The following is a 56,925-nucleotide window of genomic DNA, read 5'->3' as shown; positions in this document are numbered from 1 at the left end:
AGGCCAATGTGCTCGCCTATATCGACGGCTTCTGGTTGTGCTTCTGGCTCGCGATGGTCGCGCTCGGCGTCGTCGCACTGATCACCCGGGCGCCACCGGGCCCGTTCACGCCGGCGCCGTTCGGTTTCGCCAAGATGCTGCTGCGCAAATGCGGGGTGCAAGTGAACTGAGAAGTGAACTGAGAGGTGAGCTGAGAGGCCTCACCGCATCTGCCGCGCCGGCTCGATCAGCTCGGGCCGCGGTCCTGACAGGCGCTTGTGCATGTGGACCATGAACGCCATGCCGAAGATCGGCGTCGCCAGATTCACGATCGGGATCGAGACGAAGGCCGCAATGAATAGGCCGGCGGTGAAGATGGTCGCGGCGTTGTCGCGCCGCATCGCCTTGGCTTCCTCCGGCGAGCGGAAGCGCATCGCGGCGAGCTCGAAATATTCGCGCCCGAGCAGCCAGGCGGCGGCGACGAAGAAGATCAGGAATCCGGCACCGGCGAACAGGACCAGTGGCAAAGCGACCAGATACACCACGATCGTCAGCAGCGCGGTCCTGACGCCCTCGTAGATCGCCTGGCTGAACGGCAGCGCAGCGCCCGGCCGCTCGGCGGGATAGTGCTCGCGCTCGACGATGTCGGCGACGTCGTCGACGAACAGGCTCGCCACCAGCGAGGTGATCGCAGGCATCAGGAACACGCCGCCGAACACGACGCCGAGGCCCGCCGTGATCGAGACGATCCAGGCGAGGACCTCGAGCGAGGAATGCCAGCTCGGCCCGAGCAGGCCTTCCAGCCAGACCTCGCCATAGGTCGCAAACCAGCTCAGCAGCCGCTGCAAGCCGATCGCCAGCACGATGATCAGCACCAGTGCAAGCCCGATCGATCGCCACAGGATCGAGCGCATCGGCGGCGAGATCAATTGCGACAGCGCCTTCACGGCGGCATCCAGCATCGGAGTACCTCTCAGCAAAACCACCCGCGAGAGGTAGACATGCGCGGAAGGTTCGACAAGAGGTCGAGCTTTCCGGGACAGATTGCCGCGCCTGGAGCTTGGGTTCTGAGTGAATCAGAACGGAAGCTCAAGGCGCTTGTTTTGACGCGTTTTCTTCGCGCGAGCCGGCAGCCACTTCGCTTGAAGACGCTCTAGCTCACCCTGATGACGAGGGCATAGTTCTGCGGCGCGACGGCGATGGAATGAGCGATGACCGATATCACCGCTTCGCCGGCCGGCAGGTTCTCGAAGATGACCTGCTCGACATTGTTCCTGCGGTCGAAGTCCTTCGAGCCGGCCGACATGTTGCCATGGCGTTCCTGCTTGTTGGCCACCACGACGAGATCGAGGTCGCTTTGCAGGCCTTCGCCGGGCGGATCGGTCCAGACCAGCGTGACCTTCAGGCGGCTGCTTCCCGCCGGTATCGTGACCGTGCGGTCTTCGCGTTCGCCTGCGTCGAGCTTCTTCTTCTCGTCGAAGAACTGCAAGGCTTCCTTCGCAGCAAGGGGGCCGACCACGGCCTGGACGTCGACTCGGCCGAAACCCTGACTGTTGTTTGCGACAGAGCCCGCCTCCGAGGGAATGTATTGGCCAGCAATGCTACGAGCTCCGTTGATGATGAGTGCCTTCAGCAGTGCGGCGCTCGGCGACTTCAGCCCGTGGCTCTTCCTCAGGAACGACCGGACCACCGCGACGCATCCGGCCACCAGCGGCGTGGCCATGCTGGTACCGCCTTCGAACATGTAGAGCGGGTCCTTCGAGAGCTTCCATCCCTTCGATTTCGTGACGCGGGAGCGCGTTGACAGGATGAAAGATCCTGGCGCCACGACGTCGGGCTTGATGCGATCGTCGTTGGTGGGTCCCCGGCTGCTGAACGCCACCATGCCTTCGGGATTGTTGGCGACGGGATCGGGGTTGATGGGAATGGCAGGAAAATCGCGTGGCCAGGCCTCTCCGTAGGTCATGGCCTCGTTGGGACGATTGTTCTCGCAGGCGCCGATGGTGAGGCAGTTCTTGGCCGTCCCCGGCGGCGTCACGGAGTTGGGGTCGACCTGGCCATTGCCATCCTTGTCGCTGCCCTCATTTCCGGCGGCGAAGCAGATCAGCATGTCGCGGTGCGCGTAGACGAACGTGTCGAGTTCGTTGGCCTGCGAGTCATACACGCCGAAATTTCCGACGCTGCCCCAGGAGTTGGAATGGATTCGCGCCTTGTCGGTCTTGTAGGGCGGACCGAACAGCGCATCGAGGCTGTCGGGCAGGCCGCCGAGGTTGCCGCCGCTGTCTAGCACGGATTGCAGAACCAGCTTGGCGCCGGGAGCCGTGCCGCGGATCGGGCCGTCGCTTTTCGATACGCCGTCGCCGAGGGCAGAACCCGCGACATGGGTGCCGTGACCATCAGGATCGTCTTTGCGCCCGGGCCGGCCGAGCGCATAGAGCTTCTTGACGCGCCCCTTGAAGGCCGGGTGGGTGTTCGTGGTCGATCCCTTGTCGAAACCGGTATCGGCGATCGCGATGATCTCTCCCGCGCCTTCGCCGCCATTGCTCGGCGCCGCCGCGGGAACGCGAAGAATGCCGCGCGCGATGTTGTTGAGCAGCTTGCGTGGAAAGACCTTCTCGACGCTGCGCACCTCGTCGAGCGCCGCGACGTCGGCAAGACGGCGCATTTTCAGCGTCACGCGTACCTTGGTCGTACCAGGGACGACGTCGTCGAGCTGCACATGCGCCGCTTCCGCGATCTTCTTCGCGGCGGCCTTCACGCCGACATTGCGGTGGAGCATGACGTCGACGGTCACGCTGGTGCGGTCGAGCGCCGCCGGCTTTGCCGCAAGCGCGCGCGCCGCGGCGACGCCTCCCGGTTGGGTGTCAAGGTTGCGCAGTGCCGGCGCGATCTTCACGATGCCCGGGTAGAGGTCTGCCCATGTCACGAACGGCAGTTTCCGCACCTTGTCGAGCCCGGCTGCCGGAAAGTGACAGATGACGGCGCTGCCCGGGACGGCTTCCAGGATCTCGGCGCCGGCCTTGGCGAGCTGCCCTCTGCGCTCGGCGTTGAGCGGCTGGTTGGTCTGCACGATGATGTAGTCGGATTCCTTCGCATTCGCATGATCCAGCGACAGCGCGGCGCGTTCCGCGTGCGGAGCCGAAGGATCGATCGTGATGCCGTTGATCGTGATCTGCGCCATGGCCGTTCCACTTTCCCTGATTGATCGCCCGTCCTTTGTCGTCTGCGCTGGCCGGATCGCTCGGCTCAAGGCTCCGCCGCGATGCTGGCCCAGCAGGTGATGGCGCTACAGACCGTGCTCCAGCGGCCGAACCCCTTGTAGATCTGGGCGGCGATCTGCTCCTGCTGCTGCAAGGTGCCTTCGGCCTTGATCTGCGGATCGGAGACGTTGCGGATCGCGAGCCAGCGCGGTGCCTTGTCGCCCATCTCCTGCGCGACCAGGCCAAGGATGGCATCGCCCATCTCGGAGACGTCGCCGAGCCCCTGGAGATGGAAGTGGTCGTCCGAGGTGTCGAAGCCGAAGAAGTCGGTGGTGACCACGGAGGAGGACAGGCCGCTCGGCTTCACGACGAAGATCTTCGGCGCCCTTGTATTGTCCTTCGGCAATTGCCCGGCATTGGCCTTGAACAGCGTCTTGGCCTGCGCGAACTTCTTCGTCACGGCGGATCTGCTGGAAAAATGCTCCTGCGCGAACGGCTGCTTCTTGAACTTCGACAGGCAGTCGAAGCGAACGATCGGACTGACGACGACGTCGCCGACCTCGAATTCCTTGCCGATGCCGCCGGCCGTGCCCGTGGTGATGACGAGCGTCGGCTGCACCTCGGTGATGATCTGGCGCCAGACGTCGATGTTCGGCAGCTGCGGGCCGTCCTGCGACATGTGCGAATCGGATTTGAAGATCACGACCTTCTTCTTGCCGATCGTGGTGGTCCAGTAAGTGCCGAGCCGTTTCAGCTCCTTGGCCGGACAGCCGTTGCGCATCTTCTTGGAGATGGCCGCGTAATTATGCGTATAGGGTACGTAATCGTTGCGGGAGTCCTTGCCCGGCGTCAGCACGCGGCTGAGGGCGTGGCCCTCGTCGACGGTCCAGGTCACGACCAGCACGTCGGCGCGCGGCAGCGGTCCCTTGCCGTTGCCCTTCGGCTTCGGCCCGGTTTGCGGCGCCAGCCCTTTCGGCCAGGCAATGTCGGTGAAGCGCGACAGCCCGGTCGAGGTCGAGAAGGCCATGAACTCGCGGCCCTCGCTCGACTCGGAATCGAAATCGATGATCTCGCGCCGAAAGTCCTCGGTCGTGACCTTCGCGGATTTCTTCACCGCGCCCTTGGCCACGCGTTTCACCACGAAGGTGTCGGGCGGGGGCGGCGTCGTGATCGGATCGAAACCGAGATTTCTCTCAACCCATTTGCGGTCAGCACGCATCGCATTGTCTCCGCCAAATTGATTTCCAGACGTCTGATTTCGACAAACGTCTTCCGTTGGTCGGCCAGACAAGCCAACGGTTGCAATTTTAAATCGAAATCCTTGTCGTCGAATGGTCGTGAATATTGACCGATTCCGTGCCGATCTGAGCCAGTCGGATGTTGCCCCTGCCAAACAAGAGGTTTTCTGAAAAAATATCGCTCAAATGCCTGAACCAATTTGGGTTTGAGATTACACCTATAGTTGAGGTGCGACAATCTGCCTTCCAATCACAAACGGAGGAAGTCATGGCAAGCTCGACCACGCGCGTGACGCTGGCGAACAGCGCACGGAAATTGCCGAAGGGGGCCAAGCTCGTCGGCGCGGCCGATCCCAAGCAGGAAATCGAGATCAGCGTCCGCCTGCGCGCGAAGCGTGCCGACGATGAGCAGGTGATGACGCTCGGCGCGCAACCGCCGCGCGAGCGGCAGTATCTCTCGCGTGCCGAGTTCGGCGCAGAGATGGGCGCTGATACCGCCGACGTCGCCAAGATCGACGATTTCGCGCATCACCACGATCTCAACGTCAAGAGCGTGCATCTGGCGTCCCGCACCGTGAAGCTGACCGGGACGGTGAAGGCCATGAGCGCAGCCTTCGGCGTCAAGCTCAACAAGGTCAGATACGAGGGCGCGACCCATCGCATGCGTAAAGGTAGCGTGCAGATCCCGGCCGAGCTCGCAGGTATCGTGGTCGGCGTGCACGGCCTGGACAACCGGCCGGTGGCGCAACCCCACTTCCGCCGCAAGCTGCCGCAGAAGGGCGCAGCCGCACGCGCCGCGCAGGGCGGCAGCTTCTCGGTCGATCAGATCGCCCAGCTCTACAATTTCCCCGGCGGCGAGACCGGCGCCGGCCAGTGCATCGCCATCATCGAGCTCAACGACATCGACCAGAAGGGCCATCCCACGGGCGCCGGCTACAAAACGTCAGACCTGCGCACCTTCTTCAAGAAGGCGGGCATCCCGATGCCGAAGATCGCACCCGCGAGCGTCGACGGCGGCGCCAACAAGCCCGGCCATTCGGACGCCGACGGCGAGGTCGTGCTCGACATCGAGGTGGCCGGTGCGATCGCGCCCGGCGCCAGGATCGTGGTCTATTTCGCGCCCAACACCACCAACGGCTTCATCGATGCGGTCAAGGCCGCCGTCCATGACACCGCGCGAAAACCTTCGGTGATCTCGATCAGCTGGGGCGGGCCGGAAGACCAGGAAGGCTCGCAGCAATTCGTCGACGGCCTGAACGAGGCGATCCGCGACGCCGCCGCGATGGGCGTCACCGTCTGCGTTGCCTCGGGCGACAATGGCTCGGCCGACATGGGCGCGGACTGGGACGGCAAGCCACATGCCGATTTCCCGGCCTCGAGCCCGTTTGCACTCGCCTGCGGCGGCACCAATCTGAAGGCGCCGAACGGAGATATCAACGAGGTGGTCTGGAACGGCGGGCCGCAGGGCGGCGCAGGCGGCGGCGGCGTCAGCGTCGTGTTCCCGCGGCCGCAATACCAGGCGCAGGCCCATGTGCCGAAATCACCGACGCATCACAACGGCCGCGGGGTGCCCGATGTTGCCGGCGATGCCGATCCGGCGACCGGCTACCAGATCTTCCTCAACGGCGTCGGCACCACCATCGGCGGCACAAGTGCCGTGGCGCCGCTGATGGCGGGGTTGATCGCCCGCATCAACGAGGCAACGACGAAGAAATTCGGCAAGACCGTCGGCTTCATCAACCCGCTGATCTATGCCTCGCACACGCAAGGCGTGTTCCGCGACATCACGGTCGGCAACAACGACATCACCGGCGATCTGCACGGCATGTACAAGGCCGGCCCCGGCTGGGACGCCTGCTCCGGCCTCGGCGTCCCCAACGGCGAAGCGCTGCAGAATTTGCTCTCGGCGTGAGGTTCTCTCTTCCTTCTCCCCTTGTGGGAGAAGGTGGCGCGAAGCGCCGGATGAGGGGTATGCTTCCGCGAGTTCAGAATTCGCGGAGAAATACCCCTCACCCGTCTCACCGCTGCGCGGTGAGCCACCCTCTCCCACAAGGGGAGAGGGTTAAGCGCGTGTGCGACTCGCTCCTACTCGTGCCGGTGTCCGTGCTTGCGCGCCTTCGCCTGCTTCCCTTCACCGGTCGGGATCATCACCACGCGGCCGTAGCGGACGCCGCGTTCGGCGATGATGTGGTCGGCGAAATGCCTGACCTCGCCGGCGTCGCCGCGCAGCGCCGTCATCTCCATGCAATTGTTGTCGTCGAGATGGACGTGCAGGGTGGCCAGCGCGAGGTCGTGGTGGCCGTGGAATTCCTGCACCAGGCGCTTCGAGAGATCACGCGCGGCGTGGTCGTAGACGTAGACGAGGCCGGCGACGCAGGGGCCGGTCTGCGCGGTGTCCTCGGTGCTCTGTTGCAGGCCGGCGCGCGCGAGGTCGCGGATGATCTCGGAGCGGTTCTGGTAGCCGCGCGCTTCCGCCGCCGCGTCGATCTCCGCCAAAAGATCGTCCTCGATGGTGATCGTAATCCGCTGCATCAGGTCCTCTCCGCGCGTACCGCCGAATGGACCTGTTCTACACGGATTTCGCGCCCCTCACAGCCGGGTCCCGCGCAGCCGCAGCGCATTCCCGACCACGCTCACCGAGGACAGCGCCATCGCGGCCGCGGCGATGATCGGGGAGAGCAGGATGCCGAACGTCGGGTAGAGGATGCCGGCCGCGATCGGAATGCCGGCGGCGTTGTAGATGAAGGCGAAGAACAGGTTTTGCCGGATGTTGCTCATGGTCGCCTGCGACAGTCTTCGCGCACGCACGATGCCGGTGAGATCACCGCCCAGCAGGGTGACGCCGGCGCTCTCCATCGCCACGTCCGTGCCGGTGCCCATGGCGATGCCGACCTCGGCGGCCGCCAGTGCGGGCGCGTCGTTGACGCCGTCGCCCGCCATCGCGACGCTGCGCCCGGCCTTTTGCAGCTTCGTCACCACCGCGCTCTTCTGGTCGGGCAGAACCTCGGCCTCGACCTCGGCGATACCGAGCCGGCGCGCCACCGCTTCCGCCGTCGTGCGATTGTCGCCGGTCAGCATGATGACCTTGATGCCTTCATCGGCCAGCGCCCTCAGCGCTTCCGGGGTCGAGGCCTTGACCGGATCGGCTATCGCGAACAGACCGGCCAGCTTGCCGTCGACGGCCATGTTGATCACGGTGGCGCCGTCCTGGCGCATCCGTTCGGCCTCGGCATCGAGCGCCCTGGTGTCGATACCGATCGACCCCAGGTATCTTGCGTTGCCGAGCACGATGCTCCTGCCGTCGATTTTTCCGGTCGCGCCCTTGCCCGTCGGCGAGTCGAACTGTTCGACCTGAGCGAGGGTGAGTTGCTTCTCTTTCGCGGCGCGCACGATGGCGTCGGCGAGGGGATGCTCGCTGGCGCGCTCGACGCTGGCGGCGATACGGAGGATGTCGTCCTCCGCAAAGCCGGCAGCCGGGACGATCGCGACCACCTTCGGCTTGCCCTCGGTCAGCGTGCCGGTCTTGTCGACCACCAGCGTGTCGATCTTCTCCATCCGCTCCAGCGCCTCGGCGTTCTTGATCAGCACGCCCGCCTGCGCGCCGCGGCCGACGCCGACCATGATCGACATCGGGGTCGCCAGGCCGAGCGCACAGGGGCAGGCGATGATCAGCACGCTGACGGCGGCAACGAGGCCGAACGCCAGCCGCGGCTCCGGTCCGAACCAGGCCCAGGCGGCAAAGGCGGCGATGGCGACGGCGATCACGGTCGGCACGAACCAGCCAGCGACCTGGTCGGCCAGCCGCTGGATCGGCGCGCGCGAGCGCTGCGCGTCCGCGACCATCTGCACGATCTGCGACAGCAGCGTCTCGCGCCCGACCTTGTCGGCGCGCATGATGAAGCCGCCCGACTGGTTGAGCGTGCCGGCAATGACCTTTGCGCCGGTCTCCTTGGTCACCGGCATGGATTCGCCGGTGACGAGGGATTCGTCGAGCGCGGAGCGTCCCTCGAGGATAATTCCGTCGACCGGTACCTTCTCGCCGGGGCGGACGCGCAAATGGTCGCCGGCGTGGAGCGTATCGATCTCGACCTCGTGCTCGCCGCCATCGGCATCGACGCGGCGCGCGGTTTTTGGCGCAAGCTGCAACAGCGCCTTGATCGCACCCGACGTCGCGTCACGGGCGCGCAGTTCCAGCACCTGGCCGAGCAGCACCAGCACGGTGATCACAGCGGCAGGCTCGAAATAGACGGCAACGGCACCATCATGACTGCGGAAGGTCGCCGGGAAAATCTGCGGCATGACAGTCGCGACGACGCTGTAGACATAGGCGACGCCTGTGCCCATCGCGATCAGCGTGAACATGTTGAGGTTGCGGGTGACCAGAGACTGCCAGCCGCGGACGAAGAACGGCCAGCCGGCCCACAGCACGGCGGGCGTGGTGACGACGAGCTGGATCCAGTTCGACAGCGCCGGATCGATCCAGTTGTGAGGGCCGGCGAGATGGCCGCCCATCTCCAGCACCACCGCCGGCAGCGCCAGCGCGCCGCCAATCCAGAACCGCCGCGTCATGTCGGCAAGCTCGGGATTGGGTCCCGTCTCCAGGCTCGCGACCTCCGGCTCCAGCGCCATGCCGCAGATCGGGCAGCTGCCGGGCCCGACCTGGCGGATCTCCGGATGCATCGGGCAGGTGTAGATCGTGCCCGCGGGCATCTCGGGTTCGGGCGCCTTGTCTCTGGCGAGATACTTTGCGGGATCGGCGGCGAATTTGGTGCGGCAGCCGGCCGAGCAGAAATGGAAGGTTTCGCCGTGATGTATGTGGTGATGCTTCGAGGTCGCGGGATCGACCGTCATGCCGCAGACGGGATCGAGGACTTTTGTCGCGGCGGCGCCGTGGTCATGCGCGTGGTGTTGGGCATGATCGCCGTGCCCGCCGCAGCAGGAGGACGCCGCGGGCTTGTCGACTGGCGGAGCAGCCATGGGGGCGGCCTCGGGAGCAGCCTTGGCGGAACAGCCGCATCCGGAAGGTGTCTCCGACGTGTGATGGTGCCCGTTTTCGGCGTCGTTCATTGCCATGCTCCGGCCTTGCAACATATACCCTAGGGGGGTATATAGAACGCATGCGCAAGGACATCAAGGCATCCGTCGGAAAACGTCTTGGCCGGATCGAGGGTCAGGTTCGCGGCCTCTCGAAAATGGTCGAGGAGGACCGCTACTGCATCGACATCGTGACGCAGATCTCGGCCGTGCGTGCCGCGCTGCGCCGGGTCGAGGAAGAGGTTCTGAAAGATCACGTCGCCCATTGCGTCGAGCACGCGATCGCGAGCGGCGACAAGGCCGATCAGCGCGAGAAGATCGCGGAGCTGATGGCGGTGATCGGGCGAGCGGAACGATAGGTCGTTACTTCCGTCATTGCGAGGAGCGCAGCGACGAAGCAATCCAGACTGCCTCCGCCGAGGGACTCTGGATTTTCGCTACGCTCGCAATGACGGTGGAAAGAGCAGTGCAACGTCTCTCCCGGCGTTCGTCGGGACGACAGCAGGCGCATTAGCTACGCCGCCATCTCCTGCGCGCGTCCCCGCGCGCGGTACATTGCCAGTTCGTTCAGCAGCACAAAATGCTCGGAGCAGGTGGCACCCATCTCCGCGGGCTGCGCGCTTATTTGCTCAGCCGGAATTTCACCCGGCGCCTCTTGGTCAATCGCTTCAGGAACGAGCGGCGGCGCACTGAGCGTTTCTGGAAACACACTGAATGTGCCCGCTACCTCCTCGAGCGGCTTTTGCTTGTCGGCCCAATGCAGCGCGGTGTAGTCGAAGCCGTGCACGATGGTGGGTTTGACGACTTCGAAATAGGGCGAGATGTCGAAGTCGCGGGGCATGTAGAGCGAGGAATCGCGGATGTGCAGGATCTCGCGGCGGGCGGCGCGGCTGCCGGCCTTGGTGATCTTCGGCAGGATCGGATAGCGCACGGCGTCGAACGCCTGCGCGATCAGCGCCGAGCAGATGATTTTTGTCGGATCGCCCGAACCGATCGAGATCATGCGCCGCCGCCAGCGTTGCGGGATCGGCAACGGGAACAGGAAGCGCATCAGGTCGACGATGTTCTTGGTGTCATAGCCGAAGCCGATGCGGTTGATCGCATAACGGCAGACCGTGGTGCGGTCCTCATAGGACAGCCCGACCGGGCGGCAGACACGGGTGTGATACGGGAAATATTTCGACAGCGGCGCCGAGGTGACGCCCTCGCCGATATTGGCCTCGATCAGCACATGCGGCTCGCCGTTGGGCTCCGTGGCGCCCTCGACCGGACCGACATAGAGCGCGGCATGGGACCAGGTCGACTGCGTCAGATATTTGATGATGCCGGAGATGCGGTTGTTGCCCTCGACCAGCAGCACGTCGCCAGGCTCGATGACGCCGCGCAGGTGCTCCGGGTCGCTCGGCGTGAACGGCTCGTAGCCCGGCACCTCCTTCGAGAGGTACGCGGCAATCAGCTTGCCGACTGAGTCCAGAACCGTCCCCATTTCAAACTCCCCCCACGGCCTTTTCCGGCCGTCTTTTTCCCTTCTCTATCATGGTCGAAACGTGTTGCAATTCGGTTCATCACTCTGTGAGATCAAGCACGATTGATTCACCATGATGGTTGCCGTGCAACACCAGATGCAGCAAGGTTCGCGGGCTGTTCCCGTTCGCCGCAAGTTCCCGGAAACCATGACATGACAATCACGCGCCGCAGCTTCCTATCGGCGTCGGCGGCTCTTGCCGCGATGCCGGTCCTGCGCGCGACTGCCGCACCCCTGCCGCGTGAGGCCGACATCGTCGTGATCGGCGCGGGGGCGGCCGGAATTGCCGCGGCGCGGCGCATCATGGCGGCCAACCGCAAGGTCGTGGTGGTAGAAGCGGCATCCCAGGTCGGCGGCCGCTGTATCACGGACAGCACGACCTTCGACGTGCCGTTCGATCGCGGCGCGCGCTGGATGCACAATCCCGAGACCAATCCGATGATCCGGCTGGCGCGCAGTGCCGGGCTCGACGTGCTGCCGGCACCGACCGGCCAGAAGATGCGTATCGGCCGCCGCAATGCGCGCGCGGGCGAGACCGAGCAATTCCTGGCGGCGCTGGTGCGCGCCAACCGCGCCATCGACGAGGCCGGGCGCGGCAAGCTCGATACGGCCTGCGCCTCGGTGCTGCCTAAGGATCTCGGCGACTGGGCCGGTGCGGCCGAATTCGTGCTTGGTGCGAGCTTTGCGGGCAAAGACCTCAAGGAGCTGTCGGCGATCGACAAGGCGCGTGCGCAGGACCGCAACACCGCGATCGCCTGCCGCCAGGGCCTGGGGACCCTGATCACCAGGCTCGGCGAACAGGCGCCGGTGGCGCTGGCGACGCCGGTGAGCAGGATTGTCTGGAGCAATCGCGATGTCAGCGTGGAGACGCCATCCGGCAGGATCGCCGCACGCGCCGCCATCGTCACGGTCTCGACCAATGTGCTGACGTCGGGCGCGATCAAGTTCGGGCCTGATATTCCCAAGCGCACGCTCGACGCGGCGTCAAAGCTCACGCTCGGCAGCTACGATCGCATCGTGCTGCAACTGCCGGGTAATCCGCTGGGGCTCTCGCGCGACGACATCCTCATCGAGCAGAGCAATTCGACGCGCACGGCGCTGATGCTCGCCAATATCGGCGGCTCCTCACTGTGTTCGATCGATGTCGGCGGCTCGTTCGGCCGCGATCTCTCCGAGCAGGGCGAGAAGGCGATGGTCGCCTTCGCCAGGGAATGGGTCACGAAGCTGTTCGGCAGCGAGGCGGCGGCCGCCGTACAGAAGACCACCGTGACGCGCTGGAACGCATCGCCTTTCGTGATGGGCGCGATGTCGGCGTCCTCGCCCGGCGGGCAGCTCTCGCGAAAAATCCTGACCGAGCCGATTGGCAACCTGTTCCTCGCCGGCGAAGCCACGCACGAGACGCTGTGGGGCACCGTCGACGGCGCCTGGGAAAGCGGTGAGCGCGCAGCCGATGCGGCCTTGCGCAAGATCGGCGCGCTCAGGGACGAGTCGGCCGACGTGCCGACGCAGTCGACGAAGAAGCGCCGCGCGCCGCGGCAGTAGGGCAATTAAGTCGCCAAACACTCCGCTGTCGTCCCTGCGAACGCAGGGACCCATAACCACAGGGAGTGGTTTGGCGAAAGCTAGCAGTTAGGGGTCCTTGGTCGGTACTGCCACCTGCGCTTATCGACAAATCACGCGGTATGGGTCCCTGCTTTCGCAGGGACGACAGCGGAGATTGTTACCGCAAAATCCCGTCCAGCACCGGCAGCCCCGCGATCACCGCCATCGCGATCAGACCGTAGCAAATCGCGCGAAACACTTTTTCGCTGGCGCGGCCGAACAGCGACGCACCGAACGCGACGCCTATCGCATAGACCGGGCCGACGATCAGCGACAGCACCAGCGACTCGCGTGAGATCAGGCCGGTAGCCGCGTAGCTGACCATCGAGAAGAAATCCGACGCGCCGAAGAACAGCACGATATTGGCGCGCGCGACGATCGGCGCGATGGGGCGGCCGAGCCAGTAGCCGACGATCGGCGGGCCGCCGGTCTGCGCCAGACCGCTACAAAAGCCCGAGAGGCCGCCGATGCCGACCGAGAGCCAGGCGTGGTCCTTGCCGCGATAGCGCCAGCCGGACAGCAGCAGCAGCAACAGCGCGGCGACGAAGCAGGAGATGATCCAGCGCGTCGTGACGGGCTCGAGCACGCTGAGGAAATAGGTGCCCACCGGCACGCCGACCAGCGCGCCCAGCACGATCACCGCGGTGGCCTTGCGGTCCGCCTTCCGCCACGCGTCGGGCAGCAGCGGCAGGGCCGCGACGAAATCGATCACGAGGAGCAGCGCGGCAACGAGACGCGGCGCTGCGATGCTGCTCGCCAGCGGCATGAAGATCAGCGCCGAGCCGAAGCCGGAGAAGCCGCGCGCGGTACCTGAAACGAAAGCGACGGCGCAGAGCGCCATCGCAATGGTGAGGCTGACGTCCTTCGGAAGAACATCCGCAAGGGTCATCCGCGCAAGACGCCGCCGGTCTTCTTCGTGACCTCGGCCACGACCTTTGCCGCAACGGCCTCGATCTCCTGATCGGTCAGCGTCTTCTCGCGCGGCTGAATCGTCACGGCGATCGCGATCGACTTCTTGCCGTCATCGATGCCCTTGCCCTCGTAGACGTCGAAGACATTCACGCCGGTGATCAGCTTCTTGTCGACGCCTTGGGCGGCGCGAACGATGTCGCCGGCCTTGACCGTGCGGTCGATAATGAAGGCGAAATCGCGCGACACAGGCTGGAAGGCCGAAAGCTCGATCAGGGGCTTGGCGCGGGTCGGCTTCTTCTTCGCCTCGGGGATGCGATCGAGGATCACCTCGAACACCATCAGCGGACCGTCGGCGCCGAGCGCCTCGAGCGCGCGCGGATGCATCTCGCCGAAATAGCCGAGCACGTTCTGCGGGCCGATCTGGATCGTGCCGGAACGCCCCGGATGCAGCCAGGCTGGTCCGCCCGCGACGATCTGCAGCGCCTGCATCGGTGCTCCGGCAACGGCAAGCACCGCGAGCGCGTCGGCCTTGGCGTCGAACAATTCGGCCTGCGCCGAACCCGACCAGTGCCGTCCCAGACCTTCGGACGAGGCAAAGCCGCGCCGAACGCCGCTCGCCGCCATGAACTGATCCTGTGGGCGGTCGCCTTTGAACAGCTGGCCGACCTCGAACAGCGCGACATCGCCGAAGCCGCGATCGGCGTTGGACTGCGCCGCTGCGATCAGGCCCGCCAACAGGGTCGGCCGCATGTCGGAGAGATCCGAGGCGATCGGGTTGGCCACTTCGAGCTCGCGCTGGCCGCCGCCGAACAGGGTTGCCGCAGACTTCGTGATGAAGGACCAGGTCACCGCTTCGATGATGCCGCGGCTCGCCAGTGCGCGCCTGGCGCGGCGGGTGCGGAGCTGCAGCGGCGTCAGCACCGGCTTGCGCGCGTCCTCGCCGCGCTCGAACGGCGTCATCGGCACCTTGTCGACGCCGTAGATGCGCACGATCTCCTCGACGATGTCGGCCTTGCCATGCACATCGGTGCGCCACGAGGGCACCGCGACCTTCACCACCGGACCCGGGCCGGCCATCATGAAGCCGAGATGGGTCAGGATGCGCTTCATCTCCGGCTGCGGCACCTCGATGCCGGACAGCCGCTTGACCTCGGTGACCGGAAAATCGATCACGCGGTCGTCGCCGAAAGCCTTTCCGACCACGACGTTCTCGGACGGCGCGCCGCCGCACATCTCCATCACGAGCTTGGTCGCGAGCTCCAGCCCCGGCACCATGAAGGCCGGATCGACGCCCCGCTCGAAGCGGTAGCGCGCGTCCGAATTGATGCCGAGCTTGCGCCCGGTCTGGGCGATGTTGATCTCGTTCCACAGCGCCGATTCGATCAGCACGTCGGTGGTGTTCTCGTCGCAACCCGAGGCTTCGCCGCCCATGATGCCGGCGAGCGATTCGACGCCGTGCTCGTCCGCGATCACGCAGATGGCGGGATCGAGATTGTAGGTGCGGCCGTCGAGCGCCAGCAGCGTCTCGCCATCGCGGGCGCGGCGCACCACGAGATTGCCCTTCACCTTCTTGGCGTCGAATACGTGCAGCGGGCGGGCGCGGTCGTAGGTCATGAAGTTGGTGATGTCGACCAGCGCATTGATCGGACGCAGCCCGATCGCGGTCAGCCGCTTCTGCAGCCATTCCGGCGACGGCCCGTTCTTCACCCCGCGCACGAGGCGCAGCGCGAAACCCGGACACAGCGTGGCGTCCTCGACCGTGACCTTCACGGGGCACGGGAATTCACCCTTGATCGGCTTGATCGTGGGGTCCTTGAACTTGCCCATGTCGGCGGCGGCGAGATCGCGCGCGATGCCGTGCACGCCGGTGCAGTCCTGCCGGTTCGGCGTCAGATTGATCTCGACCACGGGATCGCCGAGGCCCGCCCATGCGGCGTAAGCAGCACCGATCGGCGCATCCGCCGGCAGCTCCATGATGCCGTCATGGTCGTTGGAGATCTGGAGTTCGGCCGCCGAGCACAGCATGCCGCGGCTCTCGACGCCACGGATGGTGCCGACACCGAGCGTGATGTCCTTGCCGGGAATGTAGGTGCCCGGAGGCGAGAACACGCTGACCAGGCCCGTGCGCGCATTCGGCGCGCCGCACACGACCTGCACCGGTGCGCCACCATCGCCGGTGTCGACCATGCAGACGCGCAGGCGATCCGCGTTCGGATGCTGCTCGGCCGAGATCACCTTCGCGATGGTGAACGGCTTCAGCGCCTTCGCCTTGTCCTCGATGTTCTCGACCTCGAGCCCGATCATGGTCAGCTTGTCGGCGAGCTTTTCCAGGGGCTCGTCGGTGTCGAGATGATCCTTCAGCCAGGAGAGGGTGAATTTCACGAGCTCAGTCCTCCCGCAAGCGTCGGCACTTCGAGCGGCTTGAAGCCGTAATGGGACAGCCAGCGGACGTCGCTGTCGAACAGCTGGCGCAAATCGGCGATGCCGTATTTCAGCATGGCGATGCGGTCGATGCCCATGCCCCAGGCAAAGCCCTGGTACTCGTCGGGATCGATGCCGCAGGCGCGCAGCACGTTCGGATGCACCATGCCGCAGCCGAGAATCTCGAGCCAGTCCTCGCCCTCGCCGAAGCGGATCTCGCCCTTGTCGCGGCGGCACTGGATGTCGACTTCCAGCGACGGCTCGGTGAACGGGAAGAACGACGGCCGGAAGCGCATGTTGATGTGGTCGACCTCGAAGAACGCCTTGCAGAACTCGTGCAGGATCCACTTGAGGTGGCCGAGATGCGAGTGCTTGTCGATGACGAGGCCTTCGACCTGGTGGAATTGCGGCGTGTGGGTCGCGTCCGAATCGATGCGGTAGGTGCGGCCCGGGCAGATCACGCGGATCGGCGGCTTCTGGCTCAGCATGGTGCGTACCTGCACCGGCGAGGTGTGGGTTCGCAGCAGCATGCGCGAGCCGTCCTCCTTCGGATGGAAGAAGAAGGTGTCGTGCATCTCGCGGGCGGGATGGCCCTCCGGGAAATTCAGCTTGGTGAAGTTATAGTCGTCGGTCTCGATGTCGGGGCCTTCCGCGACCGAGAATCCCATGTCGGCGAAGATCGTCGTCAACTCGTCCCAGACCTGGCTCAGCGGATGGATGCGGCCGGCTTCAGTCGGCGCATCGCGCAGCGGCAGGGTGACGTCGATGGTCTCGGATGCGAGCCGTGCATCGAGCGCCGCCGACTTCAGCACGTCGCGCCGCGCGGCGAGGGCCTGGGTGACCTCGTCCTTGGCCTGGTTGATCGCGGCGCCTTGCGTCTTGCGCTCGTCCGGCGACATCTTGCCGAGCGTTGCAAGCAAGGCCGAGATCGAGCCCTTCTTGCCGAGGGAGGCAACGCGGACGGCTTCGAGGGCGGCTTCGTCCCCGGCAGCACTGATCTGCGCGAGGATGGATTGGACGAGACTGGCGAGGTCGGACACGGTCGGATCCTTTCAAAACGCTGCCGGTTGTGGCCGCAGCCGGGCCGGAACGTCAAGCCGTATAGCCGTCGTAAATGCAGGGCATTTGAACCCTATAGGCATGGCTGGCACCAACCTGAAGTCGAGGGAGAAGACGATGCGTTTACGATCCTGGGTGGTCGGCTTGAGCTTGGTTCTTTTGGGGAGCGCGGCTCACGCCGCGGAGGAATGCCCGGCCAAATCGACGTCGATGGATGACATCATCGCGGTCCTGAACGCGGCGCCGAGCTGCGACCGTGCCATGACGCTGTTCGATGCTTGCGCATACGGCGCCAGCGGCGACGTGCAATTCGGCGAAGCGGTCGAGAAGAAGTGCGAGGCCGATTTTGTCGGCCGGCTGAGAACGCCGCAGAAGCTCAGCTATCAGCGCGAGTTGCGGGTCTGCGACCGGAAGTACCGGAACAAGTCCGGCACCATGTATATCTCGGCCACGGCCTTCTGCCGGGCGGAGGTCGCCCAGCGTTACTCGCGACGTGCGCTGAAGGCCGGCGGAGCCGGCCGTTAGTGCTGGGCTTGCTCTGAAGCAGCCGCTTAGGCGGCCAGCGCAGCCTTGGCCTTCTCGGCGATCGCCTGGAACGACGCAGGCTCGTGGATCGCGAGATCCGACAGCACCTTGCGGTCCACGGTGATGCCCGACTTGGCGAGACCGTCGATAAATCGGCTGTAGGTCAGGCCGAACGGACGCACAGCGGCGTTGAGACGCTGGATCCAGAGCGCGCGGAAAGTCCGCTTCTTGCGCTTGCGATCACGGAACGCGTACTGCTGGGCCTTTTCCACGGCCGGCTTGGCGGCGCGGATGGTGTTCTTGCGGCGGCCGTAGAAACCCTTGGCGGCCTTGTAGACTTTCTTGTGCTTGGCGTGGGCGGTCACACCGCGTTTGACGCGAGACATGACAAAATCCTTCAGAGATGACTTGGTTTTCGGATCGCCGCGCGAGCGCGGCGGAGGTGGCAATGATCTTCGACGATCTTGGACGCGATCAGGCGTTCGGCAAGAAGTACTTCTTGACGTTGTCGCCGTCGGTCTTGAACAGCACGCGAGTGCCGCGCAGCTGACGGATCTGCTTCTTCGTCCGCTTGATCATGCCGTGACGCTTGCCGCGCTGGGCGTGCATCACTTTGCCGGTGGCAGTCACCTTGAAGCGCTTTTTAGCGCCCGATTTGGTCTTCAGCTTGGGCATTTGGCTCTCCTAATGGCCACAGAAATCCGCCCGCGAAGGCGGCTGGCCGTCAAAAATGCTCGTTAGAGCGTTGATTGTGCTCAGGTTTTACGAACAAGCGCGAAACCCGCACGGACACCGCCACGGCAGCCCTTAATCAGCCGGGCGATGAAGGCTGGGCTTATGACAGAGGACAAGCCAAATGGCAACGCTGAACCGCCGAAACCTGCCCGGCGACTATTCGGAGTTACCACCCATATGTCCAAGCCATGTCGCCTGGAGCAAGACCAAAATGGCCCATTTTCCCCGATCGCTTTCGTCCTTGACGGACCTCGCCCGCCCGCGCCGCCTGGCGCTGCTTGCCGTGCTGGCCACGGCCATGCTGCCCTCGACCGCCGACGCCCGTATCGGCAGCTATGACGGCATCTGGAATGTCACTTTCGCCACCACGCGGGGCAATTGCAGCTCCGGTTACAGCGTCCCCTTCACCGTCACCGGCGGCCGGGTGTCGTCCGCCGGCGGCGGCCGGGTCTCCGGCACGGTTCGTCGCGGCGGCGCCGTCGCGGTCCAGGTCTCGGTCGGCGCGTCCCACGCCAGTGGAGGCGGCCGGCTCGGCGGGGTGGCCGGTGCAGGCTCCTGGAACGGCATCATTTCCGGCGACCGCTGCAGCGGCATCTGGCATGCGACCCGGTCCTGATACACAAACGGCCCGCCGGAAATCCGGACGGGCCGTTGAACTCTCAGTCCTGAAAAGCGGACGTCAGCGCGGCGCCAGCACCATGACGACCTGACGGCCCTCGAACCTGGCGTCCTGCTCGACCTTGGCGAGCTCGGCGACGTCGTTCTTGATCTTGTCCAGAAGCTTGGTGCCGATCTCCTGGTGCGCCATTTCGCGGCCGCGATAGCGCAGCGTGATCTTGACCTTGTCACCCTCTTCGAAGAACCGCTGCATCGCGCGCATCTTCACGTCGTAATCGTGGTCGTCGATCATCGGGCGGAGCTTGATCTCCTTGATCTCGACGATCTTCTGCCGCTTGCGGGCTTCGGCGGCCTTTTTCTGGGCGGAATACTTGTACTTCCCGTAGTCCATGATCTTGCAGACGGGAGGGCTGACATTCGGCGAAATCTCGACCAGATCCATGCCAGCTTCCTGGGCCATGCGGATGGCCATGACGGTTTCGACCGTGCCCTTGTTGTCACCGGTCTGATCGATCAGCTGGATTTGCGCATTGCGAATATCATCATTGATGCGCGGCCCGTCTTTGCTGGCAACGGGCGGGGCTTTATTGGGACGGCGAATGGGTGGTTCTCCAAAATTGTGAAAGAGGCGGCTAGTCTGAAGGAAGATGCGTTTGCGGGCAAGCAAGTCGCGTGCGGGAGGCGAAAAAGCCTCAAATGCGAGGCATTTTGGTCACGCCCATGGGCACGCTGCAGGACATAGACACCTTGCTTCTGTTCCGCAAGCGTCCCAAAGGGCAATAGCGATGCTGGGCTGGGCCTCGGAACGCATCCAGACAGTTCAAACCGAACAACCAGAGTAAACGTTCCATGAGCAATGCAATTCCCGAAGCCGTGCTCGGCTTCATCGATGTGGGCGAGGGCCCGTCCGCACGCAGGATCGCGGTGCGCAGCCGCGCCGGTCGAGGACCCGGACTAGTCTGGCTCGGCGGGTTCAAGTCGGACATGCAGGGCAGCAAGGCCGTGGCGCTGGATGCCTGGGCCGCGGACCATGGCCGCGCCGCGGTCCGGTTCGACTACTCCGGCCATGGCGAATCCAGCGGCGATTTCGCCGATGGAACCATCGGAAGCTGGCTCGAGGACAGCGTGGCGGTGTTCGAGCGGTTCTGCGACGGCCCGCAGGTTCTGATCGGTTCCTCCATGGGCGGCTGGATGGCGCTGCTGCTCGCGCGCGAGATCAGGAAGCGGGCCAGTCAAGCGTCGCTTGCGGGCCTGGTGCTGATCGCGCCGGCGCCCGACTTCACCGAGGAGCTGATGTGGAAGAATTTTTCGCCCGCGGTGAAGAAAGAAATCGAGACCAAGGGCTTCTGGCTGCGGCCGTCGGATTATGGCGATGGCTCGCCTTATCCGATCACGCGGAATCTGATCGAGGAGGGCCGCAATCACCTCGTGCTCGGCAGCGCCATCGATCTCGGCTGTCCCGTCCGCATCCTCCAGGGCGCCCAGGATCCGGATGTGCCCTGGCAGCACGCCTTCGCGCTGACGCATCGCCTGCCCGCCGACGACGTCGTGCTGACCATGATCCAGGACGGCGATCACCGCCTCTCCCGTCCGCAAGATATCGCCCGCATTCTTGCCGCGGTAGCCGAGATCGGGTGAGAGTTTTCTTCCTTCCCCCCCTGTGGGGGAAGGTGGCGCGAAGCGCCGGATGAGGGGTTGTCTCTGCACGTCCGAATGAGAGTTGGACTCGCGGAGACAGGCCCCTCACCCAAGTGAATGCGTGTCAACGAGCGGAGCTGCCCTCTCCACAAGGGGAGAGGGCACAACAAGAAACACTGGGAGGCAAATACAATGACCACCACCACGATGCTGCGCGCCTTCTGCGACGCGGTCGAGCAGCGCAACGGCCGTGCGTTTGCCGACCTGTTCACCGAGGACGGCGTCTATCACGACGTCTTCTACGGCGCCTTCGAAGGCCGCGAAAAGATCGCAGCGATGGTCGACGACTGGTTCTATCGCACGGCGACCGATTTCCGCTGGGACATGCATGACCCCGTCACCGACGGCACCACGCTCTATGCGCGCTACACCTTCAGCTATCGCTCGACCTTGGCCGAAGCGAACGGCGCGCGGGCGATGTTCGAGGGCGTCGCGATCATGACGCTGCGCGACGGCAAGATCGTGAGCTATCACGAGGTCGCCAACACCGCGCCGGCGTTCGTCGATCTGAAGTTTGCGCCGGAACGGATTGCGAAGATCGTCGGCAAGCAGGGCGTCGAGCTGAAAGCGCGGCCGGAGATGCAGCGGCATCTGGCGTAGGCGCGCGCCCCGGAATGACGACGAAGAGCTATCGCTTCGACGGATTCGCCATCGGCTTGCGCTGTGCCAGCGCGGCGACCGTGGCGGTGCCGATCGGGCCTTGCTCGTCGTAGAGCCAGCATTCGCCGATCGCGACACCGTCGGTCGCCTGGTGATTGACCACGTCGAAGCCGATCCAGTTCGTCACCGGCAGCCGGTGCAGATAGATCGTCACGTCGCTGTTGATGTAGCCGAGCCCCTTGTCGCCGGCGTTGGCAAAGGGGCTCGCGAAATCGGCGCCGACAGCGACATGCACGAACGGCGTCATCGGCACGCCGGCCACCAGTTCGCGCACCTCGCTCATCCAGAGCCGGCGCGGACCGAGCGAGCCCATATGGCCGACGATCGGCCGCGTCGTCCATTTGCCGTTCATGCCGAGCCTGGGATCGGTCGGCTTGGGAATGTCGTCCGGCTTCGGCACGTCCCAGTTCGGCGGCGACCAGACGTTGCCGTCCGGATTCTGCGTTTTGCGCAGCAGCTGGCACGAGGCACGCGCCATGCTAACGCCGCCGGAGACAAATTCGGCCTCGACCACGCGAATGCGTAGTCCGTCGCGCACCAGCCGCGTCGTCACCTCGATCGGCTTGTCGATGGTCGGCAGCCGAAACATGTCGACCGTGAGCCGCGCCGGGACGAATTCCGGGCTAGAATGACGCTCCTCGATGGCGAAGCCGAGCAGGCCGACGATGACGCGTCCGTGCAGCGATTTCGGATCCCAGGGACCGTTGGCCACTTCCGTCGGATGGAATGTATCGCCGTCGCGGGTGAAGAAAGGCATGTTTGTCATGACGCGCGACTTTGAGGAAAGCTGCGGGGAAATCAAGTGTGGCGAGGTGCGTGTACCGTCGCCAAAAAACGGTGTCATCGCCCGCGAAGGCGGGCGATCCAGTACTCCGAGACGGTCGTGATTGAACCGATGGGCCGCGGCGTACTGGATGCCCCGGTCGAGCCGGGGCATGACATCGAGAATTAGGAAGCGCCTTGCCACTCCTCACGCACGCTGTCGTCACGCTCGTTGCTCGCCGCCGCAGACCTCATCGCCTCAAACTCTCCGCGCGACACCAGCTGCTCCAGCGCCCACACCGCAGCGCCACGCACCAAAGCGCTCTCATCGCCGAGCAATCGCCGCGCCTCCTCCGCCAGCATCGCCTCACCGGAGTTACCAATCGCGATCAGCACGTTCCGCAAAAAGCGGTCGCGGCCGATGCGCTTCACCGGCGACTTCGTGAACAGCGCGCGAAACGATGCATCGTCGAGCCGTGCGAGTTCGGCAAGCGACGGCGCGCGCAATTCGTCGCGCGCGGCGAGCTTTGCCTCGCGCCCCTCCTGCGCGAACTTGTTCCAGGGACAGGCCGCAAGGCAATCGTCGCAGCCATAGATGCGGTTGCCGATGGCTTTGCGAAGCTCGCGCGGGATCGGTCCCTTGTTCTCGATGGTGAGATACGAGATGCAGCGCCGCGCATCGAGCTTGTAGGGTGCCGGAAACGCCGCGGTCGGGCAGATGTCGAGGCACGCCTGGCATGAGCCGCAATGATCGATCTCGGCGTCGTCGCGCGGCAGCTCGAGCGTCGTGTAGATCGCGCCGAGGAATAGCCAGGAGCCGAACTCGCGTGAGACGAGATTGGTGTGCTTGCCCTGCCAGCCGAGATGCGCGGCTTGCGCCAACGGCTTCTCCATCACCGCCGCCGTGTCGACGAACACCTTGACGTCCGACGGCGCGGTCGCCACCAGCCAGCGCGCCAATGCCTTCAGGCGCTTCTTGATGAGATCGTGGTAGTCGTCGCCCTGCGCATAGACCGAGATCGCGGCGCGCGTGCGCTGCTGCAGGATCGCGAGCGGATCCTGGTCGGGCCCGTAATTGACGCCGAGCATGATGACGCTGCGCACGTCCTGCCACAGCCCGCGCGGATCGACGCGGCGCTCGGGGTGTGCTGCAAGCCAGTCCATGTCGCCATGGCCGCCCGAGGCGATGAATTCGAGAAAATGCTTCCCGGCGTTCTCGATCGTGCCGGAAGCGGTGATGCCGATGCAATCGAAGCCGAGCGCGCGTGCCTCGTTTGCAAGCGCCGCCTTCAGTTCGGTCGGATCGAAGTTCAGAAGTCGAGGTCCACGTAGGTCCGCGATGCCGGCACGCCCGCCAGCCATTCGCTCAGCAGCGGACGGAACGACGGGCGGGATTTCACCCGCGCGTACCACGCCTTTGCTGCGTCGTCCTCGCTCCATGGCACGTCGCCCAGATAGTCGATCGCCGAGAGATGCGCCGCGGCGGCGAGATCCGCGTAGGTGAGCCGGTCGCCGGCGAGGAAGTTCCGCGTCTGCGCCAGCCAGCCGATATAGGCCAGATGATAGCGCACGTTGGCCTTGGCGGCTCGCATCACGTCGGCCGAGGGCGCGCCGCCGCCGTTCTCCTCGCTCATGAAGCGCTTGTAGATGCGCTCGGTGACCAGAGGATGCGAGACCTCCTCGAAGAATTTTTCGTTGAACCAGGCCATCAGCCGGCGCACCTCGATGCGCTCGGCGACCGTTTCCGGCATCAGGCGCTTCGGTCCCATGTCGGCGCCATAGGCCTCGTCGACATATTCAGCGATGATCGCCGCGCCCGGTATGGGCGATTGTTCCTTGTCCACCAGGACGGGCGTGGTGCCGGCCGCATTGAGCAGCAGAAACGCCTCGCGCCGCTCCCAGCTGCGCTCTTCGACCAGCCGCAGTTCGAGCCCGTATTCTCCCGCGATCAGGCGGATGAAACGCGAATGCGGGCAGAACGGATGATGAAACAGCGTAAACATGAAGCCTTTGACTATTTGATGGTGATTAAGAATCCATCAATGTTTGTGCGGCGCCACACTAGTTCTTCAAAACCGCGAAGCAAGGGTGCGATGCCGCATTTTGCGATTGCGGCAAAGAGGCGAATAGGCGAGAAGAGCCCCGCTTTTCCAGCGGAAATGGACCGTAAATATGTCAGACGCAATACGGGCAGTGATCCTCGGCATCATCGAGGGTGTGACCGAGTTCCTTCCCGTGTCCTCGACCGGCCACCTTCTGCTCGCGGAGCGCTTCTTCCATCTCGGCGAAGGCGCCTTCTGGGATTCGTTTACCGTTCTGATCCAGCTCGGCGCGATCCTCGCGATCGTCGTGCTGTACTTCAAGAAATTGTGGGACGTCGCGATCGGTATGTTCACCGGCGACGCCTATGCGCGCCGCTTCGTGATCGGCGTGCTGGTGGCGTTCTTGCCCGCGGTCATCGTCGGCCTCGTTGCCGGCAAATACATCAAGAGCCTGCTGTTCAATCCGTGGGTCGTGTGCTTCTCGCTGATCGTCGGCGGCGCCATCCTGCTGTGGGTCGATCGGCTCGATCTCAAGGCGCGCGAGCATGACGCCACCCGCTTTCCGCTGCTGATGTATCTCTATATCGGCATTGCGCAGTGCATCGCGATGATCCCGGGCGTGTCGCGCTCCGGCGCCAGCATCGTCGCCGCGATGTTTCTGGGCGCCGACAAGCGCGCGGCGGCGGAGTTCTCGTTCTTCCTCGCCATCCCCACCATGATCGGCGCGTTCGCCTACGATTTCTACAAGAACCGCTCCGAGATGACGATGGACCACATGGGCATCGTCGCGATCGGCTTCGTGGTGTCGTTCATCACCGCGATCATCGTGGTGAAGACGTTTTTGAGCTACGTCACCCGCCACGGCTTCGCGGTGTTTGCCTGGTGGCGCGTGATCGTCGGCACGCTCGGCCTGATCGCACTGGCGCTCGGCCGTTAACCTTAGAAACGCGTTGAGCCCGTAGCCCGGATGGAGCGCAGCGTAATCCGGGCCGGCAGCGCTTGTGGCACCATCCCGGATTGCGCTGCGCTCCATCCGGGCTACGCTCCTACAGCGCCTTCAACGTAAAATAAGCTTTTGATCGGTAGGCAGTTTCCAGAGCAGGGCGGCGCGCGCCCGGCACAGGAGCTGAGCCATGACCCTCGTCAGCGGCTGGGGGCGTTTCCCGGTCGTCGATAGCGAGCTGCTGCGGCCGCGGTCGTTCGAGGCCGTGGGCGAAGCCGTGGTGACGGGCTCCGTGGCTCGGGGCAATGGCCGCGCCTATGGCGATGCCGCGATCGGCGCCGCAAGGACCATCGCGATGACGGGGTTCGACCGGGTCCGGTCGTTCGATCCCGTGACCGGACGCATCTGGCTCGAAGCCGGCGTGCTGCTGTCGGACCTGATCGACACCTTTGGTCCGCGCGGTTTCCTGCCCTTCGTGGTTCCCGGAACGCGCTTCGTCTCGGTCGGCGGTGCCATTGCCGCCGATGTCCACGGCAAGAACCATCATTGCGAAGGTGGTTTCGGCCGCTATGTCGACAGCATTTTGCTGCGCACCGGGCAGGGCGAGACCATCGAGGCCTCGCGCGAACAGAATTCCGATGCCTTCTTCGCGACCGTCGGCGGCATGGGCCTCACCGGGGTGATCCTCGAGGCGACGATGCGGCTACGACCGGTCGAAACGGGGTGGATCCGCGAGCGGGTGATCTCCGCATCCGATCTCGATGCCGCGATGCGCGCGCTCGATGCGGGCGATTCCGCGACCTATTCCGTGGCCTGGATCGATTGTGCCGCACGCGGCAGCGATCTCGGCCGCGCGCTGATCTATCTCGGCGAGCACGCAAGGACGGGCGAGATTGCCGACGGCGCCGGTGCATTTCCCGCCGGCAAAAATCCCGGCCTCGCGGTGCCCATCGACCTGCCGTCGATGACGCTGAACCGCTACAGCATCCGCGCCTTCAACGAGCTCTACTACCGCATGGGCGCGCGGCGCGCCGGGGGCAGTCATGTGGTCTCGCTCTATCCGTATTTCTTCCCGCTCGACAGCATCGCCGACTGGAATCGCATCTACGGCCGGCGCGGCTTCCTCCAGCATCAATGCGTGATTCCGGAGCTGGGCGCCCGCGCCGTGCTCGGCGAGATCCTCGATCGCGTCGCCCGGCGCGGCGACGCCTCCTTCCTCGCGGTGCTCAAGAAACTCGGCCAGGGCGACGGCATCCTGTCGTTCCCGCTGCCCGGCTACACGCTGGCGCTGGATTTCCCGGTGAAGGGCGACATCCTGAATTTCCTCGACGAGATCGACCGCCTGGTCGTCGCCGCCGGCGGCCGGCTTTATCTGGCCAAGGATGCACGCCAGTCGCGCGCCACATTCGAAGCCGGCTATCCGGCCTTGCGGCGCTTCAACGCGATCCGAAAATCGCTCGATCCCGCCGGGACCATCCGCTCAAAACTTTCACAACGCCTGTTCGATGAGGTCTAAGCCGTGACGTCACGCAAGTCCGCAATTGTGCTCGGTGGCTCCTCCGATATCGGCCGCGCCGCCGCGCGCGCCTTTGCCAAGGCCGGATACGATGTCGCCCTCGCAGGCCGTGACGTCGCCGCACTCGAGCCTGACGCCGCCGATCTGCGCGCGCGCTACAATGTCGAGGTTGGCCTCCACAAATTCGATGTGCTCGATACCGCTTCGTTCGAGGGCTTTGTGAGCGGCCTTGCTGCGTTGCCTGATGTCGTCATCTCGATCGTCGGCCTACTGGGCGTGCAGCAAAATGCCGAGAGCGATCTCGCGCACGCCACCACGATCATGCGCTCGAACTACGAGGGCCCCTCGCTGATTCTCGGCCTGTTCGCGGAGAAATTTTTGGCACGCGGCAGTGGTACGCTCGTCGGCGTCTCGTCCGTCGCCGGCGATCGCGGCCGTGCCTCCAATTATGTCTACGGCTCGGCGAAGGCAGGCTTCTCCGCCTTCCTGTCGGGCCTGCGCGCCCGCGCCAGCCGCGGCGGCGTTCACGTCGTCACGGTGAAGCCCGGCTTCGTCCGCACGAAAATGACGGAAGGCATGAAGCTGATCGGCCCGCTCACCGTCGAGGCGCCGGTCGTCGGCGATGCGATCCTCAACGCCGTCGAGAAGAAGACCGACGTCGTCTATGTCAGCGGCAAATGGCGTCTCGTGATGCTGATCATCAAGACGCTGCCGGAAGCGGTGTTCAAGAAGCTGAAGTTTTGAGGCTTGAAGGAATTGCGCAGCTGCCGCGCCGGCAGTGCGCCCCCTCGCCCCGTTCTTACGGGGAGAGGGTTGGGGTGAGGGGCCTCTCTCCGCGCATACAACTGCCGAGGGACCTGTACCCCCTGACCCGGATCGCAAGAGCGATCCGACCTCTCCCCGCAGGCGGGGCGAGGTGAAGAAAAACCTCAAACGCTCATTCGCTGGAACTGCCCGGCCGCGCGAAAACGCCAGAGATATTGCGGGGCAATGGCCTCCAGCGAATCCCCGGCAATGCCGAGGCCTTCCAGCGTCAGCCCCGCCGCCTTGGCCGGCTCCGACACGACATTGTCGTGCTCGAGCAGCGTGACCTGGTCCGGCGTAAGCTTCAGCGCACCCGGCGCGAATTGCAGGAAGTTGGCCTGGAAGCGAGCAAGGCCGAACGACAGCGGGATCAGCGCCCGCTTGCGGTCGGTGATGGCCAAAATGGCCTCGATGATCTCGCGCATGGTCAGCACTTCCGGCCCGCCGAGCTCGTAGGTCGCGCCCGCCTTGGCCTTGCCGTCGACGGCATCCGCGATCGCGGTGGCGACGTCGCCGACATAGACCGGCTGCATCCTGGTCTCGGCGCCGATCAGCGGCAGCACCGGCGACATCCGCGCCAGCGCGGCAAAACGGTTGGTGAACTGGTCCTCGGGGCCGAACATCACGGAGGGACGGAAGATGGTGGCCGAAGGCACCGCGGCCAGTACCGCCGCTTCGCCGGCCGCCTTGGCCTTGGCATAGCGCGAGGGCGATTCCGCATCGGCGCCGATCGCGGAGACATGCACTAAACGCGCGCCAGCGGCGGCGGCCGCCTTGGCGACGGTCTCGGCACCCCTGGCCTGGACGGCGTCAAAGCTCTGCGCGCCGCCCTCGGTGAGGATGCCGACCAGATTGATCACGACATTCGAATCACGCATCGCCGCCTCGACCGAGGCCGGATAGCGCAGATTCGCTTGTACGGTGTGGACCTGCCCGACCTTGCCGGAGGGCTGGAGGTACCCGGCCAGTTCCGGCCGCCGCACCGCGACGCGGACCCGGTAGTCCCGCCGGCACAGCGCGCGAACGACATTCCGGCCCAAAAACCCCGATCCGCCGAAAACCGTGACGAGAGTTTCCAGATTCGATGCCATGGGATCCATTCCTGGGGTCCATTCCTGCGGAAAGAGTGCGTGTTATCAGGCTTGTATCGGGCCGGTTTGCGATGCGCAATCGGCATCCCCGCGCAGGTGCCAAGCAGCATTTGACAACCGCGTCACCGAACCGTAGTAACCGCCTCCGTGCCCCAAACGGCATGCCCAGGTGGTGGAATTGGTAGACGCGCTGGCTTCAGGTGCCAGTGGCTTAACGGCCGTGAAGGTTCGAGTCCTTTCCTGGGCACCATACAATTCTGGAAAATGAGCAATTCCAGTTAGTTGAGCCCCATCTGCGTGCTTGGACGGCTCCCTTGGCCACGGGTGGTTTGGCTCCTGGCTTGCAAGAATACGCTCGCCGTGTCGGCACCCGCGCTTCCTATTTCGCAGAGCGTTTGCGCTGGATGCGACCGCCCGGTTTGCTGGCCCATAAATACAAACCGCTCACCAGCACCATGATCGTCACGATGTCGAAAAACGCCCAGACGAGCTTAGGCGCCAGGCCGGGAAACGTCGTCGGAAAATGCAACGGCTCGGCGATCAGCAGCGCCTTCGTGACACCCGTCGGCTCGAATACGTCCGACACGCCACCGGTATGGGCGTCGATGAGCACCGCGTAGAAGAGCTCCTGTGTCATCATTTGTCCGTCCTTCATCAGAACCACGTAGTGGTTGGACGGACTGATCTCAGCGTTCGGGAACAACAACGACATCACTCGCGCTGCTGGCACCTTGCCGCGGGCAGCAGCAATCGCAGCTTCGATTGACCCAGGCCGATCGACCTCTTCCATTCGCCCTGCCTGTGTCATGACGACCCGCCGCCGAATCTCGTCGGACATGGCTGTCCTTACCGAAGTGGAAACGGGGCCATGCAGGGTGTTGATTGCTCCGGTCGTGGCAACGAGGAGCAGCCATGCCATCGTAATGATGCCCGTCAGATTGTGCAGGTCGAGCCACAATAGTTTTCGGCTCTTGTTCGTGCGAACCGTGCCAAATCCAAATCGGCGGACGAATGGCGGATAGAGTATCAAGCCCGAGACGATAGAGGCGATGACGACGAGTGCCATGCCGGCAAGGAACAAGCCGCCGGGCAGCCCCAGATACAAATCCGCGTGCAGCGTGTGCAGGAATTGCATCACGGGACTACGCCGTTGCGGCATCGTTGTGAGCTGACCGGTGCGAAGGTCGATCGCCTCGCGGTGTATCCGGGTGGGTCCGGCATCCGGGGTTGGCGCCGAGCGCGTCTCCACGATTGGCCACCGCTTGGCAAATTCGAGTGAGATCATCGTATCGCCGGGGTGTCGCGCCCGCGCTGCCGAGACGATGGAATCAAGCGTTGGCACGCCCTTGCTTTCCGGGACTTCGGCCAACATTCCCGATGAACCAAACGCCTCGTCGATCTCTTTTTGAAATATCAGCGGCAAGCCCGTCAGGGAGAGGATCAGCAGGAACAGCGTCGAGATGATGCTCGTCCAGCGGTGGATGCCGGCCCACGTCCGCAGCGATCGCATGTTAGGTCGCTTCCGCGCGGCGGTGTGCGATGCATTTACCAGTAGCGATGTCATGTCGGGTCTTGAGTCCCCAGCAATTGCGCGTCTGTGACAATTGACCGCGGTGGTTTCGCGCGGTCTGCCTCATGGCTCGTCGCGATCCCATCCGGCGCGTTGCGGTCTTACGAAGTTTTTCGAATCGTGCGTTCGGGCGGCAGCAAAAGGCTTTCGCGCTTACCAACAATCGATGCGATGTGAAATCGAAACGTAGAGCGGCGCGCCAGGATCACCTGGAAGCTTAGATGCCTTCTAGTTGGCATGGATTTTCCCGAATGCTTATTCGCTCTCGTCCCAAGCGATTCGTGTCTGGGACGGGGCATCAAGAAGAAAAGACTCCGGGGACTGCATGCTTAACGACGTGACCTTCTCGCGCGCATTCGGGCTTGCGTGCGTGTCAGTGTTTTTGACCACGACCTCATCCGTCGCACAGCAGTCGGGCCGCCAACAATCGGCGACGTCCGGACAGTCACTCCCTCCCGTGACCGTCGTCGCGCCTGAGCAGCGAGCCTCTCCCGCGCGGCGACAGCGGTCATCCAATACATCGCGCGCTGCGACGACGCGGCGGGCAGAGCGACGTGAGAACGCGCCGGTGATGAGCGCGCCTGCCACGCTTGGAGCAAAACAGGCAGCGTTGCCGGTGCCGTATGTTGGAGGGCAAGTCGCAAGGGGCGGACAGGTCGGCCTGCTCGGCAACAGGGATTATATGGAAACGCCATATAGCCTCACGAGCTACACGGAAAAGACCATCCGCGATCAGCAGGCGACCAGTGTCGCCGAGGTCCTGACCAATTCCGATTCGTCGGTACGGGCGGCGATCGGTAGCAGCAATCGCTATGACGCGCTGACCATTCGCGGCTTCCGGGTCGAGAACAGCGAGATCGCGCTGAATGGGCTGTACGGCCTCGTGCCGGCTTACCGGATCAACCCTGCGCCGATCGAGCGCATCGAGCTGCTCAAGGGACCCGGGGCGTTCCTCAATGGCATGGCTCCGTCCGGCAGCATCGGCGGCAGCGTCAATGTCGTGACCAAACGGGCAAACGAGGACCTGACGCGTCTGACTGCCGGCTACATCTCGAATGCGCGGTTTGGCACAGAAATCGACGTGGCGCGCCGTTACGGCGAACAGCGGGAATGGGGCGTTCGTTTCAACGGCGGGATCGATGGTGGCAATACGACGATCGACCGTCAGTCGGTTCGCGACGGAGTCGGTTCGCTTGGCGTTGACTATCGGGGCGAGCGCTTCAGGTGGTCCGCCGATGTCATCTATCAGGACGACTGGATGAAAGCGGCAGCTCGCGGCTACACGCCCGTCACTGGCATCGCGGTGCCGAATGCTCCGGACCCCCGCATCAACCTCGCCCAGCCGTTCGACTATGCCCGCGCGAAGAGCCTCACCGGGCTTACGCGCGCCGAATATGATGTGTCGAATAATGTCACCGTGTTCGGCGCAATCGGCGCCAACCAATTCACCTTCGACAAGCAGGAAGCCCCCGGCGCCACCATTCTAAACACGGCAGGCGATGCCCTCTCGACCTCTCGCTTCCAGACCGGCAAAAACGACGGCGTATCGGGCGAAGCCGGCGTGCGGGCGCGTTTCGACACAGGTCCGGTTGGTCATGAGGTCGTTGTCAGCGGCAGCGCCATGAACCGCACTGACTGGCTCGGTCAGACCAATTACGGAAACTATCTTACCAACATCTACACGCCGACCCTGCTGGCGAGTCCGGGCACCCCGGTGTCTTCATTCCCTGAGGGGAAGTCGGATTTCCTCGGTCTGAGAAGTGTCGGCGTTGCCGATACGCTCTCGATGATGAACGGGATGCTTCAGGTGATCGTCGGAGCGCGACAGCAGCAGGTTATCGCGAACAGCTATGCCCCCGTGAGCGGCCTGGAAACGACCCACTACGATCAGAGCGCCATGTCGCCTTCCGTGGCGCTGGTGGTTCGGCCGATCAAGGAGCTGTCCTTCTACGCCAACTACATCGAAGGCCTCACGCCTGGACCAACGCCGCCGTCCGGCGCCGCCAACACCAATGCGGTGTTCGCGCCCTTCAAGACAAAGCGGTATGAAGTCGGAACCAAGCTCGATCTCGGAGGTTTCGGCGCGAGCCTCGCGGCATTCCAGATCAGCCTGCCGAGCGGCGCGACCGATCCGGTTACCAGGATCTTCAGTCTCGATGGTGAGCAAAGGAACCGGGGCATCGAGTTCAATACGTTCGGTGAAGTCGGGCCCGGGATCCGCGTCCTGGGAGGGGTGACTTACCTTGACGCGCGGCTGACAAAGACTGAAGGGCACCTCCATGATGGCAACCGTGCCATCGGCGCTCCGGAATGGCAGAGCAATCTCGGTGTCGAGTGGGACACTCCGTTCCTGCCCGGGCTGACCACGACGGCGCGTACCATCTACACCAGCCAGGCCTATGTCAGCGCTGACAACATCCAAAGTGTTCCGGCCTGGATGACGTTCGACATTGGTGCACGTTACGCAACCCAGCTGGCGGGACGACCCACCACGTTCCGTGCTTCTCTCACCAACCTCTTCGACAAACGCTATTGGATCGGCAATCCGACTGGTTATGTGATCAGCGGCATGCCGCGTACGCTGTGGTTGTCAATGACGGTTGACTTCTGACGCTACCAGAGAGGCGCATCGTCCTGCGCCAACCGCGTCACCGAACCATGGTAACCGCCTCCGTGCCCCAAACGGCGCGCAGGTGGGTGGAATTGGTAGACGCTCTGGCTTCAGGTGCCTTCGCGGCCGTGAAGGTTCGAGTCCTTTCCGGGTCGCCAGCTTTTTCTGGATACCCAGCATTTCCAGATAGATAAATCGCATCCTTGTGTTGCGTGACCTCAAATGCGCAACGAAGGGGCGCGGCCCCGCCGACCCGACGCGGATTTCGGCGATCGCTCACGATGTCGACGCATCATTCGTATCGATCGCGAGTTCGTCACTCGCGACGCGTGTGGCGTCAGCCATCCGGCAATCATCTGCTCGATGTTTCGCCGTTTCCAATTCGCACGACAATCTGCGGAGCCGAACGGCCGATAACAATGATGTTGACGGCGATTGACCGCTTGTTGCGGTAACACGAGGCCAAAGCTGCGTGCATGGCCGCTCCTGCAGATTATGCAACGCAGGTCTGTGATTGATGTCCGGCGCAAAACTCGGATAGCCTTCGGGAAGGCCTGACCCCGACAGGGAGTGTGCTTCGTTGAAGAATGATCAAGCGCCAAAGCTTCTTCGACGTGACTTGCTTCGGCTGACGATTGTCGGTGCCGGTGCGTTGGGTGCCGGACAATTGTTGCCGGCGGCGGCTTCCGCAAAGCCTGTTGATCTCGACCAGAAGCGGAAGGCTCGCTATCGACCTGACTCCCAGGAAGTCAGGGATTTCTACCGCGTCAACAGCTATCCCGCTCGATAGGAGACTTCCGTGCTGATCAGGAAGTCCGAGCGTCGTCCGGAGCGTGCCAGGCTTTTCGATGCGGCGGCCGACGAAGCATCGGCGAAACTGGACCGGCGGACGTTCCTGAAGCGCTCTGGAGTCACGGCCGGCGCATTGGCCGCGGTGGGTGAACTCGCGCTGCACAGCGTGCGTAAGGCCGAAGCCGGTCCGCCGCCACCCGTCGGCGCAACGGTCACGACCCGCAAGAACGTCTGCACGCACTGCTCGGTCGGTTGCTCGGTGATCGCCAAGGTCGCCAACGGCGTATGGATCGGGCAGGAGCCCGACTACGACAGTCCGATCAATCGCGGCTCGCATTGCTGCAAGGGTGCGGCAGTTCGCGACGACGTGTTGAACGAACGACGCCTGCGTTACCCCGTAAAGCTCGTCAACGGACAGTGGACGCGCATCTCCTGGGAGACGGCGATCGACGAGATCGGCGACAAGCTGCTGGATATCCGCCAGAAGGCGGGGCCCGACTCGGTCTATTGGCTTGGCTCCGCCAAGTTCACCAACGAGGCCGCTTATCTCAATCGCAAGCTTGCGGCGTTCTGGGGCACCAATAATTCCGATCATCAGGCGCGGATCTGCCACTCCACGACGGTCACCGGTGTAGCCAATACCTGGGGCTACGGCGCGATGACCAACAGCTACAACGACATCCGCAACGCCAAGACCATCCTGCTGATGGGTGGCAATCCAGCCGAGGCCCATCCGGTTTCGCTGCAGCACATTCTTGAAGGCAAGGAGCTCAACCGCGCCAACATGATCGTGGTCGATCCCCGGATGACGCGGACCGCTGCGCACGCGACCGAATATGTCCGGGTTCGCCCCGGCACGCATATCGCCACGATCTACGGCATGCTGTGGCACATTTTCGAGAATGGCTGGGAGGACAAGGAATTCCTCGCTCAGCGCGTCTATGGCCTGGATGAGGTCCGGAAGCAGGTTGCGAAGTGGCCGCCCAAGGAGGTCGAGCGCGTGACCGGCCTGCCGGAGGCGCAGGTCAAGCACGTCGCCGAACTGTTCGCCAAACAGAAGCCGTCCACCCTGATCTGGGCGATGGGGCAGACCCAGTTCACCACCGGCACCGCCAATGTCCGCGCCAGCTGCCTGTTGCTGCTCGCCACCGGCAACATGGGGCTGCCCGGCGCAGGCGCCAACATTTTCCGCGGCCACACCAACGTGCAGGGTGCAACCGATCTCGGTCTCGATGTCACCTCGCTTCCGCTGTACTACGGTCTTGCCGAGGAGGCCTGGCGGCATTGGTGCCGGGTATGGGAGGTCGACTACGACTGGATGAAGTCGCGCTTCCCCGACAAGAAGCTGATGGAAACGCCTGGCATTCCCAGCACGCGCTGGTTCGACGCAACCCTGCTCCCGAAGAATCAGATCAGCCAGCCCAATCCGGTGCAGGCCATGTTCATCATGGGCCATGGCGTCAACACCATCACGCGGATGCCGGAAGCGGTGAAGGGCATCGAGAAGCTGGAGTTGCTGGTGGTCTGCGATCCCTATCCGACCGCATGGTCGGTGCTGTCGGAGCGCAAGAACGGCACTTACCTCCTGCCGGCCTGCACGAGCTTCGAGATGGAAGGTTCGCGCACCAACTCCAACCGCTCCCTGCAATGGGGCGAAAAGATCGTCGATCCGGTCTTCGAATCGAAGAACGACTACGACACCATGTACCTGTTCGCCCGCAAGTTCGGATTTGCCGACCTGATGTTCAAGAACATCAAGGTCGAGAACGGCGCGGTCTCGGCGGAGGACATCCTGCGCGAGATCAACCGCGGCGGCTGGTCGACGGGCTATTGCGGCCAGTCGCCGGAGCGGCTCAAGGCCCACATGAGAAACCAGCACAAGTTCGACCTGGTGACGCTGCGGGCGCCGAAGGATGATCCGGAGGTTGGTGGAGATTATTACGGCCTGCCATGGCCGTGCTGGGGCACGCCCGAGTACAGGCATCCGGGCACGCCGATCCTCTACAACACCAATCTTTCGGTGAAGGAGGGCGGCGGCACCTTCCGCGCGCGGTTCGGAGTCGAGCGCGTCGTGAAGCGCAAGGTGATGGAGAACGGGCAGGAGGTGGAGCGGGAAGATCACGATAATCTTCTTGCCGAAGGCTCGTACTCCGTTGGTTCGGAGATCAAGGACGGTTATCCCGAGTTCACCCTTGGCGTGCTGAAGAAACTCGGCTGGGACAAGGACCTCACGACGCAAGAACGCGAGGTGATCGAGCGCATCAATCCGGCCGATCCCGACAAGGTGTCATGGTCGACCGATCTGTCCGGCGGCATCCAGCGGGTCGCGATCGAACACGGGTGTTCGCCTTACGGAAACGCCAAGGCACGCATGATTGCGTGGAATCTTCCCGATCCGGTTCCGGTGCATCGCGAGCCGATCTACACGCCGCGTCCCGACCTCGTCGCCGACTATCCGACCTTGCCGGACGCGAAGCAATTCCGCGTGCCCAATATCGGCTTCTCCGTGCAGAAGGCCGCCGTCGATCGCGCGATCTCGAAGCAGTTCCCGCTGATCCTGAGCTCGGGCCGTCTGGTTGAATACGAAGGCGGTGGCGAGGAAACGCGGTCCAACAGATGGCTCGCCGAACTGAAGCAGCACATGTACGTCGAGATCAACCCGGCGGACGCAGCCGAGCGCGGCATCGTCGATGGCGGCTGGGTTTGGGTGACCGGCGCAGAGAACAGCTCGCGGGCCCGGATGAAGGCGCAGGTGACTGAACGCGTCGGCAAGGGCGTTGCCTGGATGCCGTTCCATTTCGCCGGCTGGTACGAGGGAGCCGACCTTCGGGCGAAATATCCAACGGGGGCCGATCCCATCGTGCTCGGCGAGAGCAACAACACGCTGACGACCTATGGCTATGATCCTGCCACCGGCATGCAGGAGCCGAAAGCCACGCTGTGTCAGATCAGGGCCGCATGAGAGGTTAGACCAATGGCACGCATGAAATTCCTGTGCGATGCGGACCGTTGCATCGACTGCAATGCCTGTGTGACCGCCTGCAAGAACGAGAACGAAGTGCCTTGGGGCATCAACCGGCGGCGCGTCGTCACCATCAATGACGGCAAGCCGGGCGAACGGTCGGTGTCGATGGCCTGCATGCACTGTACCGATGCGCCTTGCGCGTCGGTGTGTCCGGTCAAGTGCATCTATCCGACCGAAGACGGCATCGTCCTGCACGACAAGGATCTGTGCATCGGCTGCGGCTATTGCTTCTACGCCTGTCCGTTCGGAGCGCCGCAATATCCCCAGGTCGGGAATTTCGGCTCGCGCGGCAAGATGGACAAGTGCACCTATTGCGCGGGCGGCGGTGGACCGGAGGCGCCGGGCAGCGCCGAAGAATATGCGAAATACGGCTCGAACCGCTTCGGCGAAGGCAAGCTGCCGATGTGCGCCGAGATGTGCTCGACCAAGTCGCTACTCGCAGGCGATGGCGACATCATCGCCCAGATCTACGAGGAGCGCGTCGAGAAGCGCGGCTACGGCTCCGGAGCCTGGGGCTGGACAACCGCCTATCACGAGGACGTCAAGTCATAAGGGACCTGCGCTTACCGCGACGATCAGGGACGAAGATTGGGTATCCGTCATGACGGCTTTCGCACGCATTCGCTTCGTAGCGCTGTTGTTGATGCTGTTCGGTCTCGCGACAGCCCCGGTGCTCGCCCAGAAGCTCGGTCCCGACGGGGCGCCCAATCCGACCGCCAGTGTGACCAATCAGAAGACGCTTCTCGAGCAAGCGCCGCGCATCCAGGGCCGGATCGACATTCCAGATGTCAAAGCCAGCGTGCTGATGCAGCCGGCGGGACGGACCTGGGATTATTTCCACGAGGTCCTGCTGCACTGGGGTGGGGCGGTGGTGATCGTCGGCATGCTTGCCGTGCTCGCGCTCGCCTATCTGATCATGGGCCGGCTTCGCATCGAAGCGGGGCGCTCCGGCCGGACGATTGTCCGCTTCAAGGCCTTCGAGCGGTTCGCGCATTGGCTGACGGCGGTCTCTTTCGTGCTGCTCGGGTTGACCGGTCTGAACATCACCTTCGGCAAGGTCCTGCTGCTGCCCCTTGTCGGCCCGGATCTATTCTCGGACATCTCCCAGGTCGCGAAGTACGTGCACAATTTCACGAGCTTCGCCTTCGTGGCGGGCCTCGTTCTGATCACGGTGCTCTTCTTCAGGGACAATCTGTTCAAGCGAGTCGATATTGACTGGGTCAAGCAGGGCGGCGGCTTCATCAAGTCGAAACATGCGCCTGCAGGCCGCTTCAATCTCGGTGAGAAATTGGTCTATTGGCTGTCGGTTGCGGCCGGCCTCCTGGTCTCCGCATCGGGTTTCGTGCTGCTGTTTCCCTTCTACGGGACCAACATTGCGGACATGCAGATCGCCCAGGTCGCTCACGCCGTCATCGCGATCCTTTTCATCGCGCTGATCCTGGGACACATCTATATCGGCACGCTCGGCATGGAAGGCGCGTTCGAAGCCATGGGTACCGGCGAGGTCGATATCAATTGGGCGAGAGAGCATCACGACCGCTGGCTCGCCGAAAAGCTCGAAGCGGAAGGCCGGCAAGCCTCGGCGATACCGGCTGAATAGCGCGATGGCGCCCGGACTAACCTGAACCGGGCAATTCAGTTGGAGCGGCCGTCCGGGTCTCGCTTTGCGTCCCGGTCACGCAGGTAATTGTCGGTGGTGCGGACGGTCGGGCTCTGCGCGCCATAAGATTCAAAACCTTGCTCGGCCACGAAGCCGACGCGGCAGTCGCCGCACATCTTGATTGCGTCGAGCCGCTGCGCCGAGCCCGAATACATCCAGTGCTGGCCTTCGAGCTTCGCCACCACACGCTCGATGCTGCTCTTGACGCCGAACGGCTTGCCGCAGCGGATACAGCAAAACGGCTCCTCTTCCTTGAGAAGGCGGGTTGGCGCGCGGCTGGCGCGGAAGTCGATCTGCGGAACCAGGGTGATGACGTTTTCCGGGCACGTCGTCCGGCACAGGCCGCACTGGACGCAGGAGTCTTCGACAAAACGCAATGCCGGGCGCTCGGGGTCGTCGCGCAGGGCACTCGTCGGACAGACCGACACGCAGGACAGGCAAAGCGTGCAACCGGCAGCATCGATCTCGACCGCCCCGAACGGCGCCCCCTCGGGCAACGGAATGACATCGACGGGTGCAGGCGCCGCGCGGTGCAGTTCGGCCAGCGCGAAGCGCAGCACGTCGCGCTTGCCGCCCACGGCGCGGAAGCTCGCAGGGCGCGGAGTGGACGCGTCGGCCGGCGCGGCACGGAGCGCTTCGATCAGACCGTCCGGATCGTCGGTCGCTATGACGGAAAGCCGGGCCGGGCCGAAGCCGAGTCCGGCAAGGATCGGATCGGCGAGCGCAACCGTCCGCGTCAATCCGGAGACGTCGTGGCGCGGCTTGGCCCGCAGCAGGAAACGCACCGCCGACACGCCATAGGCAAAAGCCGCGACGATGCTCTCCAATCCGATTTGCGTGACCTCGTTGACCGCAAACGGCAGCACGTTTGCGGGCAAGCCGTCGCCGAACCGCGACAGCGCGTCGATCAGCGGCGCGCCGTGGCCTTCGTCATGGACGAGGACAACGGCCCGCTCGCCGCCCGCCTGACGGTATGCGAGCAGCATGGCACGCAGCTTTCTGACCAGCGCGTCCTCCGCCGGCAACGCATAGGACGCGGCGCCGGTGGGACAGGCCGTCGCGCATTGGCCGCAGCCCGCGCAGATGTTGGCGTCGATCGCCACATGGTTGCCGGCAGGTGTGATCGCGCCGGCCGGACAGGAATCGAGACAGCGGGTGCAGCCGGTCCGCTTCGAGCGCGAATGTGCGCAAAGCCCGGCGTCGAAGGTGATGTAGCGCGGCTTCTCGAAGGTCCCGACGAGGTCGCGCGCTTTCAGCACGGCCTGGAGGATAGCTGCGGGACTGCCGGGATCCGCGCGCAGATAGCCGTCGCGCAAGTCGGCAGGAACCAGCACCGGTCCGCCGGTCAAGTCGAGGACGATGTCGCAGCTCGAACGGGCGTTGTTGCGTGAGGCGCCAAACGTCAGGGCGCGACGTGAGGACGGTGCGGCTTCGGCGAAATCGTCGACCACCACATCGAACGCGCCCAGGTGACCCTTGACACTCGTTATCCGGCCCTTGGCAATCGGATAGTCGGCGCTACGTGGCGGTGCGATCGCGGCTGGCGGCGCAATCAGCACCGTGACGTCGAGATGCTCCTTCAGCAAGTCGCCAGCCTCGATCGCGGCCTCGTCGCGGCCGTAGATCAGGATGACTCCGCTGCTTTCCAGCTGGACCGTCGGCGCGGGTGCGGCGACTTCGGCCGCGGCGGCCAGCAGCGCGGCCATTTTCGGCCCTGCGCGGTCGGCATCGCCAGACCATCCGGCGGTCTCGCGGATGTTGGCAAACTGTATCGAATTCGCACGATTATTTTCGGCCGCAACCTGCGAAAACAACGCTGCCTGCTGCGTGCAGGCCACCGTGAGCGGACCATCTTCGGCGGCGACAGCCTTGAATCGGCCGAGTTCGGCGCCGCAGAGCTGCGTCGCCGCCGTCACTTCACCGCGGCAGCCGCGGCGAATTGCGTCTGCATCGAGCGGCATCGTCCCTTCGCACGAGCAGATCAGGAGGCGCCTGCCGGTGTCAGATATGACGGTCACAATATCTCGCGGCTCCCAAAATAGAGCGGCCACCTACTGGCCCGTTCACCCCCGAAGTATATACTCCGCGTATCGGAAAAGACGACGCCCGTATCATGGGCGCACGATTATCGCTCTCGCCGGGGGCGAGCGCGGCTTCGCTGGATTGGCCTCGGAAGCGGGAACCACATCTCGATCGCGAGAGGGTACATTGATATCGACAAGTCTTGCACGCATTGCTGTCGGTGTCGCAATCGAACGGCGCAAGGCGAAGAGTGCGTGGGCCGATTTTCTGTGGCGGCCCGTCTCGGTGTTTGCGGGAGAGCCGTCCGCGAAGCCGTGGACTCCGATTGGAGGCGAGGGCGAGGTCACGTTGTTCTATGCCGGTGATGCCGTGATCGAACTGCACCGGACCGAAACCACCAACTATCGCGAAAATCTCACGTCAGGCTCGCCCACGCTGTGGGTCAATTTGCGCCCGACCGGTTCCGAGCCGCCCTACGAGCTGCTCGCGGTCACGGCCGATCCGGCGGAGGGCGAGGCGTTTACCGATGCAGGCAGCAATCTGGTCGAAGCCGTGCCGATGCCACCAGGCATCTCCGAGATCGTCGGCCGGTTCGTCGCCGAGCATCATGTCGAACGACCATTCATCAAACGGCAGCGCCATCGTTAGCAGCGGCATGAGAGAGATCGATGTCAGAGACTAACGTCTTCGTTCGCTGGGCGCAGCTCAAGCAAGCCTCGAAAAGCCAAAAAGCTGAACTTGCTCCGGTCGACAAAGAGGAGGCTGCTGAGCCGTCCGTAGCGAATGACGGGAACGACCAGCCTTTCGATCTCGCCAGTTTGCCGTCGATCGAATCTATCACAGCTCACACCGACATTGCGGCGTTCCTGCAGACGGGCGTTCCGGCCGAACTGACGCGCCTGGCGTTGCGCCGTGCCTGGGCGGCCGACCCTGCGATCCGCGACTTCATCGGGATCGCGGAGAACCAGTGGGATTTCAACGATCCCAACGCAATTCCAGGATTTGGCCCGCTCGACCCGGCGGACAACGTCGCCGATCTCGTCGCGCGGATGTCGAAGGGGCTGGAGCAGGTGGGTGACGCGCTTGCGGACGTGCCGCCGCCAACCGAGCTCATTCCGCAAGGGCGGCCCGATGCCGAAAAGCCCATTCTCGAACCGACGATATTGGCAGCTCAATCGCTGCCCGATGATGCCACGGCACGACCGGACCAGGACCGGAATGAGAGCATGCAGTCCGTCAGTCCTGCTGCCGGAGAGCCGCCCTCCCAGCGAGCACGACGTCATGGCAGCGCATTGCCCCGCTAGCAACCGGCAGGATGATATGTCTTGCGCGATCGAACAATGATGGATCCAACTTCAACAACCGCTTCAATGCGTATCGTCGATGAATTCGACCTCGCCCGGGCGCAGGAATATGCGCTGTTGGCGACGTTGCTGACGCGCAGCCCGGACGCGCAGCTGCTGGGCCGGATCTCTGCATTGCGCGGCGATGCGAGTGCGATGGGCACGGCACACATGGCGCTGGCGGATGCGGCGCGCCGGACAAATGAGGAGGCCGCATCGCGCGAGTTCTTCGCCCTCTTTGCAGGGTTGGGCAAGGGGGCGCTGCTGCCTTATGCGTCACACTACCTGTCCGACACCCTGTATGGCCGTCCACTCGCGCGGTTGAGGGAAACTCTCGAGGGTCTCGGCCTCGAAGCGGCTCCGGAACGTACGGAGCCCGAAGATCACGCGGGATTTCTCTGTGAGATCATGGCAGGCTTCGCCGGCGGGAGCATTCCAGCGCCAGCGGATGCCGAGCGCATTTTCTTTGATCAGCATGTTTCACGCTGGATGAGGCGCTTTTTCGCCGATCTCGAGCGGGCGCGTTCGGCAGACTTCTATGCCGCCGTTGGCGCGCTCGGACGGACGTTTATCGATATCGAGACGGAGGCCTTTGCACTTCCGGGTTGAACACGGTGTTTTGTACGGGCGCTGCACAAATCCGTTTGGGAGCGTGCTAGCTTATAGATGTAGGGATCAACAGGATGCGCGTTTTCATTATTGCCTGTCTGTTTGCCGCTGTTGTCGCACTCGGTGCCGCCGGCATCCTTGATCATTTCGTGCAGGAGTCCGCGACGACGGCGTTTGCTGAGTCGAGCGCCCGCGTTTAGCGGTCATTATTGTTTGTTAGGCTTTCTGTTCTCCACATAGACGTGGGAGACGCCATATGCGCCGGTCGCTGATCGCTTGTTTCGTCGTTGCAGCTCTGATCGCCGCTTCTGCCCTGATCTTCAGGACGCAACCTCGCTCGATAGAGCTGTCCGCCGCGGCCATGCCGTCCTTGGTCGAGCTGCATGCCATGGCGGGCGTCCATCAGCTTCCGGATCAGGAGATCGACGATCAGTCGCTCATTTTCCCGGCCACGGTAAAGCAATAACCTGGCTCCAGACGATCCTGCTCCCGGCCCGCCTAGATCGGCATCTCGAAAGAGAAGGTCGTTTCGCGTCCGGTCGATATCGCACTCAATTTGCCGCCATGGGCCTGGGCGATTTGCGAAGCGATGTAAAGACCAAGTCCCAGACCCTGCTGACTGGGCCGGTCGCCTCGCGTGTATGGCTTGAAGAGGTTTGCCAGCGCCTTTTCGGAGATTGGCGGGCCTTCGTTGGACACCGTCAGATCGAACGTTCCGTCCAAGGTTCTGGCTACGACGTGGATCGGCCTACTCTGGTCACCGTGCGTAATTGCATTCCCGAGCAGGTTCGAGAACAGTTGGCCCATCTTGCTCCGATCACAGCTGATGGGTTCTTCGATCTGGACCGATGAGCTGATCGTCACGGTCGGCCAGGCCGTCCTGAACTCCGCGATGATTTGCTCCAGCACCGGCGTCAACGGCAGCGTCGCATCTCGCCTGATCGTGAGGCCTCCGCCAAGTCGGCCTCGCGCGAAGTCCATGACGTTTTCGACGATGCCGGCCATGCGATAGACGGCCTTTTGAACGCCAAGCGCGATTTCGGGCGCCCGTCCGGTGTCGAGGTTCTTCAGCAGCACGCGCATGCCTGCATCGACGGCTGCGAGGGGATTGCGAAGATCGTGTCCCAATACGCCGATGAACTGCTCGCGAAGCTCGGCCGTTTTTCGCTCGTCGACGAGATCGGCCTGGCTCCGCTCCAGACGTTGATTGAGTTCGAGCTGCGCAGCGATCAGTTCCGCCAACAGCTGAAACGTGTCGAGGATTTCCGGTGTGCGAAGTTGTCGAGGCGTGGGGTCGATGGCGCACAGCGTTCCCCAGACGGTTCCGTCGATCAGGACGATGGGAGCTGAGATGTAGCTGCGAAATCCATACATGGCCGGTGTCGGATGATTGCAGAAGTCGCTGTCCGTCTGCACATCGTTGATGACGACCGTGTTGCCGTGCTGCCGGATCTCGTTGCAGATGGTCGTCTCGACACGCAGTTCTCCGCCCGGCTCAAGGCCAAAGGCGATGCTGTCCCGAACGGCGCAGCAAATCCATTGATCTGACGTTACGCGGGCGATGGCGACGAAGCCCATGCCCGTGATGCGCGCGGCCAAATCCAGAACTTTGGGAACCGCCGCAATCTGCTGGACGGCATCCACGTCCGCCTTGATGTCAATTGCCATGGTGAACCCTAACGCCCTGCTCTAACAAACGCGATCCTTTGCAAGACGTTCTGTGGAACAAAGAAGCCGTTCAAACCTTATGCTCGGTTATGCCGGAGCATAAGTGTCCAATCTCAGCCAGCATAGGGACGTGATCCTCATCGTGGAAGATGACTTCCTCATCCGCGTGAACGCGGCTGACATGGTGCGGGATATGGGCTTCGATGTCTTCGAGGCGGCCGACGCAGACGAGGCTGTCAATCTGCTGGAGACGGAAACGGCGATCACCGTCGTCTTCACAGACATTCAGATGCCCGGCTCGATGGATGGCCTTCGGCTGGCGGCGGTGATCAGAGATCGATGGCCGCCCGTGCGGCTCCTCATTACGTCCGGCCAAGTCAGCCCGGCAGCGGATGACATCCCACTCGGGGCGAGGTTCATCCCCAAGCCGTATCTTCCTGCGCAGCTGCACGACCAGCTTGAAATGCTGGCCGGCGGGCGGGCATAGCGGGCTTTTTCAAGTCGAGCCCTCAGACCACCCGTCTCCCGGTCCGCTCCGCCACCGCCTTCTGCACAAAGTACATCGCGACCAGCGAGACGATTGCCGACGCGACCACGACGTAGCCGATCCGGTCGAAATGGAGCAGCGAACCATCCGGTTGTTGCGCGATGATGGCGGCGGCGAGGACCGAACCGAGCCCCCCGGAGAGTTGCTGAAGCGACGCGCTGACCGCGCTGAACGAGCCGCGCTGGCTGGGGTCGGGGATCGCCGACATCAGCGCCTGCGACGGGATCATGCGCGAGAAGATGCCGACGAACATCAGCACGTTGACGAGGATCGCGGTCGCGAGCGAGACGTGGCCGAGATGGGTGTAGATCAGTACCATGATGACAGACACCACGCTGCCGAACACGAAGGTCGGGTACTTGCCGAACGCGTCGCTCGCCCTGCCGACCAGCGGCCCCGTGACGATGCTGAACAGGCCGGAGACGAGATAGATCGTCGGCAGATGCAGGATGTCGATGCCGAGATTATGCACGGTGAAGGCGCTGGAGAACGGCATCAGCATGTACCCGCCCGTCGCCAGCAACGTCGTGACGGCGAAGGCCAGCGTATAGCGCGGCTGTCCGATGGTCGCGATCAGATGGCGGAACGGGTTTCTGTCCTGCTTCAGTTTCAGATGCGCGTCGACCGGCTCCATCGCGAAGGCGATGATTGCGATCGCAACGATCGACAAGACGACGATCGCAATGAAGCAGACATGCCAGTTCCAGTGATTGGCGAGAAACAGTCCCGCGGGAATGCCGAGCACCTGGCTCGCGGCGAACGCCGTCTGGACGAAGCCCATCACGCGGCCGCGCAGGTGCAGCGCGAACAAATCGGTGATGATGGCCAGCACGACCGAGCCGATCACGCCGCCGAACAATCCGGTCACGATCCTGCCGAGCAGCAGCACGTGGTAGGTCTGCGCGGCGGCGCAGAGCAGGGTCCCGAGCGTGAAGCCGACATAGAAGAACAGCAGCAGGCGCTTGCGGTCGAAGCGATCGGCAAAGCCCGCCGCCAGGATCCCCGACAGTCCCGCGCTGAACGCGTAGGCCGACACCGCGACGCCGAATTGCCCGGCCGTGATATCGAGCGCCGGCATCAGGATGGCGCCGAGCGGCGACATGATGATGAAATCGAGAATGATCGTGAACTGCGTGAACGCGAGCAGTGCGATCAGGAGCGCCTGGTAGCGCGTAAAACCGCGCTGGCGTTCCTGCTGGTCGTCGATAGGCGCAGCGAGCGTCTGTTCGGTCATGACACCTGATTTCATCGTGGGGGCGCGCGAGCGCGCGAAACTCGCAGATGGGGTCGGCCGGGAGGATTTTCACGGGGCGCGCGGCAAAAGCCCTGCCGGAACATGAAGCTGGCGCCGGGTTGTGGGATCCATGCAACAGCAGGGTGCATGGTTGGGGCCCGGCATCCCCCAGGGGCCGCCGGCCCTTCTCCCCCGGTTAAGTCGCCCTTAGCGAATGCCCCCTAGGCTCTCGGCCGTCCATTTCCCTGCTCCCCGGCCTCAGGGCCGGTCATGTTGCGGCCAATAGAGCGTTTTCGGATGGAGCAGCCTGCCTGGCACTACGATTTGGGCGTCCCCACACCGTCGGCGGTCCCCGCCGCGGCGCGGACGCTTGTCATCGATCTCGAGGGTGCCCTGCTGCGTTCCGAGCTGCTGCTGGAAGCGCTGTTCTCCAGCCCCGGCCGCCTGCTGGCCCGCTTCGGCGCGGGCGGACGCCCGGGCATGGCGGCGCTCACGGATATCCTGGCGCAGGCCGAGCTCGACTACGCCCATCTGCCCTATGATGCCGACGTGCTGAACCAGGCGCTGGCGGCGCGGGCGCGGGGCGAGACAATCTATCTGGTGGCCGGCCGGTTTGCGCACCATGCGGCGGGCATTGCCGCGCATCTCGGGTTCGATGGCGTCGTTGCGCCGGCCGATCTCGTGGCGGGTGACCGGCTGCCGTTCGACCGCGCCTCCGTGGAGCGCATCGAGACGCGCGGCAGCAGCCGTGCCAGCCTTAAGACCTGGGCGCAGGCGCTGCGCGTCTATCAATACGCCAAGAACACGCTGGTATTCGTGCCGGCGATCACGGCGCATCAGATGAATCTTGCGACGCTCGGCTACGCGTTGCTGGCGTTCCTCGCGTTCTCGGCCTGCGCGTCGGGTGCCTATCTGATGAACGATCTGCTCGATCTCTCAGCCGACCGGCAGCATCCGACCAAGCGCCATCGCGCGCTGGCGGCAGGTCGACTGCCGATGTCCTCGGCGCTGCTTGCGATTCCCGCGCTCTGGCTGCTCGCGGTCGCCGCCAGCCTCTGCATCTCGCCTTTGTTCCTCGGCGTGCTCGGTGGCTATCTCGCCACCACGATCGCCTATTCGCTCGTGCTCAAGCGCAAGATGCTGGTCGACGTCGTGACGCTCGCCGGCCTCTACACGCTGCGCATCATCGCCGGCGCGGTCGGTGTCGGCGTGGTGCTGTCGGAATGGCTCTTGATCTTCTCGCTGTTCGTGTTCACCTCGCTGGCGCTGATCAAGCGCTTCAGCGAGCTCAGCATGCGCGAGAGCGCCGGCCTCGCCGATCCCTCCAACCGCGATTACAGAATCACCGACCTGCACATCATCGGCGCGATGGCGGCGGCGAGCGCGATGAATGCGGTGACCGTGTTCTCGCTCTACGTCTCCTCCTCCGCGGTGACGCCGCTCTACAGCCGTCCCTGGATGCTGTGGCTGCTCAACCCGCTGCTGCTCTACTGGTTCGGCCGCGCCCTGATGATGGCCCATCGCCGCGAGATGCCCGACGATCCGATTCTCTACACTTTTCGCGATGGCGCCAGCCGCACGACGGTGGCGGCGATGATCTGCATCATGCTGGCGGCGATCTGACCCCGCCCGGCGGGAACAGCTGGCGCTTGCGCCGCCCGCCGCCAGTGGCTACATCGCGGGCAATCCGATTAGCTTATGATGCCGACAGACCAATTCGATTGAGGTTTTGAAACGCCATGACCGTACGCCTGCATCGCGGCGACCTGCCCGACCTGTCCCGCTACACCGGAGCGGTGGCGATCGACACCGAGACCATGGGGCTGAACCCGCACCGCGACCGGCTCTGCGTGGTGCAGCTCTCGCCCGGCGACGGCAGCGCCGACGTGGTGCAGATCCCCAAGGGTCACACCGACGCGCCGAACCTGAAGGCCCTGCTGGCCAATCCTGGGATCACGAAGATCTTCCACTTCGCGCGGTTCGACGTCGCGGTGCTGTACCAGACGTTTGGCGTCATGACCGGCCCGATTTATTGCACCAAGATTGCCTCCCGCCTGACCCGCACCTACACCGACCGGCATGGCCTCAAGGACCTCGTGCGCGAGGTGCTCAATGTCGACCTCTCCAAGCAGCAGCAATCCAGCGACTGGGGTTCCGACAGCCTGACCGAGCCGCAGCTCGCCTACGCCGCCTCCGACGTGCTGCACCTTCATGCCCTGCGCGAGCGGCTCGACGCCATGCTGGTGCGGGAAGGCCGCACCGCGCTGGCAAAAGCCTGTTTCGACTTCCTGCCGACCCGCGCTCTGCTCGATCTCCAGGGCTGGGCGGAAGAGGACATTTTCGCGCATTCCTGAGGCCTCGGGCCGCTGTTAGCTTAGGGCCGCCGCCCCGTTTCGGACACTTTCGTGCGGCCTGTCGCAGGCTGCATATTCAGGCGGCGCCGGATACAATGGCGTGCGCCCGTCAACCGGACGAGACGAGCGACACCTCGGGAGCTCAGGTGAATTCGGCCCAGAATCCAACCTACGACGCCGCGCTTGCGGCGAAGTTTGCCAGCGCGGCGCGCCACAGCCGCCTGGTGCGGATTCTGCGCATCGCGGTGCCGGTGACGGTGGCTGCGTCCATGGCCGCGATCGTCGCCGTCTCGACCTTCCTCAATCCCTTCCAGATCCCCGTGAAGCTCGACTCCGGAAATCTCGTGGTGACGGGCACCAAGATCACGATGGAAACGCCGCATATGTCCGGCTTCACCCCGGACCAGCGGCCCTACGAGCTCTGGGCCAAGACCGCGACGCAGGACATCACCGACCCCGATCATGTCGATCTCAATGATTTGCGCGCAAAGGTGCTGATGGAAGACAAATCCACTTTGCTGCTCGATGCGCGCACCGGCCGCTTCGACAACAAGCAGCAGCAGCTCGACCTGCACAAGGATATCTTCCTGCGCACCTCGTCCGGCTATGAGGCGCGCCTGAACTCGGCCTTCGTCGACATGGGCAAGGGAACGGTCTCCTCGGATGAGCATGTCGACGTCAAGCTGACCAACGGAACGCTGACCGCCGACCGGCTGCGGATCACGGAAGGCGGCGACGTCATCCGCTTCGAGGGCAATGTGGTGATGCATCTGGACAAGCTGGACGATCCCGCTGCCGCCCAGCCTGCGCCGGCCGAGCAGCCCGCGCCGCCGGTGAAGACACGCACGCCTCAGAACAAGTCGGCCAATTCAAAGTGATTTTCATGGTGAGATTCTTTTCGCGCAACGAAGACAAGCGGTGCGCCATTCTCGGTGTGGCCGCGCTCGCCGTCACCGTCGCGCTGGTCGCAACCGGTGCGGCCGTCGCGCAGAGCACGATGCAAGGCGTGCCCAACGCAATGCAGGGCTTTTCGCAAAACCGCGACCAGCCGATCCAGATCGAAGCCGCCTCGCTCGAGATGCGTGACAAGAAGAAGGAGGCGACCTTCTCCGGCAATGTGAAGGTCATCCAGGGCGACACCACCATGACCTCGAAGACGCTCGTGGTGTTTTACGACTCCGGCGGCGGCGACAAGCCGGCCGCGCCGCAGCCCGCGGCGAAGGGGACCAAGGGTGCGCCGATGCAGTCGGCGCAGCCGGGGCCGGGCGGCAGTTCCTCGATCAAGCGGCTGGAAGCGCGCGGCAATGTCGTCGTCACCCAGAAGGACCAGGTGGTAACAGGCGAGACCGCCGTGTTCGACACCAAAACCAACCTCATCACCATGCTCGGCGGCGTCGTTCTCACGCAGTGCAGGAACGTGCTGCGCGGCGACCGTCTGGCGGTCGACATGACCACGGGCGTCTCGCGGGTGGAATCCGACAGCGGCAGGGTGCAGGCATTGCTGCCGCAGGGCGGCAGCAATGATTGCGGATCGGGGAGCCCGGGCAAGCCCGCTCCGGCGCCGCCTCTGCAATTGCCCGGCGCAGGCAAACAAAAGTAAATTCCTGAAGTAACTTCAATCGCTTGGGCCAGATTCTCCCGATCCGAGGTTGAAGCTTGCCCGGCGAGGCTGTATCTAGCGCGAAGGGCTTTCCAAGCGGGGTTCGCCGCTTTTCGGGCGTGTTTCACTGGGCATGAGACATCCCTTCACTCATGCTGTGCTGGCGAATCGCAAGGCCGGTGCGGCAGATCGCGGGATCACGCGCGGATCATCGCGCAGGATTGTCGTGAAAGGCTAGAAGGCGGGATGGTCGATCTCTTCAGCATGTTCCGTCGGCGCCCCGCCAAGCGCGGCCGGCCAGGATTTGCGCGCCAGGACATCACCGCCCTCGGTGACAGCGTCGGCGGTCTCGTGCCCAGCCCGGTGCGCGATGCATCGCCGATCGCCCGTGACCAGTCGATGCGCGCGCCCGACCATTTTCAGGCCGACTACCAGACCGAGCCGCCGCGTGCCCAGGCGGTGCATCCCGTGAGGGCCGCCAGCAGGCCCAACGGCGCCGGCGGGCCGCAGCTTCTGAAGCGGCCGGGCTTCCTGGCTGTGCATAGCGTGGAAAAGAGCTTTGGCAGCCGCCAGGTGGTGCGCGGCGTCAGCATCTATGTGCGCCGCGGCGAAGCGGTCGGCCTGCTCGGCCCGAACGGCGCCGGCAAGACCACCGTGTTCTACATGATCACCGGCCTGATCAAGCCCGATCGCGGCGCAATCGAGCTCGACGGCCACGACGTCACCAAGCTGCCGATGTATCAGCGCGCGCGGCTCGGCATCGGCTATCTGCCGCAGGAAGCCTCGATCTTTCGCGGCCTCACCGTCGAGCAGAACATCCGCGCCGTGCTCGAAGTGGTCGAGCCCTCGCGCAAGAAGCGCGAGCAGCAGCTCGACTCGCTGCTCGACGAATTCAACATCACGCGCTTGCGGAAATCGCCGTCGATCGCGCTGTCGGGCGGCGAGCGCCGCCGCGTCGAGATTGCGCGCGCGCTGGCGACGCGTCCGAACTACATGCTGCTCGACGAGCCTTTCGCGGGCATCGATCCGATCGCGGTTGGCGACATTCAGGACCTCGTTCGCCATCTCACCAACCGCGGCATCGGCGTGCTGATCACCGACCACAATGTGCGCGAGACGCTCGGCCTGACCGATCGCGCCTACATCGTCTATGCCGGTGAAATCTTGACCGAGGGTAGCCCGGATGAGATCGTCGCCGATCCCGACGTTCGCCGGCTTTACCTTGGCGAGGAATTCCGCCTCTAGCCCTTTTTTCCCGTTCGTCAAGCCGTGTACATCGTGCCAAGACTAGGATAAGCAAAAATCGGACCAACTTTTGGGATCGGTTCTTGCTTCATGGCGCTCACGCAGAGATTAGAGTTCCGGCAATCGCAGTCGCTGGTCATGACGCCGCAGCTGATGCAGGCGATCAAGCTGCTGCAATTGTCCAATCTCGATCTCACGACCTTCGTGGAAGAGGAACTCGAGCGGAACCCCCTGCTGGAGCGGGCCAACGACGAGCCGCCCGCCGGTGAAGCCCCGGCCGAGACCGGCCAGTTCAGCGATTCCGACGGCGGCCACAACGACGAGCCGGGCGGCGGTCCGGGCGAGGCGTTCGAGCCGGGCCAGGAAGAATGGATGAGCAAGGATCTCGGCACCCGCGCCGAGATCGAGCAGACCCTGGACACGGGCCTGGACAACGTCTTCTCCGAGGAACCGGCCGAGGCCGCCGCGCGCAACGCCCAGGATGCGGCGCCGACCACCTATACCGAATGGGGCGGCGGGGCCTCCGGCGACGAGGACTACAATCTCGAAGCCTTCGTCGCCGCGGAGATCACGCTCGGCGACCATCTTGCCGAGCAGCTCTCAGTCGCCTTCACCGGCCCGGCGCAGCGCATGATCGGCCAGTACCTGATCGACCTCGTCGACGAGGCCGGCTATCTGCCGCCGGATCTCGGCCAGGCCGCCGAGCGCCTTGGCGCATCGCAAGCCGACGTCGAGGACGTCCTTGCCGTGCTGCAAAAATTCGACCCGCCCGGCGTCTGCGCGCGCAATCTGAGCGAATGCCTGGCGATCCAGCTCCGCGAGCTCGACCGCTACGATCCGGCGATGCAGGCGCTCGTCGAGCACCTCGATCTGCTGGCGAAGCGCGACATCGCTTCGCTGCGCAAGCTCTGCGGCGTCGACGACGAGGACATCGCCGACATGATCGGCGAGATCCGCCACCTCAATCCCAAGCCCGGCATGAAGTTCGGCTCGGCGCGGCTGCAGACCATGGTGCCCGACGTCTATGTCCGCCCGGGCCCGGATGGCGGCTGGCATGTCGAGCTCAACAGCGACACCTTGCCGCGCGTGCTGGTCAACCAGACCTACTATTCGCAACTCTCGAAGAAGGTCGGCAAGGACGGCGACAAGTCCTATTTCACCGACGCGCTCCAGAACGCGACCTGGCTCGTGCGCGCGCTCGATCAGCGGGCCCGCACTATCCTGAAAGTTGCGACGGAGATCGTGCGCCAGCAGGACGGCTTCTTCACCCACGGCGTGGCGCACCTGCGGCCGCTGAATCTGAAGGCCGTTGCCGACGCCATCCAGATGCATGAATCCACGGTGTCGCGCGTCACCGCCAACAAGTACATGGCGACAAATCGCGGCACATTCGAATTGAAATATTTCTTCACGGCCTCGATCGCCTCCGCCGACGGCGGCGAGGCGCATTCCGCCGAGGCCGTGCGCCACCACATCAAGCAGCTGATCGATTCGGAAGCGCCGTCGGCGATCCTGTCGGATGACACCATCGTGGAACGCTTACGCGCCTCGGGAATTGATATTGCCCGCCGCACGGTCGCAAAGTACCGCGAAGCCATGCGCATTCCCTCTTCGGTGCAACGCCGCCGTGACAAGCAGAGCGCTCTTGGTAACGTCCTCTCCACCGCAATGCCCGATCGCTCCCGCAACACCGAGCCGGCCTGATTGCGCTGGCGCGAAATCGCGCTACTCTCGATCCCCCATCGAGACCGATCCAAGCTGGGCACTTAAAACCAAGCGAGGCATCACATGACCCTCAGAATCTCGGGAAAGAGCGTCAGCGTCGGCGACGCCCTGCGCGGCCGCGTGACCGATCGGACCGACGAGGTCCTGCGTAAATATTTCGACGGGAACTATTCCGGCCACATCACCCTGAGCAAGGATGGCTTCGGCTTCCGCACCGACTGTGCCCTGCATCTTGATACGGGAATTACGCTGGAGGCCGATTCGAACGCGCCGGATGCCTATGCCAGCGCCGACCAGGCGCTCCTGATGATCGAGAAGCGGCTCAAGCGCTACAAGAGCCGGCTCAAGGACCGCTCGGCCCGCAAGGCCCATGTCGCCTCCGCGGCGCTGGCCGCCATGGACGCCACGAGCTACGTGCTGGAGGCGCCGGGCGAGGGTGAGGACGAGGACGAGGTCACCGGCTACAGTCCGGTCATCATCGCCGAGGCCACCACCTCGCTGAAGCAGCTGTCGGTGAGCGAGGCCGTGATGGAGCTGGACCTCAGCGGAGCGCCCTGCCTGGTATTCCAGCACGGCTCCAGCGGCCGGGTGAACATCATTTACCGCCGGGCCGACGGCAATGTCGGCTGGATCGACCCGCCGGGGCCCAAACCGGACGGTTAAGGGCTGGAACCGGCCCCCGTACCAACCGCAGCCCTTAACAATGAGCGGGGCAAAGCCGCACGCAGCAGTTGGCACCGGGATTGCGTTGGAGTAGAAGCGCCCCACATCAGGATCGGGGCTAAGTCCCCCTCCTGCTTCACCTTCTTGATGCCGGCCAGGCCTGGTTTGACCAAGCTGGCCAATTCGGAACCTGACGGTTTAATTCACCTCGGAAACCTTCCATGCCGATTACCGATCTGGTCGCACCCGAGGCGATTCTCCCGGCATTGAAGGTCAACAGCAAGAAGCAGGCGCTTCAGGAGCTCGCGGCCAAGGCCGCCGAGTTGACCGGGCAGAACGAACGCTCCGTGTTCGAGGTGCTGCTGCAGCGTGAGAAGCTCGGCACCACCGCGGTCGGCTACGGCGTCGCCATTCCGCACGGCAAGCTGCCCAAGCTGGAAAAGATCTTCGGCCTGTTCGCGCGCCTCGATCGTCCGATCGATTTCGAGGCGATGGATGGCCAGCCGGTCGATCTCGTCTTCCTGCTGCTCGCGCCCGAAGGCGCCGGCGCCGATCACCTCAAGGCGCTCGCCCGCATCGCCCGCCTCCTACGTGACCAGGACATCGCCAAGAAGCTCCGCGCCTCGCGCGACGCCCAGGCGATCTATTCGGTGCTGGCGCTGCCGCCCGCAACCGCGGCGTAACGTCGCCTGTCCTCGTCGCCCGCTGAGAAGCGGAATCGATCCACGCAATTGCCAATGTACGCCGGCCATCTCCTTGGCATGCGCGCGGGATGTCGTGATCTCGTCATCGCCGACAAGATGACGCGAAAAATTTCCCCAGTTGAGACGTCCGGCACATCGCGCCTTGTCGGAGTCCGCTAAAGACGCCCACGAACGCAAGTGGCGCTTGGATCGACGCGCCGTCCTGCGCTTTCGCTGATGTCGTTACCTATCGCCCGAAGGTCGGGCCCGTAGGATGAAAGTGGTTGGCGCGGTGCAGAGCAGGGCTGTTGTGGTGGGGCTAGTGATAGCAGGTACCGCAGTCCCGGCCGTCGCGCAGGATGCCGGATCGCTGCTCCGCGAGATGCAGCGGCAGCAGGAGATGCAGCGGCAGGAAAGGCTGCCGTCCCCTGACGAGATTCGACCGCAGCAGGCGCCCGCCGCCATCCCCGACCGGGGCGAGCGCATCATCGTGAAGGGCGTTCGCTTCACCGGCAAGGTGGAGCTGCTGCCACAGGCCGAGCGCGAGCAGCTCGTTGCCTCGGTGCGCGGCAAGCGCCTCGGCATCAAAGGGCTCTATGCGCTGGCCGATCAGGTGACGGCCGTGCTCCAGGGCCGCGGCCGGTTGCTGGCGCGCGCGCTGCTGCCGCCTCAGGACGTCACCAACGGCATCGTCACGATCGAGATCGCCGAGGGCGCGCTCAAGACCATCACGCTCGATCGCGCCAAGGGCGTGCGCGTGCGTGAGGACCTGTTGCGCGCGATCATCGAGGGTCGTCTCAAGCCGGACGGCGTGACGCGGCAGGATCTGGAAGACGCGCTGTTGCGGATGAACGACCTGCCGGGCGTGTCGGTGCATGCCAAGCTCGCGCCGGGCGATACGCCGAACACCAGCAAGCTCGTCGTCGGCGTCGCGCAGGCGCCCATTCTCGGGGGCGGTATTTGGGCCGATAATTACGGCAGCTCCAACGTGGGCAAGGCGCAGGGCAACGGGCTCATCTCGCTCACCGACGTGTCCGGCTACGGCGACCTGACGCGGCTCTCCGGCACGGTGTCGCAAGGGCAGGAGTACGGCTCGCTGGCGACGAGCGTGCCGCTCGGCGCCAGTGGCTTCATCGCCAATGCGAGCTACGGCTATCTCGACTACCACAATATCGACGCCATCGGCCGCGCCCTCGGTCTCACCGGTTTTGCCCATTTCGCCAATGGCGGCGTCGACTACAGCCTGATCCGCTCGCGCGATTTCAACCTCCAGCTTGGTGGCACCGTGACCTGGAAGGCGCTGGTCGACGACAGCATCGTCGGAACGCTTCAGGACAAGCGCTCGACCTCCGGCACGCTCAGCCTCAACGGCGACCGGCGCGACGCGCTGCTCGGCGGCGGCATCACCAACTGGTCGGTGAGCTGGACTTTTGGCGACCTCGATCTCGCGCGCGTAGCGAGCGCGCTCGCGGTGGACCAGGCTGGGCTCCGGACGCAAGGGCCGTTCAATCGGATCAATGCCTCGGTTGCACGGCTTCAGGCCTTGCCCGGCGACTTCGCACTGTTCGGTCGCCTCTACGGGCAATGGGCCGACAAGAACCTCGATTCCTCGGAAGATTTTGCGCTGGGCGGCCCGTTCGGCGTGCGCGGCTATCCCGTCGGCGAGGCGCGCGGCGATATGGGCGTGCTCGGCACGCTGGAGCTTCGCTACAACGCGCCGCTGCCTGTGCGCTTCGGCAGCCTGCAACTCGCGAGCTTCCTGGACGGCGGCTACGTCAAGATCAACGTGTCGCCGAACGGCGTCGCGCCGGTCACTGTCTGCGGCTGCAACGATTACGGGCTCGCCAGCGCCGGCCTCGCCGCGCGCTGGACGCGCGAATGGCTGAACGTCTCGGCGAGCTGGGCCCATACGCTGGGCGACAATCCCGGCCGTTCCATCATCACCGGCGCCAATGCCGATGGCGTCAAGGCCAACGATCAGTTCTGGCTGCAAGCCGGCATTCGCTTCTGATGTTTCGAGGGGGCACGCGATGACATCGACCCTGCCGCGGATGCGACTCGCAATCGCGCTGTCCGCGACCACGATGCTGACGCCGCCGGCGCTGGCGCAGACACTGCCGACCGGCGGCCAGGTCGTGTCGGGACAGGCCACGATCAGTCAGTCCGGCAACGCCATGACGATCAATCAGTCGAGCGACCGGATGATCGCCAACTGGCAGAGTTTTTCGATCGGCGCCGGCAGCTCCGTGACCTTCAATCAGCCCGGCGCATCCTCGGTCGCGCTGAACCGCGTCGTCGGCCAGGACCCGTCAAAAATCCTCGGCAGCCTGAGCGCCAATGGACAAGTGTTCCTGATCAATCCGAACGGCATCGCCATCGGCAAGACCGGCAGCGTGCAGACCGGCGGCTTCGTCGCCTCCACGCTCGGCATCAGCAACGCTGATTTTCTGGCCGGCCGCTACAACTTCACTGGCAGCGGCGGCGCGATCACCAATGAGGGCAGCATCTCCGGCAAGGTGGTGGCGCTGATCTCGCCAAGCGTCAGCAATTCCGGCACCATCACCGGCAGCACGGCGCTCGCCGCCGGCACCGACGTGCTGCTCGATTTCAATGGCGACGGCCTGCTCTCGGTCGAGGTCAAGGCCTCCACCGTCAAGACCCTGGTCGAGAACAAGGGATTGATCCGCGCCGATGGTGGGCTCGCCATCCTCACCGCCAAGGGCGCGAGCGACGCCATGAAGGGCGTCGTCAACAACACCGGCGTGGTGCAGGCCGCGAGCATCGGCAGCAAAAACGGCCGCATCCTGCTGCTCGGTGATGCCAAGCACGGCGAGGTCAATGCCGGCGGCACGCTGCGGGCCCGCTCGGTCGAAACCTCCGCCGCCAAGGTCAATCTCGCCGCCGATCTGAAGGTCGATACGCTGGGCGGGCATTGGCTGATCGATCCCGTCAACATCACCATCGACGCGAACTACGCTGGCGTCTTGCAGACGGCACTTGCGAGCGGCGACGTGACGGTGACGACGTCGGGCAGCGGCACCGATGAAGGCAACGTCACGGTCAACTCCGCCGTCACCTGGGGCTCGCATATCCTGACGCTGCGGGCCGACAACAACATCGTCATCAATGCGCCGCTGACGTCGACCGGCACGACGAGCAGTGACGGCCTGGTCCTGCAATACGCACAGACCACGGCCACCGGTGGCTACA

The 56,925-nt window shown here is 64.2% G+C and carries 51 protein-coding genes and 1 tRNA gene (2 of these 52 cut by a window edge); 32 read left to right on the top strand and 20 right to left on the bottom strand.

Features of this window, described 5'->3' with window-relative positions; genetic code table 11:
- Positions 1–170 carry the 3' portion of an MFS transporter gene (locus ABIA90_RS31325; RefSeq protein ID WP_354119203.1) on the top strand. It extends 1,459 nt beyond the left edge of the window, so 170 of the gene's 1,629 nt are visible here — the last part of the coding sequence; its start codon lies off the left edge, out of view; the stop codon is at positions 168–170.
- 30 nt (positions 171–200) lie between these two features.
- Here the strand turns inward: ABIA90_RS31325 and ABIA90_RS31320 are convergent, their stop codons facing one another.
- The 3 genes from ABIA90_RS31320 to ABIA90_RS31310 form a co-directional block, all read right to left on the bottom strand.
- Positions 201–941 (bottom strand): sulfate transporter family protein, encoded by a 741-nt coding sequence (locus ABIA90_RS31320; protein ID WP_354119202.1) that lies wholly within the window; start codon positions 939–941, stop codon positions 201–203.
- Positions 942–1,132: 191 nt separating this feature from the next.
- Positions 1,133–3,160, bottom strand: a complete 2,028-nt coding sequence (locus tag ABIA90_RS31315) for a S8 family serine peptidase (RefSeq protein ID WP_354119201.1) — start codon at positions 3,158–3,160, stop codon at positions 1,133–1,135.
- A gap of 65 nt (positions 3,161–3,225) precedes the next feature.
- A complete protein-coding gene (locus ABIA90_RS31310; protein ID WP_354119200.1) occupies positions 3,226–4,398 on the bottom strand; it encodes a phosphorylase family protein in 1,173 nt (390 codons plus the stop codon).
- A gap of 287 nt (positions 4,399–4,685) precedes the next feature.
- Between ABIA90_RS31310 and ABIA90_RS31305 the strand changes: the two genes are divergently transcribed.
- On the top strand, positions 4,686–6,329 hold the full coding sequence (locus ABIA90_RS31305; protein WP_354119199.1) for a S53 family peptidase: 1,644 nt from the start codon (positions 4,686–4,688) through the stop codon (positions 6,327–6,329).
- Between the two features lie 173 nt (positions 6,330–6,502).
- Here the strand turns inward: ABIA90_RS31305 and nikR are convergent, their stop codons facing one another.
- Both nikR and ABIA90_RS31295 read right to left on the bottom strand, forming a co-directional pair.
- Positions 6,503–6,949, bottom strand: coding sequence for a nickel-responsive transcriptional regulator NikR (gene nikR / locus ABIA90_RS31300; protein WP_028148816.1), 447 nt, complete (start codon positions 6,947–6,949; stop codon positions 6,503–6,505).
- A gap of 57 nt (positions 6,950–7,006) precedes the next feature.
- Positions 7,007–9,484, bottom strand: coding sequence for a heavy metal translocating P-type ATPase (locus ABIA90_RS31295; protein ID WP_354119198.1), 2,478 nt, complete (start codon positions 9,482–9,484; stop codon positions 7,007–7,009).
- A gap of 50 nt (positions 9,485–9,534) precedes the next feature.
- Between ABIA90_RS31295 and ABIA90_RS31290 the strand changes: the two genes are divergently transcribed.
- On the top strand, positions 9,535–9,810 hold the full coding sequence (locus tag ABIA90_RS31290) for a metal-sensitive transcriptional regulator (protein ID WP_007598521.1): 276 nt from the start codon (positions 9,535–9,537) through the stop codon (positions 9,808–9,810).
- A gap of 155 nt (positions 9,811–9,965) precedes the next feature.
- On the opposite strand, the gene ABIA90_RS31285 is transcribed toward ABIA90_RS31290, so the two are convergent.
- Positions 9,966–10,937: a YiiX/YebB-like N1pC/P60 family cysteine hydrolase gene (locus tag ABIA90_RS31285; protein ID WP_354119197.1), complete on the bottom strand. Its 972-nt coding sequence runs from the start codon at positions 10,935–10,937 to the stop codon at positions 9,966–9,968.
- 192 nt (positions 10,938–11,129) lie between these two features.
- Between ABIA90_RS31285 and ABIA90_RS31280 the strand changes: the two genes are divergently transcribed.
- A complete protein-coding gene (locus ABIA90_RS31280; protein ID WP_354119196.1) occupies positions 11,130–12,518 on the top strand; it encodes a flavin monoamine oxidase family protein in 1,389 nt (462 codons plus the stop codon).
- Positions 12,519–12,696: 178 nt separating this feature from the next.
- On the opposite strand, the gene ABIA90_RS31275 is transcribed toward ABIA90_RS31280, so the two are convergent.
- Genes ABIA90_RS31275 through pheS form a run of 3 tightly spaced genes read right to left on the bottom strand, consistent with a single transcriptional unit; the run spans position 12,697 to position 16,951 of the window.
- Positions 12,697–13,467 carry a sulfite exporter TauE/SafE family protein gene (locus ABIA90_RS31275; protein ID WP_354119195.1) on the bottom strand — a complete coding sequence of 257 codons (771 nt, stop codon included), beginning with the start codon at positions 13,465–13,467 and terminating at the stop codon, positions 12,697–12,699.
- A complete protein-coding gene (gene pheT, locus ABIA90_RS31270) occupies positions 13,464–15,872 on the bottom strand; it encodes a phenylalanine--tRNA ligase subunit beta (RefSeq protein WP_354119194.1) in 2,409 nt (802 codons plus the stop codon). Before pheT ends, ABIA90_RS31275 begins: the two co-directional genes overlap by 4 nt.
- Positions 15,869–16,951, bottom strand: a complete 1,083-nt coding sequence (gene pheS, locus ABIA90_RS31265) for a phenylalanine--tRNA ligase subunit alpha (protein ID WP_038932708.1) — start codon at positions 16,949–16,951, stop codon at positions 15,869–15,871. Before pheS ends, pheT begins: the two co-directional genes overlap by 4 nt.
- A gap of 136 nt (positions 16,952–17,087) precedes the next feature.
- Between pheS and ABIA90_RS31260 the strand changes: the two genes are divergently transcribed.
- Entirely contained in the window at positions 17,088–17,495 is a 408-nt protein-coding gene (locus tag ABIA90_RS31260; RefSeq protein ID WP_028148823.1) for a hypothetical protein, read from the top strand.
- Positions 17,496–17,521: 26 nt separating this feature from the next.
- Here the strand turns inward: ABIA90_RS31260 and rplT are convergent, their stop codons facing one another.
- Both rplT and rpmI read right to left on the bottom strand, forming a co-directional pair.
- Positions 17,522–17,881 (bottom strand): 50S ribosomal protein L20, encoded by a 360-nt coding sequence (rplT, locus tag ABIA90_RS31255; protein ID WP_014490867.1) that lies wholly within the window; start codon positions 17,879–17,881, stop codon positions 17,522–17,524.
- A gap of 88 nt (positions 17,882–17,969) precedes the next feature.
- The gene (rpmI, locus tag ABIA90_RS31250; RefSeq protein WP_008539890.1) at positions 17,970–18,170 is read right to left on the bottom strand and encodes a 50S ribosomal protein L35; all 201 of its coding nucleotides are present in this window, start codon (positions 18,168–18,170) and stop codon (positions 17,970–17,972) included.
- 271 nt (positions 18,171–18,441) lie between these two features.
- On the opposite strand from rpmI, the gene ABIA90_RS31245 reads away from it, so the two are divergent.
- Positions 18,442–18,846, top strand: a complete 405-nt coding sequence (locus ABIA90_RS31245; protein ID WP_085404991.1) for a hypothetical protein — start codon at positions 18,442–18,444, stop codon at positions 18,844–18,846.
- 63 nt (positions 18,847–18,909) lie between these two features.
- On the opposite strand, the gene infC is transcribed toward ABIA90_RS31245, so the two are convergent.
- Positions 18,910–19,449, bottom strand: coding sequence for a translation initiation factor IF-3 (gene infC / locus ABIA90_RS31240; RefSeq protein ID WP_071917037.1), 540 nt, complete (start codon positions 19,447–19,449; stop codon positions 18,910–18,912).
- 248 nt (positions 19,450–19,697) lie between these two features.
- Here infC and ABIA90_RS31235 point away from each other — a divergent pair, with 248 nt between their 5' ends.
- Both ABIA90_RS31235 and ABIA90_RS31230 read left to right on the top strand, forming a co-directional pair.
- Positions 19,698–20,486: an alpha/beta hydrolase gene (locus ABIA90_RS31235; RefSeq protein ID WP_354119193.1), complete on the top strand. Its 789-nt coding sequence runs from the start codon at positions 19,698–19,700 to the stop codon at positions 20,484–20,486.
- 192 nt (positions 20,487–20,678) lie between these two features.
- Positions 20,679–21,146 carry a nuclear transport factor 2 family protein gene (locus ABIA90_RS31230; RefSeq protein WP_354119192.1) on the top strand — a complete coding sequence of 156 codons (468 nt, stop codon included), beginning with the start codon at positions 20,679–20,681 and terminating at the stop codon, positions 21,144–21,146.
- Positions 21,147–21,174: 28 nt separating this feature from the next.
- Here the strand turns inward: ABIA90_RS31230 and ABIA90_RS31225 are convergent, their stop codons facing one another.
- From ABIA90_RS31225 to ABIA90_RS31215, 3 genes are all read right to left on the bottom strand, one after another.
- On the bottom strand, positions 21,175–21,972 hold the full coding sequence (locus tag ABIA90_RS31225; protein ID WP_354119191.1) for an acyl-CoA thioesterase domain-containing protein: 798 nt from the start codon (positions 21,970–21,972) through the stop codon (positions 21,175–21,177).
- Positions 21,973–22,154: 182 nt separating this feature from the next.
- Positions 22,155–23,330, bottom strand: a complete 1,176-nt coding sequence (queG, locus tag ABIA90_RS31220; protein WP_354119190.1) for a tRNA epoxyqueuosine(34) reductase QueG — start codon at positions 23,328–23,330, stop codon at positions 22,155–22,157.
- Positions 23,279–23,971 carry a glutathione S-transferase family protein gene (locus ABIA90_RS31215; RefSeq protein WP_014490874.1) on the bottom strand — a complete coding sequence of 231 codons (693 nt, stop codon included), beginning with the start codon at positions 23,969–23,971 and terminating at the stop codon, positions 23,279–23,281. Before ABIA90_RS31215 ends, queG begins: the two co-directional genes overlap by 52 nt.
- A 169-nt stretch (positions 23,972–24,140) precedes the next feature.
- Here ABIA90_RS31215 and ABIA90_RS31210 point away from each other — a divergent pair, with 169 nt between their 5' ends.
- From ABIA90_RS31210 to ABIA90_RS31200, 3 genes are all read left to right on the top strand, one after another.
- On the top strand, positions 24,141–24,947 hold the full coding sequence (locus ABIA90_RS31210) for an undecaprenyl-diphosphate phosphatase (RefSeq protein ID WP_063980219.1): 807 nt from the start codon (positions 24,141–24,143) through the stop codon (positions 24,945–24,947).
- Between the two features lie 196 nt (positions 24,948–25,143).
- On the top strand, positions 25,144–26,469 hold the full coding sequence (locus tag ABIA90_RS31205; RefSeq protein ID WP_354119189.1) for an FAD-binding oxidoreductase: 1,326 nt from the start codon (positions 25,144–25,146) through the stop codon (positions 26,467–26,469).
- 3 nt (positions 26,470–26,472) lie between these two features.
- On the top strand, positions 26,473–27,213 hold the full coding sequence (locus ABIA90_RS31200) for an SDR family oxidoreductase (protein ID WP_354119188.1): 741 nt from the start codon (positions 26,473–26,475) through the stop codon (positions 27,211–27,213).
- A 185-nt stretch (positions 27,214–27,398) separates the two neighbouring features.
- Here the strand turns inward: ABIA90_RS31200 and ABIA90_RS31195 are convergent, their stop codons facing one another.
- Entirely contained in the window at positions 27,399–28,364 is a 966-nt protein-coding gene (locus ABIA90_RS31195) for a complex I NDUFA9 subunit family protein (RefSeq protein ID WP_354119187.1), read from the bottom strand.
- Between the two features lie 163 nt (positions 28,365–28,527).
- On the opposite strand from ABIA90_RS31195, the gene ABIA90_RS31190 reads away from it, so the two are divergent.
- Positions 28,528–28,614 (top strand) — tRNA-Leu (locus tag ABIA90_RS31190).
- A gap of 129 nt (positions 28,615–28,743) precedes the next feature.
- Here the strand turns inward: ABIA90_RS31190 and ABIA90_RS31185 are convergent.
- Complete coding sequence (locus ABIA90_RS31185) at positions 28,744–29,874, bottom strand: PepSY-associated TM helix domain-containing protein (RefSeq protein ID WP_354119186.1); 1,131 nt, start codon at positions 29,872–29,874, stop codon at positions 28,744–28,746.
- A gap of 631 nt (positions 29,875–30,505) precedes the next feature.
- Here ABIA90_RS31185 and ABIA90_RS31180 point away from each other — a divergent pair.
- From ABIA90_RS31180 to ABIA90_RS31165, 4 genes are all read left to right on the top strand, one after another.
- Positions 30,506–32,545, top strand: coding sequence for a TonB-dependent receptor (locus ABIA90_RS31180; RefSeq protein ID WP_354119185.1), 2,040 nt, complete (start codon positions 30,506–30,508; stop codon positions 32,543–32,545).
- A gap of 799 nt (positions 32,546–33,344) precedes the next feature.
- Entirely contained in the window at positions 33,345–36,299 is a 2,955-nt protein-coding gene (locus tag ABIA90_RS31175) for a formate dehydrogenase subunit alpha (protein WP_354119184.1), read from the top strand.
- Between the two features lie 12 nt (positions 36,300–36,311).
- Complete coding sequence (fdh3B, locus tag ABIA90_RS31170) at positions 36,312–36,914, top strand: formate dehydrogenase FDH3 subunit beta (RefSeq protein WP_014490880.1); 603 nt, start codon at positions 36,312–36,314, stop codon at positions 36,912–36,914.
- Between the two features lie 49 nt (positions 36,915–36,963).
- Positions 36,964–37,962, top strand: a complete 999-nt coding sequence (locus tag ABIA90_RS31165; protein WP_354119183.1) for a formate dehydrogenase subunit gamma — start codon at positions 36,964–36,966, stop codon at positions 37,960–37,962.
- 35 nt (positions 37,963–37,997) lie between these two features.
- On the opposite strand, the gene ABIA90_RS31160 is transcribed toward ABIA90_RS31165, so the two are convergent.
- On the bottom strand, positions 37,998–39,983 hold the full coding sequence (locus ABIA90_RS31160) for a 4Fe-4S binding protein (protein ID WP_354119182.1): 1,986 nt from the start codon (positions 39,981–39,983) through the stop codon (positions 37,998–38,000).
- A gap of 247 nt (positions 39,984–40,230) precedes the next feature.
- Here ABIA90_RS31160 and ABIA90_RS31155 point away from each other — a divergent pair, with 247 nt between their 5' ends.
- The 5 genes from ABIA90_RS31155 (at position 40,231) to ABIA90_RS31135 (ending at position 42,462) form a co-directional block, all read left to right on the top strand.
- Positions 40,231–40,692, top strand: a complete 462-nt coding sequence (locus ABIA90_RS31155) for a DUF3305 domain-containing protein (RefSeq protein ID WP_354119181.1) — start codon at positions 40,231–40,233, stop codon at positions 40,690–40,692.
- A gap of 20 nt (positions 40,693–40,712) precedes the next feature.
- Positions 40,713–41,348, top strand: a complete 636-nt coding sequence (locus ABIA90_RS31150) for a DUF3306 domain-containing protein (protein WP_354119180.1) — start codon at positions 40,713–40,715, stop codon at positions 41,346–41,348.
- A 36-nt stretch (positions 41,349–41,384) separates the two neighbouring features.
- Complete coding sequence (locus ABIA90_RS31145; protein ID WP_354119179.1) at positions 41,385–41,996, top strand: TorD/DmsD family molecular chaperone; 612 nt, start codon at positions 41,385–41,387, stop codon at positions 41,994–41,996.
- Positions 41,997–42,070: 74 nt separating this feature from the next.
- On the top strand, positions 42,071–42,196 hold the full coding sequence (locus tag ABIA90_RS31140; protein ID WP_256376444.1) for a hypothetical protein: 126 nt from the start codon (positions 42,071–42,073) through the stop codon (positions 42,194–42,196).
- A 56-nt stretch (positions 42,197–42,252) separates the two neighbouring features.
- Entirely contained in the window at positions 42,253–42,462 is a 210-nt protein-coding gene (locus tag ABIA90_RS31135; protein ID WP_354119178.1) for a hypothetical protein, read from the top strand.
- 32 nt (positions 42,463–42,494) lie between these two features.
- On the opposite strand, the gene ABIA90_RS31130 is transcribed toward ABIA90_RS31135, so the two are convergent.
- Entirely contained in the window at positions 42,495–43,664 is a 1,170-nt protein-coding gene (locus ABIA90_RS31130) for a GAF domain-containing sensor histidine kinase (protein ID WP_354119177.1), read from the bottom strand.
- 103 nt (positions 43,665–43,767) lie between these two features.
- Here ABIA90_RS31130 and ABIA90_RS31125 point away from each other — a divergent pair, with 103 nt between their 5' ends.
- Complete coding sequence (locus ABIA90_RS31125; RefSeq protein ID WP_354119176.1) at positions 43,768–44,151, top strand: response regulator; 384 nt, start codon at positions 43,768–43,770, stop codon at positions 44,149–44,151.
- 22 nt (positions 44,152–44,173) lie between these two features.
- Here ABIA90_RS31125 and ABIA90_RS31120 read toward each other — a convergent pair whose 3' ends face one another.
- Positions 44,174–45,445: an MFS transporter gene (locus ABIA90_RS31120; RefSeq protein WP_354119175.1), complete on the bottom strand. Its 1,272-nt coding sequence runs from the start codon at positions 45,443–45,445 to the stop codon at positions 44,174–44,176.
- A gap of 297 nt (positions 45,446–45,742) precedes the next feature.
- Here ABIA90_RS31120 and ABIA90_RS31115 point away from each other — a divergent pair, with 297 nt between their 5' ends.
- The 10 genes from ABIA90_RS31115 to ABIA90_RS31070 form a co-directional block, all read left to right on the top strand.
- A complete protein-coding gene (locus ABIA90_RS31115; protein WP_354119174.1) occupies positions 45,743–47,068 on the top strand; it encodes a UbiA family prenyltransferase in 1,326 nt (441 codons plus the stop codon).
- A gap of 116 nt (positions 47,069–47,184) precedes the next feature.
- The gene (locus ABIA90_RS31110) at positions 47,185–47,799 is read left to right on the top strand and encodes a ribonuclease D (protein ID WP_071908880.1); all 615 of its coding nucleotides are present in this window, start codon (positions 47,185–47,187) and stop codon (positions 47,797–47,799) included.
- Positions 47,800–47,945: 146 nt separating this feature from the next.
- On the top strand, positions 47,946–48,677 hold the full coding sequence (lptC, locus tag ABIA90_RS31105) for an LPS export ABC transporter periplasmic protein LptC (RefSeq protein ID WP_063985962.1): 732 nt from the start codon (positions 47,946–47,948) through the stop codon (positions 48,675–48,677).
- A gap of 5 nt (positions 48,678–48,682) precedes the next feature.
- Entirely contained in the window at positions 48,683–49,399 is a 717-nt protein-coding gene (locus ABIA90_RS31100; protein ID WP_166347306.1) for an LptA/OstA family protein, read from the top strand.
- A 246-nt stretch (positions 49,400–49,645) separates the two neighbouring features.
- Positions 49,646–50,644: an LPS export ABC transporter ATP-binding protein gene (gene lptB / locus ABIA90_RS31095; protein ID WP_354119173.1), complete on the top strand. Its 999-nt coding sequence runs from the start codon at positions 49,646–49,648 to the stop codon at positions 50,642–50,644.
- A 90-nt stretch (positions 50,645–50,734) separates the two neighbouring features.
- The gene (gene rpoN / locus ABIA90_RS31090; protein WP_354119172.1) at positions 50,735–52,348 is read left to right on the top strand and encodes an RNA polymerase factor sigma-54; all 1,614 of its coding nucleotides are present in this window, start codon (positions 50,735–50,737) and stop codon (positions 52,346–52,348) included.
- A gap of 84 nt (positions 52,349–52,432) precedes the next feature.
- Positions 52,433–53,032, top strand: coding sequence for a ribosome hibernation-promoting factor, HPF/YfiA family (gene hpf, locus ABIA90_RS31085; RefSeq protein ID WP_063980189.1), 600 nt, complete (start codon positions 52,433–52,435; stop codon positions 53,030–53,032).
- A 221-nt stretch (positions 53,033–53,253) separates the two neighbouring features.
- On the top strand, positions 53,254–53,715 hold the full coding sequence (gene ptsN, locus ABIA90_RS31080; protein ID WP_008141251.1) for a PTS IIA-like nitrogen regulatory protein PtsN: 462 nt from the start codon (positions 53,254–53,256) through the stop codon (positions 53,713–53,715).
- 322 nt (positions 53,716–54,037) lie between these two features.
- The gene (locus ABIA90_RS31075) at positions 54,038–55,726 is read left to right on the top strand and encodes a ShlB/FhaC/HecB family hemolysin secretion/activation protein (protein WP_354119171.1); all 1,689 of its coding nucleotides are present in this window, start codon (positions 54,038–54,040) and stop codon (positions 55,724–55,726) included.
- A 19-nt stretch (positions 55,727–55,745) separates the two neighbouring features.
- Positions 55,746–56,925: the 5' portion of a two-partner secretion domain-containing protein gene (locus ABIA90_RS31070; RefSeq protein WP_354119170.1), read on the top strand. The gene runs 2,336 nt beyond the window's last position; the window shows 1,180 of its 3,516 coding nt (coding positions 1–1,180); it begins with the start codon at positions 55,746–55,748; the stop codon falls past the right edge of the window.

This window comes from Bradyrhizobium sp. LA6.8, assembly GCF_040547935.1.
Classification (GTDB): domain Bacteria; phylum Pseudomonadota; class Alphaproteobacteria; order Rhizobiales; family Xanthobacteraceae; genus Bradyrhizobium; species Bradyrhizobium barranii.
This window is presented reverse-complemented; position numbering and strand designations above follow the sequence as displayed.

Excerpts from the sequence above, each read along its gene's own strand:
- ABIA90_RS31320 (WP_354119202.1), bottom strand. The coding sequence starts at position 941 with ATGCTGGATGCCGCCGTGAAGGCGCTGTCGCAATTGATCTCGCCGCCG.
- ABIA90_RS31315 (WP_354119201.1), bottom strand. The coding sequence starts at position 3,160 with ATGGCGCAGATCACGATCAACGGCATCACGATCGATCCTTCGGCTCCG.
- ABIA90_RS31310 (WP_354119200.1), bottom strand. The coding sequence starts at position 4,398 with ATGCGTGCTGACCGCAAATGGGTTGAGAGAAATCTCGGTTTCGATCCG.
- ABIA90_RS31305 (WP_354119199.1), top strand. The coding sequence starts at position 4,686 with ATGGCAAGCTCGACCACGCGCGTGACGCTGGCGAACAGCGCACGGAAA.
- nikR (WP_028148816.1), bottom strand. The coding sequence starts at position 6,949 with ATGCAGCGGATTACGATCACCATCGAGGACGATCTTTTGGCGGAGATC.
- ABIA90_RS31295 (WP_354119198.1), bottom strand. The coding sequence starts at position 9,484 with ATGAACGACGCCGAAAACGGGCACCATCACACGTCGGAGACACCTTCC.
- ABIA90_RS31290 (WP_007598521.1), top strand. The coding sequence starts at position 9,535 with ATGCGCAAGGACATCAAGGCATCCGTCGGAAAACGTCTTGGCCGGATC.
- ABIA90_RS31285 (WP_354119197.1), bottom strand. The coding sequence starts at position 10,937 with ATGGGGACGGTTCTGGACTCAGTCGGCAAGCTGATTGCCGCGTACCTC.
- ABIA90_RS31280 (WP_354119196.1), top strand. The coding sequence starts at position 11,130 with ATGACAATCACGCGCCGCAGCTTCCTATCGGCGTCGGCGGCTCTTGCC.
- ABIA90_RS31275 (WP_354119195.1), bottom strand. The coding sequence starts at position 13,467 with ATGACCCTTGCGGATGTTCTTCCGAAGGACGTCAGCCTCACCATTGCG.
- ABIA90_RS31260 (WP_028148823.1), top strand. The coding sequence starts at position 17,088 with ATGCGTTTACGATCCTGGGTGGTCGGCTTGAGCTTGGTTCTTTTGGGG.
- rplT (WP_014490867.1), bottom strand. The coding sequence starts at position 17,881 with ATGTCTCGCGTCAAACGCGGTGTGACCGCCCACGCCAAGCACAAGAAA.
- rpmI (WP_008539890.1), bottom strand. The coding sequence starts at position 18,170 with ATGCCCAAGCTGAAGACCAAATCGGGCGCTAAAAAGCGCTTCAAGGTG.
- ABIA90_RS31245 (WP_085404991.1), top strand. The coding sequence starts at position 18,442 with ATGGCCCATTTTCCCCGATCGCTTTCGTCCTTGACGGACCTCGCCCGC.
- ABIA90_RS31235 (WP_354119193.1), top strand. The coding sequence starts at position 19,698 with ATGAGCAATGCAATTCCCGAAGCCGTGCTCGGCTTCATCGATGTGGGC.
- ABIA90_RS31230 (WP_354119192.1), top strand. The coding sequence starts at position 20,679 with ATGACCACCACCACGATGCTGCGCGCCTTCTGCGACGCGGTCGAGCAG.
- ABIA90_RS31225 (WP_354119191.1), bottom strand. The coding sequence starts at position 21,972 with ATGACAAACATGCCTTTCTTCACCCGCGACGGCGATACATTCCATCCG.
- queG (WP_354119190.1), bottom strand. The coding sequence starts at position 23,330 with ATGGCTGGCGGGCGTGCCGGCATCGCGGACCTACGTGGACCTCGACTT.
- ABIA90_RS31215 (WP_014490874.1), bottom strand. The coding sequence starts at position 23,971 with ATGTTTACGCTGTTTCATCATCCGTTCTGCCCGCATTCGCGTTTCATC.
- ABIA90_RS31210 (WP_063980219.1), top strand. The coding sequence starts at position 24,141 with ATGTCAGACGCAATACGGGCAGTGATCCTCGGCATCATCGAGGGTGTG.
- ABIA90_RS31205 (WP_354119189.1), top strand. The coding sequence starts at position 25,144 with ATGACCCTCGTCAGCGGCTGGGGGCGTTTCCCGGTCGTCGATAGCGAG.
- ABIA90_RS31195 (WP_354119187.1), bottom strand. The coding sequence starts at position 28,364 with ATGGCATCGAATCTGGAAACTCTCGTCACGGTTTTCGGCGGATCGGGG.
- ABIA90_RS31185 (WP_354119186.1), bottom strand. The coding sequence starts at position 29,874 with ATGCGATCGCTGCGGACGTGGGCCGGCATCCACCGCTGGACGAGCATC.
- ABIA90_RS31180 (WP_354119185.1), top strand. The coding sequence starts at position 30,506 with ATGAGCGCGCCTGCCACGCTTGGAGCAAAACAGGCAGCGTTGCCGGTG.
- fdh3B (WP_014490880.1), top strand. The coding sequence starts at position 36,312 with ATGGCACGCATGAAATTCCTGTGCGATGCGGACCGTTGCATCGACTGC.
- ABIA90_RS31165 (WP_354119183.1), top strand. The coding sequence starts at position 36,964 with ATGACGGCTTTCGCACGCATTCGCTTCGTAGCGCTGTTGTTGATGCTG.
- ABIA90_RS31160 (WP_354119182.1), bottom strand. The coding sequence starts at position 39,983 with ATGCCGCTCGATGCAGACGCAATTCGCCGCGGCTGCCGCGGTGAAGTG.
- ABIA90_RS31150 (WP_354119180.1), top strand. The coding sequence starts at position 40,713 with ATGTCAGAGACTAACGTCTTCGTTCGCTGGGCGCAGCTCAAGCAAGCC.
- ABIA90_RS31145 (WP_354119179.1), top strand. The coding sequence starts at position 41,385 with ATGATGGATCCAACTTCAACAACCGCTTCAATGCGTATCGTCGATGAA.
- ABIA90_RS31140 (WP_256376444.1), top strand. The coding sequence starts at position 42,071 with ATGCGCGTTTTCATTATTGCCTGTCTGTTTGCCGCTGTTGTCGCACTC.
- ABIA90_RS31135 (WP_354119178.1), top strand. The coding sequence starts at position 42,253 with ATGCGCCGGTCGCTGATCGCTTGTTTCGTCGTTGCAGCTCTGATCGCC.
- ABIA90_RS31130 (WP_354119177.1), bottom strand. The coding sequence starts at position 43,664 with ATGGCAATTGACATCAAGGCGGACGTGGATGCCGTCCAGCAGATTGCG.
- ABIA90_RS31120 (WP_354119175.1), bottom strand. The coding sequence starts at position 45,445 with ATGACCGAACAGACGCTCGCTGCGCCTATCGACGACCAGCAGGAACGC.
- ABIA90_RS31115 (WP_354119174.1), top strand. The coding sequence starts at position 45,743 with ATGGAGCAGCCTGCCTGGCACTACGATTTGGGCGTCCCCACACCGTCG.
- ABIA90_RS31110 (WP_071908880.1), top strand. The coding sequence starts at position 47,185 with ATGACCGTACGCCTGCATCGCGGCGACCTGCCCGACCTGTCCCGCTAC.
- ABIA90_RS31100 (WP_166347306.1), top strand. The coding sequence starts at position 48,683 with ATGGTGAGATTCTTTTCGCGCAACGAAGACAAGCGGTGCGCCATTCTC.
- lptB (WP_354119173.1), top strand. The coding sequence starts at position 49,646 with ATGGTCGATCTCTTCAGCATGTTCCGTCGGCGCCCCGCCAAGCGCGGC.
- rpoN (WP_354119172.1), top strand. The coding sequence starts at position 50,735 with ATGGCGCTCACGCAGAGATTAGAGTTCCGGCAATCGCAGTCGCTGGTC.
- hpf (WP_063980189.1), top strand. The coding sequence starts at position 52,433 with ATGACCCTCAGAATCTCGGGAAAGAGCGTCAGCGTCGGCGACGCCCTG.
- ptsN (WP_008141251.1), top strand. The coding sequence starts at position 53,254 with ATGCCGATTACCGATCTGGTCGCACCCGAGGCGATTCTCCCGGCATTG.